Origin of the sequence: Shewanella spartinae (assembly GCF_019457555.1) — a bacterium.
Lineage (GTDB): Bacteria > Pseudomonadota > Gammaproteobacteria > Enterobacterales > Shewanellaceae > Shewanella > Shewanella loihica.
Window position 1 is genome coordinate 1,148,190 of the sequence record NZ_CP080418.1, and the last position, 57,671, is coordinate 1,205,860.

General features: G+C 53.6%; 51 protein-coding genes (1 of these 51 only partly in view). 30 read left to right on the forward strand and 21 right to left on the reverse strand.

The window, feature by feature from the left end:
* The 3 genes in view from K0I31_RS05070 to K0I31_RS05080 are tightly spaced (at most 21 nt apart) and all read left to right on the forward strand, a layout consistent with a single transcriptional unit that may run on beyond the window.
* On the forward strand, positions 1 to 327 hold the 3' portion of the coding sequence (locus K0I31_RS05070; RefSeq protein ID WP_220080119.1) for a restriction endonuclease subunit S. It extends 966 nt beyond the left edge of the window; 327 of the gene's 1,293 nt are visible here — the last part of the coding sequence; its start codon lies beyond the left edge, outside the window; the stop codon is at positions 325 to 327.
* A complete protein-coding gene (locus K0I31_RS05075) occupies positions 328 to 1,212 on the forward strand; it encodes a DUF4145 domain-containing protein (RefSeq protein ID WP_220080120.1) in 885 nt (294 codons plus the stop codon).
* Between the two features lie 21 nt (positions 1,213 to 1,233).
* Entirely contained in the window at positions 1,234 to 4,485 is a 3,252-nt protein-coding gene (locus K0I31_RS05080) for a type I restriction endonuclease subunit R (RefSeq protein ID WP_220080121.1), read from the forward strand.
* A 493-nt stretch (positions 4,486 to 4,978) separates the two neighbouring features.
* Here the strand turns inward: K0I31_RS05080 and K0I31_RS05085 are convergent, their stop codons facing one another.
* Both K0I31_RS05085 and K0I31_RS05090 read right to left on the reverse strand, forming a co-directional pair.
* The gene (locus tag K0I31_RS05085; protein WP_011864811.1) at positions 4,979 to 5,245 is read right to left on the reverse strand and encodes an Lpp/OprI family alanine-zipper lipoprotein; all 267 of its coding nucleotides are present in this window, start codon (positions 5,243 to 5,245) and stop codon (positions 4,979 to 4,981) included.
* Between the two features lie 209 nt (positions 5,246 to 5,454).
* Positions 5,455 to 6,696: a multifunctional CCA addition/repair protein gene (locus K0I31_RS05090; RefSeq protein ID WP_220080122.1), complete on the reverse strand. Its 1,242-nt coding sequence runs from the start codon at positions 6,694 to 6,696 to the stop codon at positions 5,455 to 5,457.
* A 187-nt stretch (positions 6,697 to 6,883) separates the two neighbouring features.
* Between K0I31_RS05090 and K0I31_RS05095 the strand changes: the two genes are divergently transcribed.
* Positions 6,884 to 8,632, forward strand: a complete 1,749-nt coding sequence (locus tag K0I31_RS05095; RefSeq protein ID WP_220080123.1) for an ExeA family protein — start codon at positions 6,884 to 6,886, stop codon at positions 8,630 to 8,632.
* On the forward strand, positions 8,632 to 9,717 hold the full coding sequence (locus tag K0I31_RS05100; protein ID WP_220080124.1) for a general secretion pathway protein GspB: 1,086 nt from the start codon (positions 8,632 to 8,634) through the stop codon (positions 9,715 to 9,717). The genes K0I31_RS05095 and K0I31_RS05100 overlap by 1 nt, the downstream gene beginning before the upstream one ends.
* A gap of 146 nt (positions 9,718 to 9,863) precedes the next feature.
* Here the strand turns inward: K0I31_RS05100 and nhaD are convergent, their stop codons facing one another.
* From nhaD to K0I31_RS05115, 3 genes are all read right to left on the reverse strand, one after another.
* Positions 9,864 to 11,111, reverse strand: a complete 1,248-nt coding sequence (gene nhaD, locus K0I31_RS05105) for a sodium:proton antiporter NhaD (RefSeq protein WP_011864815.1) — start codon at positions 11,109 to 11,111, stop codon at positions 9,864 to 9,866.
* A gap of 606 nt (positions 11,112 to 11,717) precedes the next feature.
* Complete coding sequence (gene hemL / locus K0I31_RS05110) at positions 11,718 to 13,004, reverse strand: glutamate-1-semialdehyde 2,1-aminomutase (RefSeq protein ID WP_144201058.1); 1,287 nt, start codon at positions 13,002 to 13,004, stop codon at positions 11,718 to 11,720.
* A gap of 27 nt (positions 13,005 to 13,031) precedes the next feature.
* The gene (locus K0I31_RS05115) at positions 13,032 to 14,051 is read right to left on the reverse strand and encodes an aspartate carbamoyltransferase (protein WP_011864817.1); all 1,020 of its coding nucleotides are present in this window, start codon (positions 14,049 to 14,051) and stop codon (positions 13,032 to 13,034) included.
* Between the two features lie 491 nt (positions 14,052 to 14,542).
* Between K0I31_RS05115 and K0I31_RS05120 the strand changes: the two genes are divergently transcribed.
* On the forward strand, positions 14,543 to 15,049 hold the full coding sequence (locus K0I31_RS05120) for a 2TM domain-containing protein (protein ID WP_220080125.1): 507 nt from the start codon (positions 14,543 to 14,545) through the stop codon (positions 15,047 to 15,049).
* Between the two features lie 51 nt (positions 15,050 to 15,100).
* On the opposite strand, the gene K0I31_RS05125 is transcribed toward K0I31_RS05120, so the two are convergent.
* A complete protein-coding gene (locus K0I31_RS05125; protein WP_220044519.1) occupies positions 15,101 to 16,810 on the reverse strand; it encodes a chloride channel protein in 1,710 nt (569 codons plus the stop codon).
* Positions 16,811 to 16,885: 75 nt separating this feature from the next.
* On the opposite strand from K0I31_RS05125, the gene K0I31_RS05130 reads away from it, so the two are divergent.
* Positions 16,886 to 17,803 (forward strand): DUF6776 family protein, encoded by a 918-nt coding sequence (locus tag K0I31_RS05130; protein WP_220080126.1) that lies wholly within the window; start codon positions 16,886 to 16,888, stop codon positions 17,801 to 17,803.
* A complete protein-coding gene (erpA, locus tag K0I31_RS05135) occupies positions 17,796 to 18,146 on the forward strand; it encodes an iron-sulfur cluster insertion protein ErpA (protein WP_011864821.1) in 351 nt (116 codons plus the stop codon). The genes K0I31_RS05130 and erpA overlap by 8 nt, the downstream gene beginning before the upstream one ends.
* A 106-nt stretch (positions 18,147 to 18,252) precedes the next feature.
* On the opposite strand, the gene K0I31_RS05140 is transcribed toward erpA, so the two are convergent.
* The 4 genes from K0I31_RS05140 to K0I31_RS05155 all read right to left on the reverse strand — a co-directional run bounded on the left by K0I31_RS05140 (position 18,253) and on the right by K0I31_RS05155 (position 21,960).
* Complete coding sequence (locus K0I31_RS05140; protein ID WP_434086917.1) at positions 18,253 to 18,726, reverse strand: hypothetical protein; 474 nt, start codon at positions 18,724 to 18,726, stop codon at positions 18,253 to 18,255.
* Between the two features lie 61 nt (positions 18,727 to 18,787).
* Positions 18,788 to 19,159 (reverse strand): DUF2750 domain-containing protein, encoded by a 372-nt coding sequence (locus tag K0I31_RS05145; protein WP_398351021.1) that lies wholly within the window; start codon positions 19,157 to 19,159, stop codon positions 18,788 to 18,790.
* A gap of 157 nt (positions 19,160 to 19,316) precedes the next feature.
* Positions 19,317 to 20,426, reverse strand: coding sequence for an anhydro-N-acetylmuramic acid kinase (locus tag K0I31_RS05150; RefSeq protein ID WP_220080127.1), 1,110 nt, complete (start codon positions 20,424 to 20,426; stop codon positions 19,317 to 19,319).
* Positions 20,427 to 20,463: 37 nt separating this feature from the next.
* Positions 20,464 to 21,960, reverse strand: a complete 1,497-nt coding sequence (locus K0I31_RS05155; RefSeq protein WP_220080128.1) for a peptidoglycan DD-metalloendopeptidase family protein — start codon at positions 21,958 to 21,960, stop codon at positions 20,464 to 20,466.
* Between the two features lie 126 nt (positions 21,961 to 22,086).
* Between K0I31_RS05155 and tyrS the strand changes: the two genes are divergently transcribed.
* The gene (tyrS, locus tag K0I31_RS05160; protein WP_220080129.1) at positions 22,087 to 23,283 is read left to right on the forward strand and encodes a tyrosine--tRNA ligase; all 1,197 of its coding nucleotides are present in this window, start codon (positions 22,087 to 22,089) and stop codon (positions 23,281 to 23,283) included.
* A gap of 122 nt (positions 23,284 to 23,405) precedes the next feature.
* On the opposite strand, the gene K0I31_RS05165 is transcribed toward tyrS, so the two are convergent.
* The 5 genes from K0I31_RS05165 to mtnN form a co-directional block, all read right to left on the reverse strand.
* Positions 23,406 to 23,885 carry a nuclear transport factor 2 family protein gene (locus K0I31_RS05165; protein WP_011864827.1) on the reverse strand — a complete coding sequence of 160 codons (480 nt, stop codon included), beginning with the start codon at positions 23,883 to 23,885 and terminating at the stop codon, positions 23,406 to 23,408.
* 1 nt (position 23,886) lies between these two features.
* Complete coding sequence (locus tag K0I31_RS05170; protein ID WP_011864828.1) at positions 23,887 to 24,507, reverse strand: trimeric intracellular cation channel family protein; 621 nt, start codon at positions 24,505 to 24,507, stop codon at positions 23,887 to 23,889.
* Positions 24,504 to 24,893 (reverse strand): DUF2721 domain-containing protein, encoded by a 390-nt coding sequence (locus K0I31_RS05175; RefSeq protein WP_220080130.1) that lies wholly within the window; start codon positions 24,891 to 24,893, stop codon positions 24,504 to 24,506. The genes K0I31_RS05170 and K0I31_RS05175 overlap by 4 nt, the downstream gene beginning before the upstream one ends.
* Positions 24,894 to 25,008: 115 nt before the next feature.
* Entirely contained in the window at positions 25,009 to 25,992 is a 984-nt protein-coding gene (locus K0I31_RS05180) for a cobalamin biosynthesis protein CobD/CbiB (protein WP_220080131.1), read from the reverse strand.
* A gap of 37 nt (positions 25,993 to 26,029) precedes the next feature.
* Positions 26,030 to 26,722, reverse strand: a complete 693-nt coding sequence (gene mtnN, locus K0I31_RS05185) for a 5'-methylthioadenosine/S-adenosylhomocysteine nucleosidase (protein WP_220080132.1) — start codon at positions 26,720 to 26,722, stop codon at positions 26,030 to 26,032.
* Positions 26,723 to 26,844: 122 nt separating this feature from the next.
* On the opposite strand from mtnN, the gene K0I31_RS05190 reads away from it, so the two are divergent.
* Positions 26,845 to 27,180 (forward strand): hypothetical protein, encoded by a 336-nt coding sequence (locus tag K0I31_RS05190; RefSeq protein WP_220080133.1) that lies wholly within the window; start codon positions 26,845 to 26,847, stop codon positions 27,178 to 27,180.
* Between the two features lie 89 nt (positions 27,181 to 27,269).
* Here K0I31_RS05190 and K0I31_RS05195 read toward each other — a convergent pair whose 3' ends face one another.
* From K0I31_RS05195 to gltB, 3 genes are all read right to left on the reverse strand, one after another.
* Positions 27,270 to 27,893 (reverse strand): hypothetical protein, encoded by a 624-nt coding sequence (locus tag K0I31_RS05195; RefSeq protein ID WP_220080134.1) that lies wholly within the window; start codon positions 27,891 to 27,893, stop codon positions 27,270 to 27,272.
* A gap of 575 nt (positions 27,894 to 28,468) precedes the next feature.
* Complete coding sequence (locus K0I31_RS05200; protein ID WP_220080135.1) at positions 28,469 to 29,878, reverse strand: FAD-dependent oxidoreductase; 1,410 nt, start codon at positions 29,876 to 29,878, stop codon at positions 28,469 to 28,471.
* 5 nt (positions 29,879 to 29,883) lie between these two features.
* Positions 29,884 to 34,332, reverse strand: coding sequence for a glutamate synthase large subunit (gene gltB / locus K0I31_RS05205; RefSeq protein ID WP_220080136.1), 4,449 nt, complete (start codon positions 34,330 to 34,332; stop codon positions 29,884 to 29,886).
* 487 nt (positions 34,333 to 34,819) lie between these two features.
* On the opposite strand from gltB, the gene mnmL reads away from it, so the two are divergent.
* The 3 genes from mnmL to oxyR all read left to right on the forward strand — a co-directional run bounded on the left by mnmL (position 34,820) and on the right by oxyR (position 37,430).
* Positions 34,820 to 35,755 carry a tRNA modification radical SAM protein MnmL/YtqA gene (mnmL, locus tag K0I31_RS05210; protein ID WP_220080137.1) on the forward strand — a complete coding sequence of 312 codons (936 nt, stop codon included), beginning with the start codon at positions 34,820 to 34,822 and terminating at the stop codon, positions 35,753 to 35,755.
* Positions 35,756 to 35,928: 173 nt separating this feature from the next.
* Positions 35,929 to 36,294 carry an Hpt domain-containing protein gene (locus K0I31_RS05215; protein WP_011864838.1) on the forward strand — a complete coding sequence of 122 codons (366 nt, stop codon included), beginning with the start codon at positions 35,929 to 35,931 and terminating at the stop codon, positions 36,292 to 36,294.
* Positions 36,295 to 36,512: 218 nt separating this feature from the next.
* Positions 36,513 to 37,430: a hydrogen peroxide-inducible genes transcriptional activator OxyR gene (gene oxyR / locus K0I31_RS05220; RefSeq protein ID WP_011864839.1), complete on the forward strand. Its 918-nt coding sequence runs from the start codon at positions 36,513 to 36,515 to the stop codon at positions 37,428 to 37,430.
* A 2-nt stretch (positions 37,431 to 37,432) separates the two neighbouring features.
* Here oxyR and K0I31_RS05225 read toward each other — a convergent pair whose 3' ends face one another.
* Complete coding sequence (locus K0I31_RS05225) at positions 37,433 to 38,512, reverse strand: adenylate/guanylate cyclase domain-containing protein (RefSeq protein ID WP_220044536.1); 1,080 nt, start codon at positions 38,510 to 38,512, stop codon at positions 37,433 to 37,435.
* Positions 38,513 to 38,851: 339 nt separating this feature from the next.
* Positions 38,852 to 39,523: a DNA mismatch repair endonuclease MutH gene (mutH, locus tag K0I31_RS05230; protein ID WP_220080138.1), complete on the reverse strand. Its 672-nt coding sequence runs from the start codon at positions 39,521 to 39,523 to the stop codon at positions 38,852 to 38,854.
* A gap of 694 nt (positions 39,524 to 40,217) precedes the next feature.
* Here mutH and rppH point away from each other — a divergent pair.
* From rppH to K0I31_RS05275, 9 genes are all read left to right on the forward strand, one after another.
* Positions 40,218 to 40,742 (forward strand): RNA pyrophosphohydrolase, encoded by a 525-nt coding sequence (gene rppH / locus K0I31_RS05235; RefSeq protein ID WP_011864842.1) that lies wholly within the window; start codon positions 40,218 to 40,220, stop codon positions 40,740 to 40,742.
* Positions 40,743 to 40,776: 34 nt separating this feature from the next.
* On the forward strand, positions 40,777 to 43,008 hold the full coding sequence (ptsP, locus tag K0I31_RS05240) for a phosphoenolpyruvate--protein phosphotransferase (RefSeq protein ID WP_220080139.1): 2,232 nt from the start codon (positions 40,777 to 40,779) through the stop codon (positions 43,006 to 43,008).
* A gap of 118 nt (positions 43,009 to 43,126) precedes the next feature.
* Complete coding sequence (locus K0I31_RS05245; protein ID WP_220080140.1) at positions 43,127 to 43,921, forward strand: sulfite exporter TauE/SafE family protein; 795 nt, start codon at positions 43,127 to 43,129, stop codon at positions 43,919 to 43,921.
* 122 nt (positions 43,922 to 44,043) lie between these two features.
* Positions 44,044 to 44,895 (forward strand): thymidylate synthase, encoded by an 852-nt coding sequence (locus K0I31_RS05250; protein WP_220080141.1) that lies wholly within the window; start codon positions 44,044 to 44,046, stop codon positions 44,893 to 44,895.
* Positions 44,896 to 45,201: 306 nt separating this feature from the next.
* Positions 45,202 to 46,377, forward strand: a complete 1,176-nt coding sequence (gene nhaA / locus K0I31_RS05255; protein ID WP_011864846.1) for a Na+/H+ antiporter NhaA — start codon at positions 45,202 to 45,204, stop codon at positions 46,375 to 46,377.
* A complete protein-coding gene (locus tag K0I31_RS05260) occupies positions 46,374 to 46,757 on the forward strand; it encodes a hypothetical protein (protein ID WP_011864847.1) in 384 nt (127 codons plus the stop codon). The genes nhaA and K0I31_RS05260 overlap by 4 nt, the downstream gene beginning before the upstream one ends.
* A gap of 20 nt (positions 46,758 to 46,777) precedes the next feature.
* Positions 46,778 to 47,686 (forward strand): transcriptional activator NhaR, encoded by a 909-nt coding sequence (gene nhaR / locus K0I31_RS05265; protein WP_011864848.1) that lies wholly within the window; start codon positions 46,778 to 46,780, stop codon positions 47,684 to 47,686.
* Between the two features lie 76 nt (positions 47,687 to 47,762).
* Positions 47,763 to 48,002, forward strand: a complete 240-nt coding sequence (locus tag K0I31_RS05270; RefSeq protein ID WP_220073918.1) for an FAD assembly factor SdhE — start codon at positions 47,763 to 47,765, stop codon at positions 48,000 to 48,002.
* Positions 47,983 to 48,438: a protein YgfX gene (locus tag K0I31_RS05275; RefSeq protein WP_220080142.1), complete on the forward strand. Its 456-nt coding sequence runs from the start codon at positions 47,983 to 47,985 to the stop codon at positions 48,436 to 48,438. Before K0I31_RS05270 ends, K0I31_RS05275 begins: the two co-directional genes overlap by 20 nt.
* Before the next feature lie 11 nt (positions 48,439 to 48,449).
* Here K0I31_RS05275 and nadB read toward each other — a convergent pair whose 3' ends face one another.
* On the reverse strand, positions 48,450 to 50,063 hold the full coding sequence (gene nadB / locus K0I31_RS05280; RefSeq protein WP_011864851.1) for an L-aspartate oxidase: 1,614 nt from the start codon (positions 50,061 to 50,063) through the stop codon (positions 48,450 to 48,452).
* Between the two features lie 199 nt (positions 50,064 to 50,262).
* Between nadB and rpoE the strand changes: the two genes are divergently transcribed.
* From rpoE to era, 8 genes are all read left to right on the forward strand, one after another.
* Positions 50,263 to 50,841, forward strand: coding sequence for an RNA polymerase sigma factor RpoE (gene rpoE, locus K0I31_RS05285; RefSeq protein ID WP_011864852.1), 579 nt, complete (start codon positions 50,263 to 50,265; stop codon positions 50,839 to 50,841).
* Positions 50,842 to 50,880: 39 nt separating this feature from the next.
* Entirely contained in the window at positions 50,881 to 51,483 is a 603-nt protein-coding gene (locus K0I31_RS05290; RefSeq protein ID WP_011864853.1) for a sigma-E factor negative regulatory protein, read from the forward strand.
* Between the two features lie 65 nt (positions 51,484 to 51,548).
* Positions 51,549 to 52,481, forward strand: coding sequence for a MucB/RseB C-terminal domain-containing protein (locus K0I31_RS05295; RefSeq protein WP_011864854.1), 933 nt, complete (start codon positions 51,549 to 51,551; stop codon positions 52,479 to 52,481).
* 7 nt (positions 52,482 to 52,488) lie between these two features.
* Positions 52,489 to 52,965 carry a SoxR reducing system RseC family protein gene (locus tag K0I31_RS05300; protein WP_220080143.1) on the forward strand — a complete coding sequence of 159 codons (477 nt, stop codon included), beginning with the start codon at positions 52,489 to 52,491 and terminating at the stop codon, positions 52,963 to 52,965.
* Positions 52,966 to 53,073: 108 nt separating this feature from the next.
* Positions 53,074 to 54,864, forward strand: a complete 1,791-nt coding sequence (gene lepA, locus K0I31_RS05305) for a translation elongation factor 4 (protein ID WP_220080144.1) — start codon at positions 53,074 to 53,076, stop codon at positions 54,862 to 54,864.
* Positions 54,865 to 55,016: 152 nt separating this feature from the next.
* On the forward strand, positions 55,017 to 55,934 hold the full coding sequence (gene lepB, locus K0I31_RS05310) for a signal peptidase I (RefSeq protein ID WP_220058824.1): 918 nt from the start codon (positions 55,017 to 55,019) through the stop codon (positions 55,932 to 55,934).
* Positions 55,935 to 56,612: a ribonuclease III gene (gene rnc / locus K0I31_RS05315; protein ID WP_220044548.1), complete on the forward strand. Its 678-nt coding sequence runs from the start codon at positions 55,935 to 55,937 to the stop codon at positions 56,610 to 56,612.
* A complete protein-coding gene (gene era, locus K0I31_RS05320; protein WP_220073336.1) occupies positions 56,609 to 57,601 on the forward strand; it encodes a GTPase Era in 993 nt (330 codons plus the stop codon). The genes rnc and era overlap by 4 nt, the downstream gene beginning before the upstream one ends.
* The last annotated feature ends 70 nt before the right edge of the window (positions 57,602 to 57,671 follow it).

Sequence of the window (57,671 nt, forward strand, 5' to 3'; positions counted from 1 at the left end):
ACATATCAACCCTTCGTAAAATTATGTTTAGCTAGCAATGAATTTAAACGTTTTGTAGAGGCAGACTTAACAGGGGTTAGCGTTCCTCACATAAGCCCTGAGCAAATAAAGAGTTTTCCTATAAGAGCCATTGGTTATGAAAAACAAAAGTATGTGACAGATCTTGCTCTTGCTAATTGTAAAAAGCTGGATGAGATCGAGAAGAAAGCGGAAAAAGCTATAAATTTGATGCAAGAACGCCGCACCGCTCTTATTTCAGCCGCTGTCACAGGCAAGATTGACGTACGCTACTGGGTTAAACCTAAAGAAACAAAAGAGGTAAATTAAATGGACATAGCGGTTTGGAAACGGATTTCAAGTTTTACGGCATTGGATAGCTATCCGTTGTTACCTTGCCCCCACTGTAATAATGTGGCACTACAGCTTGATCAAGACAGTATTCAATTAAGACCAATTAAAGAAGACACCTTGTTGGTGGCAAGCCGAAAATACCGTGATGAAAAGTATACTAAGCAAACAAGTCTAAAACAAAAGCAGGATGCCATAGATGAAAGTGACGGTTTTTGGTTGCCGTTGCTTGGTACTATTACGACGTTATATATGGATGCTATTGATCCCATCAATGGTGATCCATTTCTCTTTAATGCCTTTTTTACCTGCAACGATTGCGGTGAACATGTAACGGCTTCTGGCGTATTGCTTGAGCCGAAAAAATGGGCTGATGAATCAACATCTAAAGCTAAGCAGATTAAAGTCGAACATTTCTCCCCTACAGTGCCATTTTTTCCACTGTCAGCGAATACTCCGAAGCTAATTGGAGAAGAACTTTATAATGCGTTTAAGCATTTTCATTTTGACCCTCTGTCATCGGCTTCAAAATTGCGCCGAGCAATTGAACGGTTCTGTGATGATATGCTGGTGGAAGGTAGCAACTTGAACCGCAAAGTACAAAACCTTGCTAAAACTCACCCTGAGGAAGCTTCCTATTTAGAGCCGCTAAAGCTTGTTGGCAATGAGGGGACTCATGGTTCTAATGTCGATGAGTTAGATTTACTGTACGGTTTTCAAATGTTCCAGTTTGTATTAGAGATGTATGATAGAAATGCGCGGTTTGAATCTTTGCAAGAAACGTACGACAAGCTAGCGGACAAAGTTGGGAAAGAGCGTTTACAGCTCGCGCACAAAAAAGAGCTAACCATTTTAGCCCAATAAATGGAATCTTCGGAAAAAGTTATGAACAACGCAGCTCTAGAACGAGTTTTTCAGGACGACATTATCAGCCAGATGGTTGCCAATGGCTGGGTGCAAGGCACTGGCGAGGGCTATAACCGCGAATCGGCATTATATGAAGCGGATGTGCTGTCCTTTATCAAACAGACGCAGCCGAAAGAGTGGGAGAAGTTCTGCAAAGTCTTCCCAACCGATTCAGATCGTCACTTCCTTGATGCTTTGGTTACGCAGCTTAAAAAGGCAGATGAGAACGCCACTGATCGCGCTTCACGCACCTATGGCACCTTGGGGGTGCTTCGTCATGGTTTGAAAATTCGCAATACCCGTTTTGAATTGTGTCAGTTTAAGCCAGAGCATAACCTCAACCCTGAAACCTTGGCGCGTTACCAGCAAAACATCTGCCGTATTGTACCTGAGCTGGTTTACAGTCCGTATGCCACCAAAGAACAAGAATTGGAAACAGGTAAAAAGGCTAAGAAGTGGCGCATTGACTTGGTGCTGTTCGTTAACGGTTTACCTGTCTCTACCCTTGAGCTGAAATCTGAGTTCAAACAAGCGGTAGAAAACGCCATTTCGCAGTACAAACTGACCCGTTTACCTAAAGATCCAGCCACTAAAAAGCCAGAGCCACTTTTGAGCTTTAAACGTGGTGCGTTAGTGCATTTCGCGGTAAGCCAGTATGAAGTTTTCATGGCAACCAAGCTGGCGGGTGACCAAACGTTTTTCCTGCCGTTTAACAAAGGCACGCATGATGGCGGTAAGGGCAATGATATTCCAGAAGATGAAAATCGCTACGCCACAGATTACCTGTGGAATGAAGTATTAACGCCAGACAACCTGCTTAACATCATCGGGCGCTTTATTCATCTTCAAATTGAAGAAAAAGAAGATTGGGAGGGGCGTAAAACCAAGAAAGAAACCTTGATCTTCCCGCGTTACCATCAATGGGATGTGGTAACCAAGCTGGTTAACGCCGCAATTGAAGAGGGTACAGGTAATAAATACCTGATCCAACACAGTGCGGGTTCGGGTAAATCCAACTCGATTGCATGGACAGCACACCAGCTCTCGACCTTGCATGATGCCAACGGCAACAAGCAGTTTGATTCAGTCATTGTGGTGACTGACCGTACCGTTTTGGATGATCAGCTACAAGACACTATTTATCAATTTGAACATGCTGATGGCGTTGTAGGGCGTATAAACCGTAAAGAGGGCGATGGCTCGAAATCAGAGAAATTAGCGACGGCATTGGAAACCTCCCAGCCAATCATCATCGTGACCATTCAAACGTTCCCGCATGTGTTAAAGGCGATTGAGAACTCGACGTCACTGAAAGAGCGTCGATACGCCATCATTGCCGATGAAGCGCATTCTTCACAAACAGGCGCAACGGCTCGCCAGCTCAAAGAAGTATTGATGACGGATGAAGCCGATGATGACACTGAACTTTCCTCTGAGGATATTCTTGATGCTACCGTTGCGGCTCGTAGGGGCAGTGCTAACCTGAGTTATTACGCCTTTACCGCCACTCCAAAGCCAAAGACTCTAGAGTTGTTTGGTCGTAGACCCGATCCAGAGCAACCCGCGTCTAAACGCAATTTACCAGTGGCTTACCATATCTACTCTATGCGTCAGGCGATTGAAGAGGGCTTTATTCTTGACGTGCTAAAGAACTACACCAACTACAAGGTTATCTATCAGCTCAAACAAAAGCTGGAAGCCGAAGACAAAGAGGTTGATTCAGGCAAAGCTAAGGTGAAGCTCAATAACTGGGTGCGCCTGCATGACCACAACATCTCACAGAAAGTGAAAGTGATTGTTGAGCACTTCAAAAAGAACGTGATGGGCTTATTGGGTGGTCAAGCCAAAGCAATGGTGGTCACCAGCTCACGGAAAGAAGCCGTACGCTACAAGCTGGCTTTTGATAAGTATGTGGCTGAGCATGGCTATGCTGGTATTCGTGCTATGGTGGCGTTCTCTGGCGAAGTGGAGTTTAACGCCGCCGATCCAGACTGCACTGCGTTTATGGATCAGAAGTTCACCGAGCACAATATGAACCCTGACCTTAAAGGGCGTAAGATGCGAAAAGCGTTTGATACCGACGATTATCAGGTAATGCTGGTGGCAAACAAGTTTCAGACGGGTTTCGATCAACCCAAGTTGTGTGCCATGTATGTGGATAAGAAGCTAGCAGGTGTTGAGTGTGTACAGACGCTTTCACGCTTAAACCGCACCTATCCAGGCAAAGCGGAGTCTGGTACCTTTGTGCTCGATTTTTATAACGATCCACAAGATATTCTTGATGCATTCCAGCCTTATTACCAAGTGGCAGAGCTTGAGGATGTGTCTGACCCTGATAAGATTTTTGACCTGTCAGAGAAGCTGCGCACCAGTGGTATTTTCTTATGGACGGAGGTAGAGCAGTTCGTTGATGCCTTCTTTACCAAGAACAAGTCTAATGCTGCTATCAGCAATATCTGCAAGCCAGCCATTGACCGCTGGCGTAAGCGTTACAGCTCAGCGGTAGAAGAGTACCTTCATGCCAAGAACGTCTTTGAGCGCACTAAAAAAACGGGCGATGCCGTGTTAATCGCTAATGCAGAGAACACCTTCAAAGAGTGCAAGCAAGAGAAAGACCGTCTTGAGATCTTCAAAAAGGATTTAGGCAGCTTTGTACGCTTCTATGAATTTATGTCGCAGATTGTCGATTATGACGACAAAGAGCTGGAAAAGCTGAGCCTGTATGCGCGTCACCTGCGCCCAATGCTGCGCGAGAAAGTGATTGAAGAGGATGAGCTGGATCTCGACAATGTGGTGATGAGCCACTATCGCTTATCGAAGATCCGTCAGCAGGATATTCAGCTAAAGGAAAATTCTCCTGAATACAAACTCCAACCGAGCAATGACGTTGGCACGGCTAAGCCAAAGGATAAGAAAGAAGAATTCCTGTCTCATATCATCGAGCGACTGAACGAGGTGTTTGTTACCGACAACCTGACTGATAAAGACATGATCAACTATGCCTTTACGGTGCGTGACAAGCTAACCGAGAACGAAATGGTAATGAGCCAAATCGCTAATAACACCCGCGAACAAGCCATGCTGGGTGACTTCCCGCGTGCGATTGATGACGCGATTTTGAATAGTAATGAGGCTCACCAAGAGCAGATGATGCAGTTGTTGTCTGACCCAAATAAGACCAAGCAGTTTGCGCGCGTTATCTTTGACATGTTGAGTGGGTATCGCACCTAATCTCTTGAGAGGCTAGGGAGTTCCGGCAAGTAACAGAAAGCAAGCTGCGTTCAAATGGATGCAGTTTGCTTTTTACTTCATACATCTTCCACCAGCAAACTTTTAAACGCCTTTCCTTGTCACCGAGCGATGTTAGTCCCGCTGTTTGGATCATTTGTAAAAACAGGCACTGTCAAAACGAAACGGAAAAGGATCACTTTTCTAAAATCGTATAATTATGAATTTTATCCATTTATCTGGTTTTTAGTGTTAGATGCCGATTGAGCATTTTGGATCACGATATAGTGCTGTGGGGATAAATAGCGAGGTAGTGATAGCTAGGGTGAGAGTACTTTGTCTATAAGGTGCTAAAAAGTCATTTTGCTTAGCTATTGAATGGTGGAAAAAATTAAGGCTTGGCTAGGTGTGTGTCACTATGCGTGTCACTATTAGTCACCTTAAACCAAGCCTCACAAGTTAACTTATTGATTAATAAGTTTAACTTACAGACACATTACTTCTTGTAAGAAGAAGCGATGTTGTCGATGCGGTCGTTAGCACGCTTAGCTTCAGCTTGTGCGTCCATCGCAGCAGCTTTTGCATCTTTAACGTCAGCAGCAAGAGCACCTTGCTCAGACTTCAGAGAGCTAACTTCAGCTGATAATTGATCAACTTTGTTGCCTAGGTTAGCAACGCTTTCTTCTAGAGCAGTAGTGTTTGCGCAACCACCAAGAAGGGCAGTCATTGCTACGCCAGCAATCATCAGTACTTTTTTGTTCATTGGGAAATCCCTTTAAATAAGTTGGATTGAGTTGGAGCAGCCGAAAAGTACAACTGCAACTGGTTAATTATGTCATAGCCATTTTATTTTGCTATGAATTTTCACCCTAAGGTCGTAATACAATATCTCATGATTGTGCAAAATCAAGCTTGTCGAGGGTTTTTGCTCAAATTTTGGCTAATGATCACTAAAACTTAACCTTCGATTAGCTATGGCTTTGCATTTACGGCGGTTTTTCGCTTGTACTGCTCGATGACCTCGACCCTTTGCTTGTGTAATTCCGCCTTGATATCGGCGCCCTTAAATCCCGCCTCTATGATAGGTTTTATCGCCACATTGCGCGCAAGCTCAAAACAGTGCTGCACATAGGCCCCTTGGGGATAGGGGCGCTCCTCCAGGCCTGTGCGTCCCTTGCTGTCGGCTTCGCAGGCCAGCAGGAGTTGCGGCAGTCTCTCGGGCTTACGCCAGAGATCGGCCTTGTCGAACAGCTTGACCATGATCTCGGCTCGCAGCTCGAAGGCGTTATGGATGTTCTGATGCTGGTCGCTCACCAGCAGGGCCAGATCCCGGTAGTCGTTAGGGACGCGAAAGCGCTCGCACAGGGCGCGAATGAGGGGCAGGCCTTTTTGGCCATGGCCGTGATGTTTCGGCAGATGTTCCTTGGGCGACAGCGCCTTGCCAAGGTCGTGTACCAGGGCGGCGAAGCGCACCTGCTTGTCCTGGCTGAGTCTGGCGGCTTGCTCAAGCACCATCAGGGTGTGTATGCCGGTATCTATCTCTGGGTGCCACTGCTCTGGCTGAGGGATGCCAAACAGGGCTTCTATCTCGGGAAAGAGTATCGCCAGGCCGCCAGCTTCTCTGAGCACCTCGAAGAACACCTGGGGCGCCTCTGTGCTCAGCGCCTTATCCAGCTCCTGAAATACCCGCTCAGGCGTTAGCGCCTCGAGCTCACCGCTTGTGGCGATGCGTTGCATCAGTGCCATGGTCTCTGGGGCGACCTTAAAGCCCAGGGGCTGAAAACGGGCGGCGAAGCGGGCGACCCTGAGCACCCGTAGCGGATCCTCGACGAAGGCATCCGACACATGCCTGAGCAGGCGCTGCTCGATATCGGCCTGTCCGCCATAGGGATCGAAGACTTGCCCCGCTTCATCCTGGGCGATGGCGTTGATGGTGAGATCCCGCCTCAGCAGGTCTTCCTCCAGGGTGACATCGGGCGCCGCGTAGACGCTAAAGCCGCCATAGCCGACGCCTGTCTTACGCTCGGTGCGCGCTAGGGCATATTCTTGCTGTGTCTTAGGGTGGAGAAATACGGGGAAGTCTTTGCCCACCTGACGATAGCCTTTATCGAGCATTTCCTGCACTGTGGCGCCCACCACCATGTAGTCACGATCTTTAATGGGAATATTGAGTAACTGGTCGCGGACGGCGCCGCCAACTAAATAGATCTTCACGTCTCACCAAGGGAAATCTTTGTATTGGCCTAAGCTTATCATGGCAAGTTGTTAAATCGCATCCTTTCGCGGCTTAGATAGCTGGCTCGAGGCGCGGCTTTAGCGCAATTATTTGGGGGGAATTTTTGACAACGTCTCCCCTAGGGATTAATTTGAACCGTCATTACTATTTTGGGACTGAGACGGCATGTACAAGGCGTTTTACGGACTAAGCGATAACCCGTTTTCGATCGCACCCAACCCTCATTATCTGTTCCTGAGTGACAGGCATCGTGAGGCGTTGGCTCATTTAACCTATGGATTGGGTGAAACCGGTGGTTTTGTCTTGTTAACCGGCGAGGTGGGCACGGGAAAGACCACAGTGTCGCGCTGCCTGCTCAACCAACTGCCTGAAAATACCGATACCGCCTTTATCCTCAACCCCTCGCTGACCGAGCTTGAGCTGCTGGCCACCCTGTGTGACGAGCTGGGGGTGCATTATGGCGAGTCGCCCACCCTGAAACAGCTCACCGATAAGCTGAGTCAGTTCCTGCTGGCTAACCATGAGAAGGGGCGCAATACCGTCCTGATCATCGACGAGGCGCAGCATCTGCGGGCCGAGGTGCTGGAGCAGCTTAGGCTGCTGACCAACCTGGAAACAGATACCAAGAAGCTACTGCAGGTGATCCTAATCGGTCAGCCGGAGCTACAACAGCTACTCAAGCGTCAGGAGCTCAGGCAGCTGGCCCAGCGCATCACCGCACGTTATCACCTGCTGCCATTGACCCAGCAGGAGATCGCCCTCTATGTACAGCACAGGCTACAGGTGGCCGGGCGTCATGAGCCGCTGTTTCACCGCAGTGCCATCAAGACGCTCCACCAATACAGTGGCGGTATTCCGCGTCTGATTAACCTCTTGTGTGAACGTGCCCTGATGGCAGGTTATGCCCAGTCTAAGGTGCCTATCGACGCCAATATGGTGAGAACCGCCGCCAGCGAAGTCTTGGGCGAGGAGATCAAGCAGCGCAAACTGCTGTGGCCGGCGACGGCCGCGACCCTGATCCTGGCGACCTTTGCCGGCGCCTTCTACTTCTTTAACCTGCAGGGGCAGGGCGGCATAGCTCAGGCAAACACAGCTCAGGCAAATATGGCCCAGACTGGCGCTGTGCAGGGCAATGAGCCCACAGCGACAGGTGCGCAGCAGGCTAATCAGAACCATTCACAAGCCGTCCAGCAACAAACTCAGCCACAAACTCAAACCAAGCTGGCAAGCCGCCAAGTCGAAGAGAGCAATGCCAGCCTGAGCGCCGATCAGCGTATATTGCGTCAGGCGATCAATCAGAGTCGCAGCATAGACACCGCCTATGCCGCCATACTCGGCCTGTGGGATAAGGCACCTTATGTTGGCCTGACCGCCTGTCAGTCGGCCAAGCAGCAGGGGCTAGACTGCTTCCAGCAGCAAGGCAACTGGCACTCCCTGGTACGCCTCAATTATCCGGCCGTGGTCTACCTGCAGGATGAGCGCGGCGAGCCCTTCTACGGAACCGTCGTGTCCCGCCAGGGCGAGCAGCTATTACTGCAACTGGCTGAGCAGCAGCTGTGGGTCGACAGAGACTGGTTTACTCGCCACTTTGCCGGCACCTTCGAGCTATTGTGGCAGGCACCAAGCTATCAGCCTAAGGAGATAGGCCGAGGCTCGGCGCCAGCGCAGATCCAGTGGCTGGAGAATGCCCTGGCGCAGATCCAGAACAAGCCCGCCCGTTTGGTCGACTACTTCGATGCCGAGCTGGAGCAATCTCTGATGGATTTCCAGCGTCAGCATGGCCTGCGCGCCGACGCCATCGCCGGTAGCCAGACCTTAATGCAGCTCAATCTCTACCTCAGCGATAAGGGCCCGAGATTGCAGGAGCAGCAAGTAGGATTGCAGGGAAGAGTGCAAGGCGAGGGACGCTACTGATGTCTATCCTTCTCGATGCGGTGACCCGCGCGAAACAGCAAGATCAACAGCTAGACCCTGTGATCACCCCAAGGTCCCAGTATGAAGCGATGCAGCCCAAGTGGCCCCTGGTCGTCAAATTAGGCTTGTTAGGTACTGGTCTTGGCGGAGCCATCGCCCTCGCCTGGGTGCTCAGCGGGCAGGGAGAGCTAGGCGCGCAAAAGCAGGCCGCATCAGTATCTAACGTGTCTAGCATATCTAGCCAACAAACCACTGGGGTACAGATACAAACTAAGCCCCTGCAACAGCCCCAACAACAGCGCGCGACTGAACATCAGACCGCTCAGCTTTCTCTTGAGCAGAATCCTCAGACAGGCATCAAACTGGCGGGTAAGGTTGCCCTGCCATTGCCGGTGGAGCGCCCCAGCGTTCAAGCCCGGACGAGTGAACCCTTGACGGCATCTATCACTCAGCCAAGGCGTCAGCAGGCCGCGCAAAGCCTTGTAAACACTAGCGCCGCAAGTAATCAGGGCTATGTAAATAACCAGGGCGCAGATGAGCCGATCATTTTAGGTGCCAACGCCAACCAGCGTGGGCGAGAGCTGCTCAGCTCTCTCAAGGCCCAGGTGGATGAGGCGGCGGCCGATGTCGGCCTGGACGCTGCTTACGTTGAGGAGCAGCGCGCAAATCAGGGATTGGAGCAAGCAAGCGAGCAGGCCCCCGAGCCTGTAGCTGAGCAGCGCCCAGTGGTGAAAGATACCAGCAAGCTGGTAGCTGCCTTCGAGGCGGCGCTCAAGGAGGTGGAGAAGGATAATGCCGTCGCCAACCCGGTGACCCAGCCTAAGCTGGACCCTATTCCAGAGGCCCAGCCCGACGAGCTGCCCAAGTATGGCCAGCTACCGGCTGGGATTCAGCTGCAGGTACCCGAGTTTAATATTTTGGCCCATGTCTATGCCAACGATCCTAAGAACCGCTGGCTGAATGTGGATGGCGCCGAGCTGCAACAGGGTGACATGATTGGCGGCAAGCTGAAGATAGTCGAGATACGCCCGAGGGATGTGGTGTTAGAGGTGGCCGGTACCGAGTTTAAGGTGCCCGCTATCTAAGCGCAATTTGGGTAGCTGCTTAGCCTAAGTCAAATCAGCAGATGCCAAATCAGTAAGAAAAAAGGCGATGAATCATTCATCGCCTTTTTCGTTTGAGTCTTGTTTGGTCTCAGTGCCTAAACAAAGAACGTCTAGCCAAAGAGTGCCTAGCCAAAGAATTCGTAGGCCAGTAGCAACGTCAGACCGTAACCACAGGTATAACACAGGGCCAGTGCAGGCACATACTTGAGGTAGGTGACGAAGGTGAGCTCTTTCACCTTACTCATGGCGATGATACCCGCCGCACTACCAATTACCAGCAGAGAACCGCCCACGCCCACTGAGTAGGTGAGGCCCAGCCACTCTGGGGTGTTAAGCACAGGTTCGGCCTTCAATAGCGCCGCGGTGAGCGGTACGTTATCCAGAATTGCCGAGCCGATACCCGTCACGAAGTTAGAGATGTTAGGGTCAAACTTGGCATAGACCTCGGTCAGTAGATGCAGGGTGCCAATTTCTTTTAGCATGCCTACGAGCAGCAAGATCCCCAGGAAGAAGAGCAGGGTTTCGAACTCTACCTGGCGGATATATTCGAGGATCTGTAGCTCCTCCTTGTTGCTGCGCTGCAACGTGCCCATCAGGAACATCACAGACAGACCCGACAGGAAGGTCAGCACAGGCGGAATACCGAAGAAGATGTTGAGCACCATGGTCATTATGATGGTGATCAGGAAGATTAGGGCGATAAACACATCCAGCTTGCTGTATTGACGCTTGATGGGGGTGGTGCTCACATAGCCTTCCGCCTTCAGCGAGAAGAGTACCGCCAGCAGCATTACACTGGCCGCCGCCGGGATGAATAGCATTAGCAGCTGCGAGATATGGACGTGGCCGCCGAGGAAGATCATCAGGGTCGTCACGTCACCTGTGATCAGCGCCACACCGCCCGAGTTGACCGCGAAGATGATGAGTACCGACATGCGGCGCTTCATCTGGCTCTCGAGTTGAAAGGTGGTCAACAAGCCCAAGGAAACCAGGGTCGCGGTGACGTTATCACAGATGGCCGACAGCACTAGGGAGAAGAGCGCCACCTGTATCATCAGCATGCGCACAGAGACCTTCTGGGGGAACAGCTTCTGCACCAGGATCTGAATCATGCCCTTGGCGTTCAGGTAGGCTACGAAGGTCATGGTGGACATCAGGAAGAGCCAGAGGGTGGCGATTTCCAATAGGTTGTGGTCCAGCTCCTCAGCCACTAGATGTTGGTGGCTGGGATCTCGCGCCGCAACAAACAGGGTGATCCAGGCAACACAGCCGAAGAAGAGGGTGGTTTTAGCCTTATTAATGTGGGTAACTTCTTCAAAAATAATGCTTAATAGCGCTAGCACAGCAAGTGTGATCAGGAAAATGTTGAGCATACATTTGTTCCTACGGCTGATAGTAAATCCCGTCCGGCAGAGGTGAGACGGCATGATTTACATCAAGGTTTGGTTAAGGTTGTTGTGTTAGGCGGCGATCTGACCATAGGATGGGATAATACGCAAGCGTTACCTTAGTCTAATTTCGCTGAAAAATGCGATCTCGCGCACATCGAGGCTTTTGAAATAGCGGAATATTTTTTGATTTCTCAAATCTGTGGTGAAAGCTGCTGAATTCTTGCTTTTGACTTTACTTAATTCAGTGCATCCTACTAAAGATTGTCATATACACAAGAGTCTCTACTGGCTGTGGCTGTCAAGTTGGAATAAATTGTTTACGATTTGCGTCCTGCCAGGCGAATCGATGTTTAGTATCTTGAATCGAGCGGGGCTAAGGCGAGCCGATTTGAGTGACATAGCGTGGGGCGAGCACTGGCATTGAGACGAAGGCCTAGGCATTGAGCCAAAGATTTAGGCAAGGAGCAAAGGCCTGGGCTGTGAGTAAAGGCCTAGGCTATGAGTATAAAGCAGGGCAATAAAAAAGGACGCCTGGGCGTCCTTTCTGCTTTCGTTACTAATGCGCGTTCGAATGACTGGCGCTAGCTATTACTTAGCCATGCGGGCGAAGACGCGATCCGCTGCGGCCAGCGTCTCTTCCAGTTCCTTCTCGCCGTGTGCCATAGAGAGGAAGCCAGCTTCATAGGCGCTAGGCGCTAGGTAAACGCCTTCGTCCAGCATGCCGTGGTAGAAGGTGCGGAAGGCTTCAGCGTCACACTGGGTGACCTGATCGAAGCGGGTTACCTGCTCCAGCTCGGTAAAGAAGAAACCGAACATGCCGCCCACATAGTTGATGCTCAGCGGGATACCATGCTTGTTGGCCGCGGCCTTGAAGCCTTCGGCGATACGCTTGGTCTTGGCGGCCAGCTCTTCATACAGGCCTTCGGCGCACAGCTCTTCCATCTGCGCCAGACCCGCCGACATGGCGATCGGGTTACCCGACAGGGTACCTGCCTGATACACGGGACCGGTAGGGGCGATAAACTGCATCACCTCTTTACGGCCACCGAAGGCGCCCACTGGCATACCGCCGCCGATCACCTTACCCAGTGTGGTCAGGTCAGGGGTAATGCCATAGTGGCCTTGTGCACCGCTCTTAGAGACGCGGAAACCTGTCATCACCTCGTCGATGATCAGCAGGGCGCCATACTGGTCACACAGGGCGCGCAGACCTTCCAGAAAGCCTGGAATTGGCGGGATGCAGTTCATGTTGCCGGCAACCGGCTCAAGGATGATACAGGCGATCTCTTCTGGGTACTGTTCAAACAGTGCCTTAACCGATTCCAGCTCGTTGTAAACCGCGGTCAGTGTGTGTTTGGCGAAATCTTCTGGGATACCCGGTGAGCTTGGCTGACCTAGGGTCAGGGCGCCTGAGCCTGCTTTTACCAGCAGACAGTCGGCATGGCCGTGGTAGCAACCTTCAAACTTGAGGATCTTGTCGCGGTTGGTAAAGCCGCGTGCCAGACGGATGGCGCTCATGGTGGCTTCTGTGCCTGAGCTCACCATACGAACCTGCTCCATCGAAGGCACCATCTCGATCACCTTCTCGGCCATGCGCACTTCAAGCTCGGTTGGCGCGCCGAAAGAGAGGCCATTCTCTACCGCGTCCAGTACGGCTTGACGGATCTTTGGATGATTATGACCCAAGATCATCGGGCCCCAAGAGCCAACATAGTCGATATAGGCCTTGCCGTCGGCATCATAGATGTAAGCGCCGTCGGCTTTTTCGATGAAACGTGGTGAACCACCCACGCCGTTGAAGGCACGCACGGGTGAGTTAACGCCACCAGGGATAGTTTTCTTAGCCTGCTCAAATAGGGTTTCAGAACGGGTCATTCTAGATCCTTTAAAGTCGTCGCCAGATTAAAAATCGGCTTTTTGTGAATACCAATTTACCGGACATTCGTGCTGTTCAAGCTGTGAATCAACACCTAATGTCAACGCAAACAGCGCCATGCGGATAAGCAATCCGTTGTCTGCCTGTCTGAAGATGGCCAAGTTTGGATGACTGTTGAGGTCATTGTCCAGCTCGTTGGCCTGCTCTCTCGAATCGCGGGGCAGCGGATGCATGATCACTGTATTCGATTTGCAATGCTGTGTGTAAATATTGTGGTTTAAGCGGAACTTACCACGATACTTGTTGGCCTCTTCCTGCGAAGGAAAACGCTCTTCTTGAATACGCGTCAGGTAGAGTATATCAGCCTGATCTAAATTGCCTTCAAGTTGATCTGTTATTGTGATCTTATGCCCAGCATTTTCAATGTCATCGATCACATAGTCTGGCATTGCCAACTCTTTTGGTGAGATCAGGGTGAAGCTCACATCCTTGTACATGCACAGCAGGCGCGACAGTGAGTGTACCGTGCGGCCAAACTTGAGGTCGCCCACCATGGCGATGTGCATGCCGCTGATGCTGCGGCCACCGGCGGCCAGCTCTTTCTGAATGGTGAACAGATCCAGCAGTGCCTGGGTCGGGTGCTCGTTGGGGCCGTCGCCACCGTTTATTACTGGTACTCGGCTACCTTCGGCAAACTCACGTACCGAATAGGCATCGGGATGACGCATGGCGATCACATCCGAGTAGCTAGAAAGTACGCGGGCAGTGTCGTACAGGGACTCACCCTTAGAGAGCGACGAGGTGCCTATGCCGACGGTTTCGTTGACCTTGCCGCCCAGCAGGTTGAAGGCGCTGCCGAAGCTGACCCGGGTGCGGGTGCTGGGTTCGAAAAACAGATTACCCAGAATCGCGCCGTCGAGTACCGTGGTACGTTTGCGTCTGAGGGCATAGGGAGTCATTCGCGATGCAACGCTAAAGATCTCTTGTACGGCATCTAGATTGAGTTGGTTTACCGAGAGGATGTGTGAACCTTGAAACTGAGTCATCAGCCTTTATTTCCAATTTCGGGGGGCAAAATGGCCGAAGCAGATGGTCATTTCGCCCTAAGTTATGTAGGGTGGCTGAGGCGACACTATACCAGACATAGCGAGGCGGTGGAATAACCCGCCGGGCAAATTTGCGTGTTGGCACAAGCTTTGTTTGGCTAAATCCTGTGAGCCAGATTGGCGCCGAATATAGAGTCGAGTAGCAGGGACGAGTGGTAGCGGCAAGAAGCGGGTAAGTGCGTCGAGCGACTAAGGGTGGATTAGTTCGCATCTCAGGTTAACCTATTGAAACTAAAGGCGAGTCATGCGCGTGTCGCGCTATTCTCTTGTCTGAGTCGGCAGGCGTGTCGTGCTCGAGTCGTGTATAAGTCGTGCTGATGTTTTATCAAAGTCATGCTTAAGTCGTGTATTAGTCGGCTAAACGCCGTGGTGGGACAAGCTACCCGGGGCTAAGCTGGCATCTCCAATTAAACAGAGGGTTAAGGAAAACAATGATTATTCGTAAACTACGTCTTCAACGGGCCTGGTCGCAGGAGCAACTGGCGCAGCATTCAGGGCTTAATGTGCGCACCATACAGCGTCTTGAGCGGGGACAGAAGGCGAGTCTCGAATCATTGAAATCTTTAGCTTCGGTATTTGAGGTGCCTCTGGAGGCGCTGCAACAGGAGATGGATATGAGTATAACAATGGACAAGCAAACCGATGAAGCAGTTAATGAGAGCCTGGCGCCGATCAGCAGTGATGAGCGCGCCGCCATCGAATATGTCAAAGAGCTGAAAGGCTTCTACAGCAACCTAGTGACCATGGCGATCGTCTTGCCGCTTCTCTACCTGCTGAATCTGATGATAAGCCCAGGTTATATGTGGGTCTGGTGGGTGGTACTGGGATGGGGTGGCGGCCTGGTGCTGCACGCCATCTCGGTATTCGAGCCTTTTAGCCTGTTTGGGGCGAGCTGGGAGAAATGCCAGATAGAGAAGCGACTCAAGCGTAGGCTATAGCGTTAATATTCAGATATAGGCGTCATTCTAATGTCTTTAGGCTGGCGCCGGTTAAATCTGTCCCTGGTTGATCTCTTTTTGCAGCATCACCCAGCTGATCACTCCGACCACATTGTCGCGCCTATCCTGATAGATAAATACTTCTCCGCGACGCTCCTTGGAGAGAATGTCGTAGACCTCCTTCAGGGTGGCGGTATCCACTAGGCCCTCTATGGGGTGACGGGTCAGGGTACTCATCTCCTCGGTGACCTGCAGCTCTATCTGTAGCATCTCCATCTGGCCCTGATTGTTCTGCATTAACACAGATCGCCCCTCGGCGCGCTTAAGCACCTCCAGCAGCAGCTCGTCGTTGTCTTTTACGATAACGAAGCGTTTGTCCATCACGGCGCGCACCCCCTGTTTCTGCAGGCCGAGTTTGACCGAGGAGACCTTGTAGTCCAGTCCCATCAGCTCTATCTGCTTGTAAAACAGCGACTTGGTATTGAACGCCTGATGGGCGATCAGGAACGCCGGAATGGTCACGAACATGGACGGTAAGATGATGGCGGCGTTATTAGTCAGCTCCAGCAGGGCGACCAGGGCCGCCAGGGGGGCGCTGAGGCAGACCCCCATCATGGCCGTCATGCCTATGATGGTGTAGAGGCCCACATAGGGGGTGATGGTAGGAAATAGCATGGCGCTGACCACGGCGAGGATGGCGCCAATGAGCGCGCCTATGCCAAACAGCGGGCCTATGATGCCGCCTGGGATCCCAAGGCCGATGGCAGCTATGGTGGCGACTATCTTGCCCAGCAACAGGCCGACCAGCAGCGCCAGGCTGGGGTGCTCGCTGATGGCATGACTGATGGCCAGATCGCCGCTGCCCAGCGCCTGTGGCAGGAAGAAACCTATGATGGTGGTGATAAGCCCGGCGATGAGTAGGCGCAGGATCAGGGGGTGCTGCTGCCCCTTGGCGGTGACTTTCAGCAGGGTGTGATTAAACAGGGCGGCGATACAGCCCAGGGTGACGCCGCACAGCGCCAGTACGGGATATTGCGACAGGGGAATATGGCTCACCCCTATCTGGTCATATTCATGGATATTGCCAAACACCAGCTGGCTGGAGAGGGCGCCGCAGATGGCTGAGAGCATGATGGGGAAGAAGTAATGCACCTTGTATTCCCGCAGTATCACCTCGAATACGAAGATCACCGCCGCCAGCGGGGCGTTGAAGGTGGCGGCAATCCCGGCGGCGATGCCGCTGGCGCACATGATGCGCACGCTGTTGTCGGGCAGCTTAAACTTCTCTGCCATCACACTGGCGCTCACCGCGCCCAGGTGAATCGCTGGGCCCTCACGGCCCACGGAGAAGTTGGTCGCCAGGGCAAATAGCGCCTGAAAGAACTGTCCCGGTGCGGACTGCAGGGGGATCTTGCCGTAGTGCAATTTCATCCGCTGCATTACGTAGGCGATCCCCATGCGTTTATAGCGCTTGGATCCCAAAACGGCCACAAACCAGATTAAGATCGCCCCTAAAAGTGGCAATAGGACTCGCCAGTCACCTAAGTTGCCAGTAAACTGCCACTCTTGGGTCTGGGTGAGCTGGTTGAGCCACAGCAGCAGAAGTCGAAACAATATGATCACGCCAGAGGCCACCAGGGCGAAGGCGAGGGCGAGGCCACAAAGCTGCACGCTGATCTTGGCCTGGGCCAATTTGTCTTTGAGGTCGGTATTCAGGTATTTCTGGCATTGCTGTATGGCGCTGTTTATTCTGAGCTGCACAGTAACCTTCCGGATCAATCGTTAGTAACGCTTCGCGGGGCGAATGAAGAAATTATCATAAGGGGCTAGTACTTAATGCCAAATTATCATCGCTGGGTCGATCGCATGCAAGTGCTCGAACGAAAAATTAGACCTTCGAGCGTTTATCTGTTTTGTTTAGTGATCGTGGCCTTCTTACTCGGCGTGTTGACCTGGGACCTTTGGTCCGCCAATCATTCGGTGACACCGACCCAATCCAGTGGCCGTGAGGCCGAGCTGCGCCAGGCGCTCAAGGAGCAGGCCGAGGTGCTGGCGTCGCGTAATCTCGAGCTGTCGCTGGAGCGCGAAGCCAACAGTAACATGCAGAAGATGTTTCTCGAGCAGCATCAGAAACAGAAGTCACTCGACAGAGAGCTGGCCTTCTACCGCAGCATCATGGCGCCAGAGCATCAGGCCGATGGCGTCGCCATTCACGGGCTGGAGATGACGCCGGGCCCGCTGACCCATCAGTATCAGATCAAGTTAGTGCTTACTCAGCTGCAGAAGCGCAAGCAGGCGTTGAAGGGCCAGGCCAAGCTTGCCTTCGTCGGTGTGCAGCAGGGCAAGATAGTGACTCTGCCACTTTCATCGCTTACCGATGCCAAGTTTGCCTTCAGCTTCCGTTATTTTCAGACCCTCGAGGCGCAAATCACCCTGCCAAGCGATTTCGAGCTGTCTCGGGTCGAGACTGAGGTCATAGTGCCCGCCAGTCGCTGGAGTAAGGGAGCCAAGGCGCAGCAGAGCTTCAGCGCCCAGGAGCTGCTGGCCACGCCAGAGGGCGACACTGACGTGGGCGCCCGTTCAGGCGGCGAGCCCAACGCGGTAGAGGAGCCCCATGGGGACGAGGGCTACGCCCCCGCCGAGGAGGGCGAAGGTTCACAGATTTCAACAGAGCCACGACTATTACTTGAACAAAATAGTCAGGTATCGGATAATTCCGCTCAGCAAACCGATGTAAGAGGTAGTAATGACTGAACAAGCTGAAGATACAATGCCAATTCGTTTTACCGACGCGGCAGCGGCCAAGGTTAAAACCTTATTGGAGGAAGAGCAAAACGACGCACTTAAGTTACGTGTTTACGTAACCGGCGGCGGGTGTTCAGGTTTTCAGTATGGCTTTACATTCGATGAGAAGGTCAATGAAGGTGACTTTACCGTTGAGAAACAAGGGGTTCAATTGGTTGTCGACCCAATGAGCCTACAATACCTGGTAGGCGGTGAAGTGGATTACACCTCGGGCCTGGAAGGCTCTCGTTTCTTCGTTAAGAACCCTAACGCCACCACCACCTGTGGTTGTGGTGCCAGCTTCTCGGTTTAAGCCCCAGAAAGCGAGCCGGTGCATAGAGCGCCTAAAGAAAAAGCCAGCATAGCTGGCTTTTTTTGTGCTTTTGATTGAGGGTTATCTGAAAACCGCGAGCCTTGGGCTACTTCATGATATTCATGCTGTTCTTGATATGGCAGTAGGCCTTTACCTTAGGAGTGAAGGCTATCCATACCTGCACCACGGCCAGCAGTATCAGCACAGTGAACACTAACCAATCTGGCAGCTTGCCCTGCCAATCGCCCAGGTGAAAGGTCGAGGGACCGGCCACCAGGTTGTCAGGGTCATATAAGATCACCGGCAGCAGGCTCACCAAGCCGAGCTGGATGATGGTGTAGCCCCTGAGTATATAGAGCCCGGCCTTCTGGCGCCCAAGCACGGCAATCACCATCAGCAGGGTCAGCATGCAAAACAGCACCCCCTGCTTGGCCATCAGGCCGCTGACGGAGGCTAGGGTTAGCAGACTCAGCAGTGCCAGTAGACGCTTGGGCAGCTTAGCCTTCACCGGTTGCTGGCTAGCGGCTTTTGTGAGTTCAGCGGCTTGTGCCTTGTCAGCCTGGTGGTTTGTCTCAGTCATCTCTGGCATCGACACCTTATTCTCTTCCATTATCTGAACCGATAGCGTTAAGGTTAGCCGATCAGTGACGCGGCTTAGGCGTCAGACGCTGCTCAAGCTCATAGGGCGGGATCACCACGCCTAGATCGTCCTGTACCGGGAACACGGCGACAAACAGGTCATCGTCCTGCATGCCAGGCACCCAGCGCTCCAGCCACTCGTCCAGCGGAATGGCCAGTGGGATGCAGTCGGCCCAGTCGTCGACGGCCCACTGCTTGGCGGATTCTTCACATGGCCACATAGGGATGCAGTCTTCATCTTCTGTGGTCAGCATGACGCAGCCATCGACATCCTGTAGGGTCCACAGTGTCTTGGTGGCCTTGGCTTGCTCGACGAGATAGTCGTAACGGGCCTCTGGGGTCATCTGGCTGGCTTGTTGTGCACTCTTGGTCATTGCGGTCTCTTTCATCAATTAGTGGCTGGGCCGATTGGCCGCCATGATAGCAATCTGCGCCGCCCTAGGCTAACAGTTTTGTCCCTGAGATGGGCGGTGCCGAGCGCCGTGGATAATATTAGTTGTCGTGAGCAGTTGCCTTACTCTGACGGCTTACTCAGTTGCCTGGGAAGAGACCGCCGAGCACGGTTTCCCGGCTGGCGCCTGTGACGGCCGGCAGGTTACCCGGCAGCCCCAGCTTGTGGCGCATGGCGAGCCAGGCGAAGGCGATGCCTTCCACCCACTGAGGATCGACCCCCAGGCTGGCGGTAGTATGCACCTGATAGCCGGGCAGCAGCGCCGCCAGACGTGTTAGCAACTCAGTGTTAAAGGCGCCGCCACCGCACACATAAAGCTCGGCCTTATCGGTGAGCTTGAGGCAGTCGTTGGCTATGCTATGGCAGGTGAGATCCAGCAGGGTGGACTGAATATCCGCCTCATGCAGATAGCCGAAATCGGCGGTCTGCTGCTCCAGCCAAGCCTGGTTAAACAACTCGCGTCCCGTGCTCTTGGGGGCGCTGAGGGAGAAATAGGAGTGGGACAACATCTGCTTGAGCAGTTGCTCATCTGTCTTGCCGCTGGCCGCCCAGGCGCCGTCCTTATCGTAAGCCTCGCCCTGAACCTGTTTTATCCAGGTGTCTATCAGGGTATTGCCCGGACCGTTATCGAAACCAATTACAGCGCTGGCATCCCCCGGCAGATAGGTGATGTTGGAGATGCCGCCTATGTTGAGGATCATCCGCTGGTGGCCGGCTCTGGCAAACAGCTGCTGGTGAAAGGCGGGCACCAAAGGCGCGCCCTGACCGCCCAGGGCGATATCTTTACGGCGAAAGTCGGCGATGACATCTATGCCTGTGAGGGCGGCTATGGTGTTGGGGTCGCCAATCTGCAAAGTAAAGCCCAGTTCCAGGTTGGGCATGTGGCGCACCGTCTGGCCGTGGCTGCCGATGGCGATTATCTGATGTCTGTCGACGCCGCTCTTGGTCAGCAGCCCCTCGACCGCCTGGGCAAACAGCTTGCCGACGCTGCGGTCCAGTATGCCCATGCGGTTGATCTCGTCGGAGCCCGACTGACACAGGCGCTGCAGGCCGCTCAGCAGATGGCTGGGTAGCGGCTCGGTATGGGTATCGACCAGGGTGATCTTATCGTCGGTGAAGTCGACCAATACCGCGTCGACACCATCCATGCTAGTGCCCGACATCAGGCCGATATAGTAATGTTTGCTCATCTAGGTGTCCTGGGGTCTGTTGACCCAAAAGAGAGACTCACTGGGAGGCCAATTGCACTTGCTTGTTCTGTTCAAGTTTAGCCATCAATTGCTTACTCAGGGCGAGGAAGCTGGATTTTTCCTTGCTGTCTATGGGCAGAGATTGTGGCAGCTTGACCGTGCGCGGATTGCGGTGCACGCCGTTAACGATAAATTCGTAGTGCAGGTGGGCACCTGTGACGCGGCCGGTCGAGCCCAGAGTGCCGATGATTTGTCCCTGTTTCACCGTCTGGCCCTGCTTGACCTTACGTTTCTTGAGGTGGAGATACTTGGTGGTATAGGTCTCATTATGTTTGATAAAGACATAGTTACCATTGTATTGGTTGTAGCCGGATTTGATCACCCGTCCCTTACCCGCGGCCTTGATGGGGGTGCCGACGGCAGCCACATAGTCTACACCGCGGTGTGCCTTGACCTGACCCGTGACCGGGTGGAGGCGGCGCGGATTGAAGCTTGAGCTGACATACTTGAAGTCCACCGGCGAGCGTAGGAAGGCCTTGCGCATGCTACGGCCCTCGTCGGAATAGTAGTTACCGTCCTTGTAGCGCACCGCCGTGTAGCGATCGCCCTGGTTATAGAACTCGGCGGCCAGGATATTGCCGTTACGCAGGAACTCGCCGTCGGCGTACTCCTCTTCAAACAGGATGGCGAAGTTGTCGCCCTGGCGGAGATCCAGGGCAAAGTCGATATCCCAGCCGAAGATGGTGGCTAGCTGCATGATCTGGTTGGGCGTTAAGCCCGCGCCGACCCCGGCGTTCCAGAAGTTGCTGCTGATGGTGGCGCTGGCAAATTTGGTGCGGCTTTCCACCGTCTTCTTGATGATCTCTTCGCTGTAGCCCTTATCGTCCTTGCAGATCTTCAGGGTCGAGATGGGGTCCAGGTGATAGACCACACGCTTGAGCTGACCGGCATCGTCTTTGACGATAATGATCTCTTCGCCGGGCATGATCTTCAAAAGGTTCTTCTTGGCCTTGGGGAGCTGGGTTATCTCATACACGTCGCGGGCCGTGAGTCCGGCGCGTTTAAACAGGGCAGCCAGGGTGTCGCCGCTACGCACGGTAAACTCCTCACTGCTCTCTCTTTCCTCTTCGGGCTCGGCGACGACTGGGTTGTCGGTGACCTGGGTCAGGGCGCTCTCATTTAGATCTAGGCTTCCGTTAAGGTCTAAGCTTCCGTTAAGGTCTAGGCGGCCGCTCTCCTGAGTATTGCGGGCGATCTCATCGGCGCTGGGGGGCTCGGGCGTGCGAAAGGCGAGGGGCACGGGATAGGCATAGCCGTTTGTCTTGGTGTCGTTAGTAGCGTTTTCGCCTGATGCGCCGCTATCTGCTTGTTCGCCAAGGCGAATCTTGCCCGTTAGCGAGGTATTGGTTGAACGGGAGGCCTCGGCATCGTCGGAGGGGATAAATATCACGCCTATGGTGATCATCACTAAGACACTCAATATGATTTGATGCAATCTGGGTAATAGTTTTAAGAGTGTGATGATCTTTCCCATTGACTCCGATACCAATTTCTAACACTTAAGCCGATCCTGTTAGTGTACACTCTTTCATTTGTGCTGGCTAACAAGTAACATTAGTCCCCATTATTTACCTATCGGCTCTTAGGAGTAGCTGCCAAGATGGCTAATTTAGACCAAGCATTAGCAGAAATTAAACGTGGTACCGACGAGATATTGCTCGAATCGGATCTGCTGGAAAAATTAAAAGAGGGACGTCCTCTGCGCATCAAGTTGGGGGCCGACCCAACCGCGCCGGATATTCATCTTGGCCATACTGTGATCCTCAATAAGATGCGTGCCTTCCAGGAGCTGGGACACGAAGTGATCTTCCTGATCGGCGACTTCACCGGCATGGTGGGTGACCCGAGTGGTAAGAACAGCACGCGTCCGCCGCTGACCCGCGAGCAGGTGCTGGCAAACGCCGAAACCTACAAGGAACAGGTGTACAAGATCCTGGATCCGGCCAAGACCCGCATCGAGTTCAACTCGAGCTGGCTAGAGGAGCTGGGCGCGGCGGGCATGATCCGTCTGGCCTCACAGCAGACAGTTGCCCGTATGATGGAACGTGACGACTTTAAGAAGCGTTATGCCTCGGGTCAGTCGATCGCCATCCACGAATTTATGTACCCGCTGCTGCAGGGCTATGATTCTGTGGCGCTGGAAGCCGACGTCGAGCTTGGCGGTACGGATCAGAAGTTCAACCTGCTGATGGGCCGTGAGCTACAAAAAGCCGCGGGTCAGAAGCCACAGGCGGTGATCATGATGCCACTGCTGGAAGGTCTGGACGGCGTGAAGAAGATGTCTAAGTCGGCCAACAACTATATCGGCGTCAGCGAGCCCGCCGGTGAGATGTTTGGCAAGATCATGTCTATCTCTGATGACCTGATGTGGCGTTACTTCGAGCTGCTCTCTTTCCGTCCACTGGAAGAGATTGCCCAGCTTAAGAGCGACGTTGAAAACGGCACCAACCCAAGAGATGTGAAGATCGCCCTGGCGAAAGAGATCATCGCCCGTTTCCACGACGAGGCGGCAGCCGAGGCGGCGCATCAGGAGTTTATCAACCGCTTCCAGAAGGGCGCGATCCCAGATAATATCCAGGAGATCGAGATTGCCGCCGGTGACGGTATCGGCATCGCCAACGTGCTTAAAGATGCAGGCCTGGTCAGCTCGACCTCAGAGGCGATGCGTATGATCAAGCAGGGCGCGGCTAAGCTGGATGGCGACAAGATTGAAGACAGTCGTCTAGTGCTTAACGCCGGCATGACGGGCGTGTTCCAGGTAGGTAAGCGTAAGTTTGCCAAGATCACCCTGGTGTAAAGATTTATCGTCGAATCATTTCAAGAGGCCTGCTTAATGCAGGCCTTTTTTATACGTGTTGGAAAGTTGGAGGGCTTGGGACTAAGAGAGTTTGAAGGTGGCTAGCGCTAGGTTAGACCTGCTTACTGGGTGGCGAGCTGATCCTGCATGGTCTGATAGTCCATCAGATCTTCATGCTCCTTCACCCTGTGGTTGGCGAGATCCAGCTTGACCGTGGTCACCCCTGGGATCGCCAGCTCAATTACTTTGCCCGGCTTGCCAAACAGGCTGCCGGGGCCGCGATAGTGGTAGTTACCTATCATCACCACCAGTGAGCCCGAGTTGTACATGTGCTCTATGTTGAAATCGTATTCCAGCACGCCGCGATGGGCACGCTCGAAAAACTCTATGATGTCGCGTCTGCCCGTGTAGGTCTTGCTGGCGGTGCGATCCTTAAACACGCTGTCGCGGTTGTAGAAGGAGGCCAGGGTGCGGTAGTCATGATCCGTCAGCGCTTGAATATACTTGATCGCCATCTGCTGCTCGGCGGGCATATCGCCGGGAGCCGCCTGGGCAGCCAGGGGCAATATCATCAGAATGCTAACTAAAAACTGCTTGATCATCTTATGTTTTCTTTAATTCAAACGCCGGTAGTCTCAGGTGCCACTTGATGGCCGCCAAGCGTATGACGAGCGCACTTATCATGGCGATGGCCAGGGCCACCTTATCGGCCAAGCCCCAGGTGATGGCACAGGTATAGCTTATCCCGCCAAATATCGAGGCGGTCGCATAGATTTCGGTGCGCAATATCATGGGGATCTGGCGACAGAGTATGTCTCGAATAATGCCGCCTCCGACGCCAGTTATCAAGCCCATCACCACGGCAATCATGCCGCTGAGACCAAGATTGAGTGCCTTTTCGGCCCCGATCACGGTAAACAGCGCCAATCCGAAGGCATCGGCCACCGGCAGAGTGTACTGGGGCACCTTCTTGGGCTTGCGAATAAACAGCAGGGCCAGCAGCACGGTCGCCAGGATCACTATGATGTAGTTGGGGTCGCGGATCCAAAATACCGGCGTGGTGCCGAGCAGAGCGTCACGTATGCTGCCGCCGCCAATGGCGGTGACCGAGGCAAGCACTATCACCCCAAAGGGATCCATGCGATGACGCCCGGCGGCTAAGGCGCCAGAGAGGGCAAATACCGCGGTACCGCAGAGGTCGAAAAAGTAGATCCACTCCTTCATTGATCTAGCTCTTGCAGGTGGTAGTTGAGGGCATCGACCGAGATGCGGATTTCGAGCACTGAGAGCAACAGCGAGTAGAGCAGGAGCAGCAGGCTGGAGCCGAAGATGACCGAGCCAGTTTTGTTAAAGCCCACATAGATGAAGATCATACACAGGACGCACAGGGCGAAGCTAGAGACGCCCGCCTCCTGCATGCGGCGAATGATGACGATGCGGCGACGCAGGTTTTTCAGCTGCCCAGAGTGCACAGGTTTGCCCTCGGTGCTCAGGCTGCGGATCAGTGCCGCCAGCGAGAAGAAGCGGTTGGTATAGGCCAGGAGTAACAGTGAGATCGCCGGAAACAGCAGCGCCGGTGTGGTCAGGGAAATGTGAAGATTCTCAAACAAAGTCGTTATGCCTATTGTGTCAATATGTTGCCGCCAGAGGGGAATAATACCAAGGGTTTTTGGCTTGTCTAGTCAAAAGACGCCAGGGGAGAGGCGACGTAGAACAGAGTGGCGATTAAGCGTGCGCTAGCAGCCGTAGCGTGGCCCACAGACAGGGGATAAGCAGCACGGAGAGTACCCAGATCCCCTTACTTAGACGCAGCAGCCTGAGCGCCGCCGTGATGGTGTGGGGCGTGGGCTTGGGGCCAGTGCCGATACGGGCGATATCGACCCTCTGCCCGGCAAACTTCTGTGGGCCGCCGAGCTCAGTGTTGAGCACTCTGGCCGCCAGGGCGCAGGTGGCCAGATGATTGTTTATCGGCAGTGGGCTCTTGGTGGGCCTTAGCAGCTGCACCAAGGCGCCGGGGCCGCCCTGGATCGCCAGGGTAAAGTTCCAGGCCTGGGTCGGCAGCCAGTAGAGCAGGGAGCTCAGCAGATAGACAGGGCGGCCAAACTCGCGGTATTGCGGATTAAGTGCCGGCCAGGTGTATTCCAGCTGCTTGATCATCCGCGCGCCCAGCACCAGCGGAGCGCCGCCGACGGCGAAGAAGAGTATGGTGGCGACCGTGCCATAGATGGAGGTGGTCATCAACTTCTCGATCACCGTCTTGCTCATGCCCACCTCTGAGAGCTCGCGGGTATCGCGATAGACCCACTGGCTCAGTAGGCGACGGGCGCGTTGCTTGTCTTGACGTGCAAGCGCCTGGCCCGTCTCCTCTGCCACCTTGTGAAACTGCTCATCGCACAGGCAGAGATAGAGAAACAGACACTCGAAGAACCAGGGGAAGGCAGCCAGCTCCAAAAGGAAGCTCAGGATCAGCCAGAAGGGCAGCACCAGGAGCAGTACAGAGAGGCTGCCCGCCACTCGCTGCTGATTTGCGGAGCGATCAACTCTCGCCACCTTGGCCGACAGGCTGCGCGCCAGCTGAGAAAACCAGTAGAAGGCCTGGTATTCCCTGGGGAGCGGTGCCAGTAGCGCCATGAAGATGGCCACCAACAAGATGGCAGCCCCCTGATAGAAGGGGCTGTCGAGCAGTAGTTGTTGGATGAGATCGTGCATCGCGTCGCGGTCTGTGTGCCGTCCCTGAGTCTGTCAGTTACAGGTGTTTCAGCAGCGAGATCACCATCAGCGCCGAATGATGGCCCGCCTTCACCAGGTAGCTGTCAAAATCTACCGGTGAATCGTTGTTGGCGTTGTCAGACAGCGAGCGGATCACCACGAAAGGCACCTTAAACTGGTGACACACCTGGGCAATCGCAGCGCCCTCCATCTCACAGGCCGCCATGGTCGGGAAGTTACTTAGCATCACCTTAGTGCGCTCAGGGTCGCAGATAAAGCTGTCGCCGGTGCAGATAAGCCCTTCGATAGCCTTCACTTCGCCCAGATCCGCTACCGCCTTCTTAGCGGCCTCGACCAGTGTTCGGTCTGGCATGAAGGCCGCCGGTTGCTGCGCCATCTGACCTATCTCGTAGCCGAAGGCGGTGACATCTACGTCGTGGTGACGCACCTCAGAGGAGATGATGATATCGCCGATGGCCAGGCTGTCGACGAAGCCGCCCGCCGAGCCTGTATTGATCACATAATCCGGGGCATATTTCTCAATCAGTAGTGTGGTGGCGACACTGGCGGTGACCTTGCCGATGCCAGAGCGGGTGACGATCACCTCTTTGCCCTCAAGCTGTCCGGCGACAAACTCTATGCCGGCGATGGTTTGGGTCTGAGTGTCTGTCATAGACGCGATAAGATGAGCGACTTCTGGCTCCATGGCGCCGATAATACCAATTTTCATTGAATACCCTTTATGGTCTAGATGGATCTGGCCGCGCGAAGGCGCAGCCTGTCTTAGATAATGGGCGCTAATATAGCAATAAAGTGGTTCGGTGGCGAGGTTGCGGATCGCAAGCTAGCTTGTTGGAAAACAAGTTAGGAAGTTTCTTTGTTGGTGGCCATCAGTGTTATGGCTTTGTATTTGCTGGTGGCAGCGTTGAACTTCATTTCTTTGAATTGCCTGCGGCAATTCCATTTTGCTATTTGAACTCTACCCGACTTGGTATTTTAGGTGTGGTTTATAACCATGACGTCAAGGTTTATCTATTGCCTGCGGCAGGCTCATGTGCAAACACGCTTTTGGCACGCAGCGAGTCCATCCCTGGATGCTCTGCGAAATCATCCATGATTTCGAAGGCCAAAAGCGTGTTTACACCCGGTTATCCATCTCTTCGATTTGACGTTGTTGGTAAGTTTTAGGTGTCAGTATTCAGAATTTTGGCTTGGATTTGTAGGCTCTGCTGACATCTGATGTGAATGGACTTACGAATGCCGCGGTGAACAGTTTGTTAAACCGTACTTTCCTTGATCCTATCCAATAGTTTTTCTTGCTTCCGGTTGATATTTTCTATCAAACTTTCGCTCAGCTTTATGATATTGCTAGTCAATTTTTTATCGCCATTATTTGCACGGCGATGGATAGGGATTGTAAATGGCTCAAATCTGTTTTTGCCCACAATATCTTCAACATATAAAACATAACCACTTTCAAAAGGGTCCTCACCACTGTGAGCAGCGTAGTTATGGCGGATTCTTCTGATTTCATGGTGAATGTATCTATACTCATTTTGGATCTGGTTAACATGCAAACGCACTCCATGTCGCCCTTTCGTGTCAGCAAAACATTTCCAGTACGTCGTAACGATTGATACCAAAAGACTATTTAAAATTGCGCGCTGCTCAGAAGTTACGTTATTTTGTTCTAATATTCCAAGAGCAATATTACCCCAAGCTACGACATTTTTAAGATCACCAAGAATCAAAGTGTAGCCAATGTAACTTTGAGAAAGTCTGTCATCTAAAATCTGCGTTGGAAGAAGCTTTCTACGGTAAGTAACTTTATTGATGAGCTTGCGTTGTTCTTTGTCAAAAAAAGCTCTAATTTCAAAGCCACCTATCTTTTCATAAAACAAAGGATATCTCCGAATACATGTACGGTTTAATGCTTATTAGCGAGAATGCCGCTTATGTAAATCACTTCCAACTAATGTACATCGCGACAAATTTTTTTAACTATCTGAAATTTGTATCAATAACAGCATTACATAACAAGGAGAAAGTGAGTAGCCTCAAAACGGAACCAGACTTCCATTTGTTTTAAGAAAGGGTGAGATCTTCCGCGTTATCCAATACGGAAAAGGCTGGTTTTTAGAGTATTAAAAATGTCGTCAAATCGAAGAGACGTTAGATACCGGGTGTAGATGCATCTGCGGACGTCGATGGCAGGGATGCCATCGTCGAGCCTCCACGGATGGATTCACGGCGTGTAGCAGATGTATCTGCACATAAGCGAGCCGCAGGCTATAAGCATCAATGAAGGTGCGACCTTCAATAACCCTCCAAATACCAAAACCACCAGAAGCAACAAAACCAAAAACCAGCCTGGTTTTCCCCAGGCAAAAAAAAGCGCTTTAACTCTCACTCAAAGTTAAAGCGCCAATCACAAGCCAAATTGTGTAGCTCAGAATTAATCTGAGCTGGTTCAGACTTAAGCCTCGAAGCTGTTTAATATCCCGAGCGCGGCATCGCGGCCCTCGGCGATGGCGGTGACCACAAGGTCTGAGCCGCGCACCATGTCGCCACCTGCAAACACCTTAGGGTTGCTGGTCTGGAAGGGGTTATCGGCGACCTTAGGTGCCACCACGCGGCCCCATTGGTCTAACTCTATGCCATAGTCGCCAAACCACTTTGCGGGGCTCGGCTGGAAGCCGAAGGCGATGATGATGGCATCGGCCTCGATCAGCTGCTCGCTGCCCTCGATCGGCTCTGGGCGACGACGACCCGAGTCGTCCGGTGCACCCAGGGCGGTCTCGACACATTCGATGCCGCTGACCGCGCCGTCAGTGGTCTTGATGGCCGTCGGCTGACGGTTGAACAGGAAGTTGACTCCCTCTTCGCGGGCGTTTTGCACCTCGCGGCGTGAGCCGGGCATGTTGGCCTCGTCACGGCGATAGACACAGGTCACCTCGCTGGCGCCTTGTCTGACGGCGGTGCGCACACAGTCCATGGCGGTATCGCCGCCACCGAGTACCACCACCTTCTGACCGGCCAGGCTCAGGTAAGGGGTCTCTTCGTCTGTGGTGCCCATGACGTTGTGGGTGTTACCAATCAGGTAGGGTAGGGCCTGGTAGACGCCCTTGGCATCTTCGTTCTCCAGCCCGGCCTTCATCGGGGTGTAGGTGCCCATGCCAAGGAAGACGGCGTCATAGTCGGCCAATAGGGTATCGAAGCCGATATCTTGGCCCACGGTGACGCCCAACTTGAACTCTATGCCCATGCCTTCCATGACGGTGCGGCGGATCTCCATGACAGACTTATCCAGCTTGAAGGCGGGAATGCCGTAGGTGAGCAGGCCGCCAATCTGAGGATGCTTGTCGAATACCACCGCCTTGACGCCATTGCGGGCGAGGATGTCGGCGCAGCCAAGGCCGGCAGGGCCCGCGCCTATGATGGCGACGCGCTCCTTACGCTTGACCACCTTGCTCATGTCCGGGCGCCAGCCCTGGGCGATGGCGGTGTCGGTGATGTATTTCTCCACATTGCCTATGGTGACGGCGCCAAAGTCGTCGTTGAGGGTACAGGCGCCTTCACATAGCCTGTCCTGGGGACAGACGCGGCCACAGATCTCTGGCAGTGTGTTGGTCTCATGGACCAGCTCGGCCGCCTCGAGTATGCGTCCCTGTTTGGCCAGCTTCAGCCAGTTGGGGATATAGTTGTGCAGCGGGCATTTCCACTCACAATAAGGGTTACCACAGTCGAGGCAGCGGTCTGCTTGCTCGTTAACCTGAGGCTGTGCAAAGGGCTGATAGATCTCGATAAACTGCGTGGCGCGATGCTTGGCGTCATGCTTGGTCGGATCCTTACGGCCTACTTCGATAAATTGAAAATCGTTACTCATGGCCATTACCCCGCTACCACTGCTAATGCAGGTTCAGTTTGTTCCAGACGCAGGAGATCATCGAGCGCCACATTCTTAGGCTTGACCAGGACGAAACAATCGATCCAGTTTTCAAAATCGTTTAACAACATCTTGGCGTGCTCGCTGCCTGTCTCGGCCACGTGCTCTTCGATCAGCCCCTTGAGGTGCTGTTGCTGTATCGGTGCCGTCACCTTTTGCATATCCACCATCTCGGTGTTGAGACGACGGTTGAAGTGGCCGAAGCGGTCGAACACATAGGCGAAGCCGCCCGTCATGCCGGCGCCGAAGTTAACGCCCGTCTTACCCAGCACTACCACGATACCGCCTGTCATGTATTCGCAGCCGTTATCGCCCAGGCCTTCGACCACGGCGATGGCGCCCGAGTTACGCACCGCGAAACGTTCGCCCGCCTGACCGGCCGCAAACAGCTTACCGCCGCTGGCGCCGTAGAGGCAGGTGTTGCCCAGGATAACGCTCTTCTCACTCTGGAACATGCTGCCCACAGGCGGATAGAGGGTGATCTTGCCGCCCGACATGCCTTTACCCACATAGTCGTTGGCATCGCCGCACAGATCCAGTGATAGGCCCGGGGCGTTCCAAACGCCGAAGCTCTGACCTGCGCTGCCGCTGAAGTTTAGCTGAATCGGCGCCTTGGCACCCTGACGACCGACTTTGGTGGCAATGTAGCCAGACAGCGCCGCGCCTACCGAGCGGTCGGTGTTGTTGATCTCGAAGCGTGCGGTCAGTGGCTCGCTCTGATCGACGGCCGTTTGGCAGTGGCTCAAAATTTTCTGGTTAAGCTCGCCCTTGTCGTCGGTCGGGTTGGTTTCACGCCAGGTTAGCGCGCAGCCCTCTGGCACCTCTGGCTTATAGAGGATGGCGGACAGATCCAGCTGTTGCTGCTTGTCTGTGGCGCCTTCCAGCGCCGCGAGCCAGTCGCTGCGCCCTACGAGCTGTTCGAACTCGGTCACGCCGAGGGCGGCCATCCATTCGCGGATCTCGCGGGCCATAAACTCGAAGTAGGTCATCACGCGCTCAGGCAGGCCGTGGTAGTGATTGTCCCTCAGCTGCTTATTCTGTGTCGCCACGCCGGTGGCGCAGTTGTTCAGATGGCAGATACGTAGGTACTTACAACCCAGGGCGATCATAGGCACGGTGCCGAAGCCGAAGCTCTCGGCGCCCAGCAAGGCCGCCTTGATCACGTCTGTACCCGTCTTGAGGCCACCGTCCACCTGCAGGCGGATCTTGTGGCGCAGGCCATTGGCGACCAGCGACTGATGCACCTCGGCCAGACCCAACTCCCAGGGGCTACCGGCATATTTCACCGAGGTGATAGGGCTGGCGCCCGTGCCGCCGTCATAGCCTGAGATGGTGATCATGTCGGCATAGGCCTTGGCCACGCCTGTGGCAATGGTGCCAACGCCTGGCTCAGATACCAGCTTGACCGAGATCATCGCCTTGGGGTTGATCTGCTTGAGGTCGAAGATCAGCTGAGCCAAGTCTTCGATGGAGTAGATATCATGGTGTGGCGGCGGCGAGATCAGGGTGACGCCAGGGCGCGCGTTACGCAGCGCGGCGATCTCTACGCTCACCTTGTCACCGGGCAGCTGACCGCCTTCGCCTGGCTTGGCGCCCTGGGCGACCTTGATCTGCAGCACCTCGGCGTTGACCAGATAATGCGCCGTGACACCGAAGCGGCCCGAGGCGATCTGCTTGATGGCCGAGTTACGCTCAGAGTTGAAGCGGCGCGGATCTTCCCCGCCTTCGCCCGAGTTGGAGCGACCACCGAGGCGGTTCATGGCCACGGCCAGCGCCTCGTGGGCCTCTGGGCTGAGGGCGCCGATGCTCATGGCGGCGCTGTCGAATCTTGGATAGAGAGTGGCGGCGGCCTCGACTTTGTCGAGTTCGATGGCCTGCTTGTCACCCTTGACGGTGAAGAGATCCCTCAGGGTCGCCACGGGTCTGTCGTCCACCAACTCGGTGAAGCGTTTGTAGACGTCATAGTCTTGGTCACGCAGACTCTGCTGCAGCGTGTTGACCACATCCGGGTTGAAGCAGTGGTATTCACCGCCTTCCACATATTTCAGCAGGCCGCCCTGTGTCAGCGGCTGATGGGCCTGGAAGGCGAGCTTCTGCAGCGTCTGTTGATCTTTCTCCAGCAGGGCGAAGCTCGCGCCTTCGATCCGGCTGACCACGCCTTTGAAGCAGAGCTCGACCACCTCAGATGACAGGCCGATAGCTTCGAACTGCTGGCTACAGCGGTAGGAGGCTACGGTACTGATCCCCATCTTGGACATGATCTTACGTAGTCCCTTGTCGATGCCCTGACGGAAATTGAGCATCAGCTGTTGGGTCTCGCGCACGCCATGACGGCTGGCCAACGCCGAGATGCTCTCGTAGGCCAGATAAGGGTAGATGGCGGTGGCGCCAAAGCCCAGCAGTACGGCGAAGTGGTGCGGATCTCTGGCCGAGGCGGTCTCGACTATGATGTTGGTGTCGCATCTCAGGCTCTTGTCGACCAGTACGCGCTGCACGGCGCCCACGGCCATGGCCGCGGGGATCACCTGCTTACTCTTGTCGGTGGCCCTGTCGGAGAGGATCAGCAGTGTGGTGCCGGTACGTGCCAGGCGCTCGGCCTCGTTGCAGACACGGCGAATGGCTGCCTCTAAGCCTTCACTGAGGTCGTAGTTAAGATCGACAGTGTTGGCGCGGTAGTAGGTCGAATCCAGCGCCAGCAGCTGGTTGAAGTCGCTGTAGAGCAGGATAGGCGAGCTGAACATTACGCGGTAGGCGTGGCCCGTGGTCTCGTTAAACAGGTTCTGCTCGCGGCCGACACAGGTGGCCAAAGACATTACATGCTTTTCACGCAGTGGATCGATTGGCGGGTTGGTCACCTGGGCGAATTTTTGGCGGAAGTAGTCGTACAGGGTACGGGACTTCTTCGACAGCACGGCCATAGGGGTATCGTCGCCCATGGAGCCAGTGGCTTCTTCGCCTTTCTCGGCCAGTACCCAGATCACTTGCTCTAGTTCTTCGCGAGAATAGCCAAACTGCTTCTGGTATTGCAGCAGGGTGTCGGCGGAGAACTCGCATACGCCCTGGGCCTCGCTCGGCATCTGCTCGGCGGGGATCAGGGTCTGACTGTTCTTGGCCATCCACTCCTTGTAGGGGTGGCGACGCTTAAGGTCGTTATCGATCTCAAACGAAGAGTAGAGCTGACCGTTGAGGGTATCGAGCACCAACAGCTCACCCGGGCCGACACGGCCCTTCTCGACCACTTCGTCCGGGGCATAGTCCCAGATGCCGATCTCGGAGGCCAGGGTCAGGATACGGTCTTTGGTGATCACATAGCGTGATGGGCGCAGGCCGTTACGGTCTACCGCACAGGCCACGTGGCGGCCGTTGGTCATGACTATGCCTGCCGGGCCGTCCCAGGGCTCCATATGCATGGAGTTGAAGTCGTAGAAGGCCTTCAGCTCATCGTCCATCTCTGGGTTACTCTGCCACGCGGGTGGAATAAGCAAACGCATGGCGCGGTAGAGGTCCATGCCGCCGGCAAGCAGCATCTCCAGCATGTTATCTAATGAGGAGGAGTCGGAGCCACTCTCGTTGACGAAGGGGGCGGCCTGCTGCAGATCCGGCAGCAGCGGCGCATTAAACTTGTAGGCGCGGGCGCGGGCCCACTGACGGTTACCGGTGATGGTGTTGATCTCGCCGTTGTGGGCAAGATAGCGGAACGGCTGTGCCAGCGGCCACTTGGGCGAGGTATTGGTTGAGAAGCGCTGATGGAACAAACAAATGGCGCTTTGCAGACGTATGTCGGCCAGATCCGGATAGAAGGCCGGCAGATCGGCGGGCATCATCAACCCCTTGTAGACGATCACCTGACCAGAGAGGCTGGCAACATAGAAGTCTTCGCAGTCAGTTATCTGCTGCTCGAGGCGGCGACGGGCCATATAGAGGCGACGCTCGAGATCTTTCTCACGCCAACCTATGGGTGAGTTGATCAGCACCTGCCAGATCTTGGGCTGGCTGGCCTGGCCTATGGGGCCTAATACCTCAGGGTTGACCGGGACTTCACGCCAACCGGCCACACTCAGTGTTTCTTTCTCCAGCTCACGTTCCAGGGTGCGTTTGGTGTAGTTGGCCTTTTCCTCATCTTGGCTTAGGAACAGCATGCCCACGGCAAACTTACGGCTCAGGTGCCAGTCGTTCTCGCTGGCCACGGCTTCGAAGAATTTAATGGGGAGTTGCATAAGTAGGCCACAACCATCGCCGGTACGACCGTCGGCGGCAATACCACCACGGTGTTTCATGCGATCCAGGCCATGAATGGCTGTACGTACAATTCTATGGCTGGCTTCGCCATCCATCTGGGCGATTAAGCCAAAACCACAGTTATCTCGTTCAAAACTGGGGTGATACAAGCTCATATAAAAACTCCCTAATACTAACCAATACTACGTCGGGGAAATTCAAGCGATTGATGTGCACCCGAACCATCCAAATTAACTTTTGCCTAGTAAAAGGTCAATTCAAATTTGTGCATAAAGTATGACTAGGGCAGGGCGTTTAATACGGTTTATATTTTAACCTTACGTTAACGTCAACTGTAAAAGTTGCTGTATAACGTTATGAATAAAAAGAATTTTGAATATGGCTCTGAATCTTTTTTACTAAAATGTAACAAAATGGGTTATTGTCTTTTAATCTAAAAAAGTGATTTTTATTGCATATACAGTGAATTATTTAACAAATCTTAGACCAATGTATTAGCCGATACTGTGCTGCGCCCCTAAGTTTGTACCGGCTTTGTGAGCTGGCGCACCGGGAAAGGCGTCAAAAATTGATGTAGCACCAAGAATGGTGTCATTAAGCCAGTTACAATCGCCGCCCTTTTATCGATCGAGAGAATACCCCGTGGGACTGGATAGCCATGTCAACACCTTTGGCCTACATTGCAAGCGTCAGTATGGTCAGCGCCTCAAGAAGCTGACCCTGGATGCCAAGTTTACCTGCCCCAATCGTGACGGCACCCTGGGACGGGGTGGCTGTACCTTCTGTAATGTGGCCTCCTTCAGCCATGAGCATGGCTCGGTAGACAGCATCGCCGTGCAGCTGGCCAATGGCCGCGAGCGTGCCCAGGGAAAATCCAGCAAGTTCATCGCCTATTTTCAGGCCTACACCAGCACCTATGATGAGTACCGTCTGCTAAAGCAGCGCTATGATGAGGCGGTGGCCGATAGCGATATTGTCGGCCTGTGTGTCGGCACCCGTCCCGATTGTGTCAGCGACGAGGTGATCGCCCTGCTGGCCGGTTATCAGGCCCGTGGCCTGGAGGTATGGCTGGAGCTCGGCCTGCAAAGCGCCAACCTTGAGACGCTTAAGCGGATCAATCGTGGACATGGTTTCGAGGAGTATCGTGATACTGTCACCCGGGCGAGAAAGGCGGGATTAAAGGTGTGTACCCACCTGATCTTAGGGCTGCCAGGTGAGAGCCATGAGGACTATTTAGCCAGTCACAGGGCGGTGCTGGATGCTGGGGTCGATGGGCTCAAAATTCATCCACTGCATATCGTCGAGGGTAGTACTATGGCCAAGGCTTGGCGGGCCGGGCGCATGAGTTTATTGACCCAGGAAGCCTACGCCGAGAGCGTCGGCGAGCTGATTCGTCTCACGCCTAAAGAGGTGATTTTTCATCGTGTTACCGCCTACGCCAAGAAACCTATGCTGCTGGCACCCGACTGGTGTGCCTATCGCTGGGAGGGGTTGGTGGCCATCGTCAAGAACCTAGAACGCCTGGGCGGTCAGGGTCATTATTTGACCGATTCGGCAGGTGATCATTTGTCGGTTTAGGCGCAAAAAACGTGAACAATTGAGCAATTAATTTAACGCATGGTTAATGAAAGGTTAAATAAGGAGCTATTTAACTTGCATATGCTTCAATTAGTTGCGCCCGCCATTCTAGGCGCTATTATGGGGTGAATTTTATTCTTGTCCCGTCAGCTTTTTTCGAGAGGTGCCTTAAGATGGCAACAGCCGAGTTAGAATCAATATTGGATCTCAACACACTTGAGCAGTACTGCAGCGCTATCGGTGCGGGCACTTTGCTAAAGAGTGTCGTCTTGTTTGAACAGTTGATGCCCGAGTATGTTGGCAACCTGGTCAACGCTAAGGAAGCACAAGACAAAGATACCTTATGTTCTGAGGCGCACAAGTTCAAAGGCGCTGCCGGTTCTGTGGGACTGAAACGTATCCAGCAGTATGCTCAGCTACTGCAACACGGTGAGGCGGCCGAGTGGCCAGCCGAGCACGGCACCTGGCTGCAGGTGATCGTGGACAACGCCAGCCAGGATCTGGCCGAGCTGAAGGCTTACCTAGAATCTAAGGCATAAAACGGCAATGTAGTAGGTCAAAGCCTGTAAATCAGAGCTAGCCAAGTTTGATAGCGCCCTCGATGAGAGATCATCGGGGGCGTTTTTGTTTGTGCACTATTTGGCCGCTTTTGGGCAGCGCTTCACACTTCTGGCAAAAGAGAGGGTTAATCCCGGGGCCGCTTGTGCTAGAGTTAGATTGAGTAATTGAATGTAAATGGAAGTTGGTAATCGATTTTATGAAACATCTGCCGAGCCTGAAAAACCTTTACTATCTGGTCAATCTCTATCAGGAACAGAACTTTAATCGCGCGGCCAAGCTGTGCCACGTGAGCCAGTCGACCCTGTCGAGTGGGATTCAAAACCTGGAGGAGCAGCTGGGTCATCAACTGATCGAGCGCGATCATAAGTCCTTCATCTTCACCGCCATCGGCGAAGAGGTGGTGCAGCGATCCCGCAAGCTGCTGACCGACGTCGACGATCTGGTGGAGCTGGTGAAGCACCAGGGCCAGCCGATGACAGGGGATATTCGCCTGGGCTGCATTCCCACCATCGCGCCGTTTCTGCTTAGCCGGGTGGTGAAACATTGCCAACAGGAATATCCTGAGCTGACGCTGTTTTTGAAGGAAGACACCACGGAGCGACTATTGGATGCCCTGGGTAAAGGCGAGCTGGATCTGTTGCTGCTCGCCTTGCCGGCCGACACCAGTGGCTATCACAGCATGAAGGTGGGGATAGATCCCTTCAAGCTGGTGATGCATAAGGAACTTAGCAGTGAGGTGCATCAGCCCATAGATTACAAGGCGCTACCCGATGAGAGCATCTTCCTGCTGCAGTCGGAACACTGTATTACCGGCCATGCCATCAGCGCCTGCAGTCTGGCGGATAGCGACAAGATCAACCCCTTCGCGGCGACGAGTCTGCACACACTGGTACAGATGGTAAACAGCAAGCTGGGGACCACCTTCCTGCCACAGATGGCGATCGATGCGGGGATATTGAACGATACGGATCTCACCGCCCTGACGCCGCCGGGTGAGGCGCCTTATCGTGATATCGGTCTGGTCTGGCGTCAGACCTCCAGCCGTATCATGACTTTCAGAACCTTAGGTAAGGCGATTCAAAGCTTGTTGGAACAGGCGGAGGCGGAAAGTTAGTTTTAACTATTGCTACCCTTGGGGGAAACGCCATACACCTCGATAGAGTGTTGTTTCCCCTTGAGCTTGATTGGACCAAGGTTGGTAAAGTCGTAGTGACTGTCGCCAGTGTCGATAAGCGACTGCAGTGAGCCTGAGATCAACATCCGTTGCCCCAGAGGGTTACACTGATCTTGAAGTCTCGCCAGGGTATTGAGCACGTCGCTAAAGAAGCTGATCTCCTGCTTTTGCACCCCAACCACAGCCGCCACCACCTGACCACAGTGGGCCGCCGCCTTAAACTTAGGCACGAAACCATACTGCTCTTCGAAGTACTTGCGCTGCCAGTTAAGCTGCTGACTGAACTCATAATATATGTTGAAGCTGCGATCTTCTATGATGCCGTTTTCTAGCGGCCAGTGGATCAGCACGGCATCGCCCATGTAGCGATAGATCTCGGCGTCGTTGTTGACCACAGTGTCGGATAGCAGGCTAAAGCAGTCCTGGATCAGGCGGCTGAAGCGATAGTCACCCAGAGATTCCGCGTGGGTGGTCGAGGCCACCATGTCCAGATAGAGAAACAGGCGCTGTTCGTACCTTGGCCTGTGGTATTTACCCAGGCCGATATTAAACAGAATACGTGGGCCGACCAACAGCGCCATCTGCTCGATGAAGGCTAGGCCGACACGCACCACCACCAGATAGATGATCAGGGCCTGGAACGAGGGGCTGTAGAGAATATGAGCGGTCAACATCTGCCTGAGGGTCGACATATGGTTCTCAATGGCCCACATGTTGAGGAACTGGGTCATGTAGGCGAGGGTGGTCGCCCCAAGTAAGAGGAAGAGTCCCTTGAAGATCACCGAAAACAGATAGGGCAGGCGATTGATGGCGCTAAAGTCGGCGATCAGGTTCGACATCCAGTGCAGACTACCAAAGATGATCCCCATATAGATCGCCAGGGTCGCGAGATCGGCAGTGCCTACCGCCCATTGGGGCAGCTCTGGTGTTTGCGCATAGCGGAAAAACACAAAGGCCGCCATGGCAATAGCCCAAGCGAAAATGGCAAATATGAGCTTCTTTGCTTGAATGCGTGCTCTCACAGTGACAGAAAATTCCTAAATGCTGCACAAATCTCAGGATGCGCTAGTGTATAGAAAACACCCCTACAATTTCCAGTGATATTTGTGATCTAAGTCAAATGAAGTCTAGATGTGCCAAAAAAGCGACAAATTTATGTTGAACAAGTGTTAAGTGACCGTGGTGATTGTTTTTTTCTTGGGGGATGCTGACAGAAAGGGGCGCACTTTGTCGATTATCTAAAAGTCTAAAGTTTGAGAAATGACCCTTCTCTGTCACCCCTTTTAACTAGAAGGAAAATTTCGGTTCGAATCACCTTTAAATAGCGATTCGAATAGCCGCGACTGGTAAGCTCAAATCGCCTAGAAATAACGGTTCAAGATCTGCTGGGTGAAGGGGATCTTAAGATAGAAGCCCCGCGGGTTGGTGAGTTTAACCTGACCATCTTGCGCTATGCTCTGGGTGAGCGCGCGGCTGTTGGCGCCTTTGGGCCTGAGCTGCAATACCTCGCCGTGACGGGCGGTGATCTGCTCGACCTTGCCTAGGGCGATAAGCTCCATGATCTCTTCCCAGTCCTGACGTATCTGCGCCATCTCTTCTTCGCTCGGGGTCCAGAGGATGGGACTGCCGATGCGCCGCTCGCCAATCGGCTTGTGGCGGATGCCCTCCACCGGGATCCACAGCACCCGCTGTAGCTTGTGGTACACCAGACTCTCCTGCCATCTTAGGCCGTTGATATTCATCAGCGGGGCGACGGTGACATAGGTGGTCTCTAGCGGCTTACCCGATTCATCCACAGGGATGGTTTTGAGCTCTACGCCGAGATGGAGAAAGTCCTGCTCCGGCTTAGAGCCGGCAGTGGCCCCCAGTTCGAGCTCGATAAGCTGACCAATCCAGCCTTTGTCTCGTTTCAGGTTGCTCGGCACGGCGACATGGTGAAGCTCGGCCAGCTGGCCCAGCGTGAGTCCGGCCATCTCCTGGGCGCGCTGCATCAGCTCGTCGAGGGATTCGGGGGGAAGAATTTTACTTTTCATGGGTAGGGATTTTACCCGAGTTATGCACTTAATCAATCGAGGTTAAAAATTGTGCGATCTTTTTGCAGTAGAGAGATCCTAGAGTCTTCTTACATTAAGTGACTGAAAAACATCGTTTTAGCCATGTTGTCCATTTAACCTCATCGAGAGTTATTTAAGTTACTCTGTGATTTCCCCACCCTTTCCAACACACTTATCCACAGATTTATTGGATAACTGAATAAGTCTGTCACAGGGCAGAATAAAAAAACCCTTGTCAAGGGGATTTTGATGACATTTTTCCGCTGTCAGAGTCGATAAATCTATTTATCTGTGAATAACCTTTGGGGACTTTATGTGGTTTTTTACTTGACACAGGCTTTGGGTGTTTTTTGTGCGATCTCTAAGTGTGAACAAATGATCTCAAAGTGTGAACAATTAATTTTTATTTAATTACAGTTGTTTATTGATTAAATCTCGGCTGGTATCTGCTTGGGTTTTGATTCGAGATTTGGCTGAATTGACAATTTTAACTGAGTTTCAAACAGAGATATCCACAGATTTTGTGGATATCCTCCGGTTTGCTTGCCAGGCTCTGTTGATAAAAGTAAAAATTTTAGTTTTTTATCCAAACAATATCTGTTAATGGGGAATTGCCGCCGACGCCGCTTTGTGAAACAATCGATTCATTAGATTATTTCATTTTGGAGTCCATGTGATTGATAGTGACGGCTTTCGTGCAAATGTAGGCATCATTATCTGTAATCGCTTTGGGCAGGTGATGTGGGCCAGAAGATTTGGTCAACATTCCTGGCAATTTCCGCAAGGTGGCGTGGATGAAGGCGAAAGCGCCGAGCAAGCCATGTATCGGGAGTTGTATGAAGAAGTTGGGTTAAGGCCTGAACATGTGCAAGTGTTAACCTCAACTCGTTCCTGGTTGCGTTATAGATTACCTAAACGGTTAATTAGGCAAGACAGTAAACCCTTATGTATCGGACAGAAACAGAAGTGGTTTCTATTACAATTGAAGAGTCAGGAGTCTGCCATCGATCTGGCGGCCAGCGGCCACCCGGAGTTTGATGACTGGCGTTGGGTCAGTTACTGGTATCCGGTCAGACAGGTGGTATCCTTTAAACGAGACGTGTACCGCAAGGTAATGAAAGAGTTTGCGCCGACGGCCTTGCCGTTTCAGGCTCAGGAAAATACTCAAGGCGGCAGAAGAAGAGGTCGCCGCCGGTAGCTAAGATGGCAAGCAATAGAGGGAGAGGTAGGCTGTGTTAAAGACGCTCAGAGACATCACTCAGGCAGTAGCCGCAGCCGATGATCTTCAATCAGCCCTCTCTTTGCTAGTCCGCCAGACCAAGTCGGCGATGGAGACCCAGTGCTGCTCCATCTATATCCTGGAAGAGCAGGAGCTGGTGCTGTCGGCCACCGATGGCCTAGACCCCAGAGCCGTGGGCAAGGTCAAGATGCCCATGAGCCAAGGCCTGGTCGGCTTGGTGGCCGAACGTGAAGAGCCGGTCAACCTGGCCGATGCCCAGCAACACCCCAGATTTAAACTATTCACCGAAGTCGACGAGGAAGATTTTCGTGCCTTTCTCGCCGTCCCCATCATCTATCAGAAATTAATCCTAGGCGTGCTGGTGGTGCAGCAGGCCGACGCGCGCCAGTTTAGCGAGGCCGAAGAGGCCTTTCTGATGACGCTCGCTGCCCAGTTGGCGGTGGCGGTGCGTGAGCAGCGTAAGAAAGCCGAGGTGAAATCGGCGCCGGACAAGTGTGTCTATACTGGCACCTCGGCGGCTAGCGGCGTGGTGATCGCCCACGCCATGGTGCTGGGGGGCGAGATCCCCCTAGAGCAGCAGGGGCGTCGCACTAAGCAGGTCGACGAAGAACTGCTAGCCCTGAGTCAGGCGCTGGATGCCTGTCGCAATACCCTCAGCGCCCTGTCCCAGCGTTTCGATGGCGAGAATGAGAAAGAGGTGCAGTCTATCTTCTCAGCCCTGCAGTTGCTGCTGGATGATACCAGCCTAGGCGGTGAGTATGGGCGGGAGATCCTGGCGGGCTGGACGGCTATCTCGGCGGTGAGCCGGGTGTCGCTACGCTACATAGATCATTTCCAGCAGATGCAAGATCCTTATATGCAGGAGCGGGCGACGGATATCCGCGATCTGGGTCAGAGGGTGCTGCGTGAGCTGATCGAGCCGCAGAAGATGCAGCTTGAACTGGATGTGCCCGTTATCCTGGTGACCAAGGAAGCCACGGCGACCATGCTCGCCGAGTTCCCCCAGCACAAGCTGGTGGGCATAGTCACAGAGCTTGGCGGGGTTAACTCCCACGCGGCTATCTTAGCGCGCGCCTTTGGCGTGCCGGCGGTGATAGGGGTCGAGGGGATCCTCAATGCCGGTATCGATGGCAAGCAGCTGATCCTGAACGCTAATCGCGGACAGGTGCTGATCTCGCCTACACCGACGCTGATAGGTGAGTATCGCAGCCTGATCTCGGCGGAGAAGGCGTTGCAGAAACGCTATGCCGAGGAGCTGTCTAAGCCTGCCATGACCTTAGATGAGCGCCGAATTCATCTCTATCTCAACGCTGGGCTGTTAAGCAGTCTGGCCTCGGAGATTGCCGAGGGCGCCGACGGCGTCGGCCTGTATCGCACCGAGATCCCCTTCATGTTGCAGACCCGCTTCCCCAGCGAGGCGGAGCAGGTCGAGGTCTATCGTCAGGTTTTGGATGCGGCCCTCGGGCGTCCAGTGGTGATGCGCACCCTGGATGTGGGCGGTGACAAGCCATTGTCTTATCTGCCTATTATCGAGGAGAATCCTTTCCTCGGCTGGCGCGGGATCCGTCTGACGCTGGATCATCCAGAGCTGTTTCTGGTGCAGCTCAGAGCCATGCTCAATGCCTCGGGCGGTGGTGAGCAGCTGCATATTCTGCTGCCCATGGTCTGCTGTTTGGACGAGATAGATCAGGCCATCGCCTACCTGGAGCAGGCTTATCTCGAGGTGAAGCAAGATGTTCATCCAGATCTTCAACGGCCTAAGATAGGCATAATGCTGGAGGTGCCTGCGCTGCTGTTCCAGCTCGAAGAGGTGGCCAAACGGGTCGACTTTATCTCTGTCGGCTCGAACGACCTGACCCAATACCTGCTGGCGGTCGACCGTAATAACCCAAGAGTCAGTACCCTGTATGACTCCTATCATCCAGGGATCTTACGGGCGCTGACCCAGGCGAGGCTGGCGTGCCGAGAGTATCGCCTGCCGATTAGTGTTTGTGGTGAACTGGCAGGCGAACCCATGGGCGTACTGTTGTTGGTTGCCATGGGCTATACCCAGCTGAGTATGAACCAGGGCAGTCTTGCCAAGATAAACTATCTGATCCGTAGGGTGTCCTATCAGGACTTGAGCGAGCTGCTTGCCCAGGCGCTGTCACTCACCAACGGCTTCGAGGTGAGGGAGCTGCTGACGCTCTATCTGAAAGAGAAAGGCCTAGACGAATTTCTCTAAGCAAGTTTCGTCAAGCGAGTTTCTGTAATTGAGTCTCGACTGTGAGCGCTAGGCAATTTCAATCTGTCGGTAATTCCTTTAAGCTAATGCCTCCTTTCGCCACTGCCGTCGAGGTTACATGTTCACCATAGTTGTCAGTTGTATTGCCCTGGGGGCCTTCATTGGTTTTATGGCGGGCCTGTTAGGCATTGGCGGCGGCGTGATAGCCGTACCTGTATTGCTGTTTCTTCTGCCTATGGCGGGCGTAGAGCCAGAGCATTTGACCCATGTGGCCATTGCCACCTCGTTGGCGGCGATCATCCTAACCGGGGCCTCATCGGCTAGGGCCCATCACGCCCGAGGTAATATTCCCTGGCATCTACTTACCATCATGCTGCCGGGATTGATAGTCGGCGCCCTGTCGGCAGGCTTTATCTCCTCGCTGTTTTCTGCTCAGCTACTCAAGCAGGTCTTTGCCGGCTTCTTGGTGTTGATGGCGCTGCAGATGGTGTTTCCCTTTAAGGCGGCAGAGGGCGAGCGTAGCTTGCCCGCGAGTCCCTATCTGTTTGTTACCGCAATGTTTGTCGCCATCATAGCCGCATTAATGGGCATAGGCGGCGGCATCTTGTTTATCCCATTCTTGAGCTGGTGCGGCGTGCAGATGCGTCACGCCATAGGTTTCTCCTCGGTAACAGGGCTGATGATCGCCTTGTTTGGTAGCCTCAGCTATGTATTTGCTGGCTGGGCGACTCAAGGGCTGCCAGAATACACCCTGGGTTATATCTATCTGCCAGCCTTGTTCGGCATCGTCTGCACTTCTATGCTGACGGCACCACTGGGGGCGAAGGCGGCAAGTGTCTGGCCGACGGCAAGGCTGAAGAAAATATTTGCCGTCATGTTATTTTTTACCGGGATCAAGTTAGCCCTCAGCTAGACATGGCCGTCATAAAGCGGCTAAAAAAAAGGGGAGCTAAGGCTCGGCTAACGCTAGATTTAGACTCGATTAGGGAAGGGCGCTAAGGCCTCCATACAAGCAACAATGATAAGTAGGATAAGATGAAACAGTATTTGGCATTATGTGAACGAATCATCAATGAGGGCGTCTGGGTTGAAAACGAGCGCACGGGAAAGCGCTGTTTAACCGTGATCAATGCCGATCTGGAATACGATGTGGCCGCCAACGCGTTTCCCCTGATCACCACCCGCAAGAGTTTCTGGAAGGGGGCGATTGCCGAGCTGCTGGGTTACCTCAGGGGCTATGACAATGCCGCCGACTTCAGAAAGCTGGGTGCCAAGACCTGGGATGCCAACGCCAATGAAAACAGTGCCTGGCTGAATAACCCTCACCGTAAGGGCCATGACGATATGGGCCGGGTATACGGGGTGCAGGGCAGAGCCTGGGCAAAGCCAGATGGCGGCGCAGTAGATCAGCTGAGAAAAATCATAGATAACCTGTCAAAAGGGGTCGATGATCGCGGCGAGATCTTAAGCTTCTACAATCCAGGTGAATTTCATATGGGCTGTCTGCGTCCCTGCATGCACACCCATAACTTCTCTTTGCTGGGCGATACCTTATACCTCAACAGTTTCCAGCGCTCCTGCGATGTTCCCCTAGGGCTAAACTTCAATCAGGTGCAGGTGTTTGCCCTGCTGGCGATTGTGGCGCAGATCACAGGTCACAAAGCGGGCAAGGCCTACCATAAGATAGTCAATGCGCACATCTATGAAGACCAGTTACCCCTGATGCAGGAGGTGCAGCTTAAGCGCGAGCCCTTCCCGTCACCTAAGCTAAGCATCAATCCGGATATCAAGTCGCTGGAAGATCTCGAGACCTGGGTCACCATGGACGATTTCGAGGTGACTGGTTATCAGCACCACGAGGCGATTCAGTATCCCTTCTCTGTCTAAGAGTAATTCTTAAGACTGAGGAATTTCTGAGGTAAGGCGCGGCAGACTCTTTGTGAGTCGCCGCGCTTTATTAATTTATTCTGCATAAAAAATCCCCCTTTAAACCAGAAACTCCCTGTGATCCCCGTCACAGATGGTTTTAATCGTCACTCCCGCTAAGTAAAACTGCATGCTATTGATTAGTCCGTGGTGACTGACTACACTTAACACCTCGGAATTACCGATGTTTAATGCCGATGCAAACGATTATTCAGCTAGGTTGCATTCCGCTAGACTCAATACATTAAGTGTTTTTGGAGTTTATTTATGGAAAAGGCGATTAGAAATTTTCTGAGCCAGGAATCGGCCGGTGGCATCTTATTGATGGCGGCCGTTATCTTGGCGATGATCATGGCGAACTCCCCGTTGTCGGGCCTGTATCAAGGCTTCCTGCATACAGAGATGCAGGTGCGCGTGGGCAGTCTGGATATTGATAAGACGCTGATCCACTGGATTAATGACGGCCTGATGGCGTTGTTTTTCATGTTGATCGGCCTGGAAGTGAAGCGTGAGCTGCTGGAAGGTGCTTTGTCGAGCCGTGAGCAGGCATCCTTGCCAACCTTTGCCGCCATAGGTGGCATGATCTTCCCTGCTGCTATCTACCTGATCTTTAACTATGCCGACCCTATTACTCAGGTGGGCTGGGCTATTCCTGCCGCTACCGATATCGCCTTCGCGCTGGGTATCATGGCGCTGCTGGGTAGCCGGGTGCCGGTGGCGCTTAAGGTGTTCCTGCTGGCGCTGGCCATCATAGATGACCTTGGCGTAGTGGTGATCATCGCCATGTTCTATAGCACAGATCTCTCGGCGATCAGCTTAGTCGTTGCGGCGCTGGCGATAGTGATCTTGGTGGGGCTAAATCGTAAGGGCGTGACCGCGCTGGCTCCTTATGGGGTGGTGGGCCTGATCCTCTGGATAGCCGTGCTCAAATCTGGGGTACACGCTACCCTGGCCGGTGTGATCATCGCATTCTGTATTCCGCTGCGGGCCAAAGATGGTAGCTCACCGTCAGAGCATCTGGAGCATAGCCTGCACCCATGGAGCACCTTTGTCATATTGCCTATCTTTGCCTTTGCCAATGCCGGGGTCGATTTGTCGGGCATGAGCCTTGGGGATCTGTTATCTCCTGTGCCTGTGGGGATCGCACTTGGCTTACTGCTGGGTAAACCGCTTGGGGTACTGCTGTTTAGCTTCGTGGCGGTCAAGCTTAAGCTGGCTGCATTGCCCGAAGGCATGGGCTGGCGTCATATCGCCCCCGTGGCAGTGATGTGTGGTATCGGCTTTACCATGTCGATGTTCATCTCATCCCTGGCCTTTATCGGCGATGGCGAGGCCTACGGCGATCTGGCGAGGCTTGGCATTCTGACCGGGTCGATCATGTCGGCGGTGATAGGTTATTTTTGGTTATCTAAGGTGCTTCCAGAGAAAGGAGAAAAATCATGAAAAAACTCGTCGTGACACTCATGCTCTCATTCGGCTTGACCGGGGGCGCCTATGCCAGCCAGCTGGAGGCGTGCGATAAAGATGTCAACAGCGTCGCCTGTCAGCATTACCTAGAGGGGGTTGTCGACGGTGCCCTCATGTTTAAGCCTAATGCGATGGGCAAGCGGGTCGAGACTAATGGGTATGAATCCCGTGCCCTCAAGTATCGTAGCGGCAAGCGCTTCGAAGAGGCTAATCGCACCTACTGCGAGGGGCGCCTGCCCGATCGCGACAGCCTGGTGCAGGGACTCTCCGAGGCCTTGGATATGGGCAAGGTAGATTCGATAGAGACGCTAAGCGAAGTCATGTACAACATGATGGATTGCCAACGCCTTAAATAGCAGGAGAGACGCGAGCCTTGATGTCGCATCTGAACTATAACCATCTCTATTATTTCTGGATGGTGCATAAGAAGGGCTCGGTGGCCAAGGCCGCCGAAACCTTATGTTTGACCCCGCAAACGGTGACCGGGCAGATCCGTGTTCTGGAGCAGCGCCTCAACGGTACCCTGTTTAAACGGGTGGGGCGTAATCTCGAACCCACCGAGTTGGGCGAACTGGTGTTTCGCTATGCTGATAAGATGTTCAGCCTCAGCTATGAGATGTTAGATATCCTGAATTATCAAAAGGATAATAATATCTTGTTCGAGGTGGGTATTGCCGATGCGCTCTCCAAGGCCTTGGCCAGCCGGGTGCTGCTCTCGGTTGTGCCTAGCGATGGCTCCATGCATCTTGCCTGTTATGAGGCGACCCACGAGAGCCTGATGGAGCGCTTAAGGGCCCACAAGCTGGATATGATCCTATCCGACTGCGCCGGTGAGTCGCTCAAGTATCCGGAGATCCTATCGAAGAAGCTCGGTGAGTGCGGCGTGGCGTTTTTCTCCTCGACCACCTATGACAAACCCTTTCCCGCCTGTCTGGAGGAGGGCAAGTTGTTGATCCCGGGGAAACGTACCTCGCTCGGTCAGCAGTTACATCACTGGTTCGATGAGAATGGCCTGGATGTCACCATACTCGGCGAGTTCGACGATGCGGCCATGATGAAGGCGTTTGGCTTCTTCAAACAGGGGATCTTCGTGGCACCCTCCATCTATAAGCAGGATATTCTCGCCCACGATATGCAGATTCTAGGTGAGACTGACGATATCAAGGAGGTCTACCATGTGATGTTTGCCGAGCGGATGATCCAACATCCGGCGGTAAAATCCCTGCTGGAAACTGACTTTAGCGATCTCTTCGCCGGTAAGGATCTCGAGGTGGAGCGGCTATAAAACGGTGTGAAGCCGGCGGCCTAACTGGTACACTATCGCCAATCGAAAATAAGGGAGTAGTTGTGTGTCAGAGCCAATGAACATAGCCAGAGTAAGATGGGCGTGCCGACGGGGCATGTTAGAGCTTGATGTATTGTTTCAACCCTTTGTTGAGACCCAATATGAACAGCTGTCTATAGATGATAAGGCGGTTTTCGTTCGTCTGTTAGAGTGTGAAGATCCTGAGTTGTTTGCCTGGTTTATGGGCCATGAGGCCTGTCCAGACCCACAGCTCGCCGAGATGGTGGTTAAAGTTCGTGGCCGGGCGGCGCCATAACTTTCACCTGACAGCCTCCTTCGACCAGCGACTCTCGCTGGTCTGTTTCGCGGCCCTGTGCCTGAGTGCTTTTCTGGTCTGGCCGCCAATCAATTCTCTCTGGTTTCTCACCCTCAAGTATGGCCTCTTGTTGGCCACAATCGTTTTCTTCCTCTATCAGTTGATTGCGCTAAGACGTTGGTCCCTTGCCTTTTGGCTGGATGAGTCGGGCAGAATTGGTCTACTCCGCGACGAGTTAGATTCGCATACGCAAGTGCAGCAGGCTGACGAAGCAAGCGAGCAACATCTTAGTTATCGCAGGATCTGGGTGAGCCCCTTGGTGGTGCTGTTCTGGTTATACGAGGGAGAGCAGAAACGCCTGGTTATCTTATGGCGGGATATGTTTGACGACACAGGTTATCGGCACCTGTGCCGTCTGCTACTAAGGTTTGGCTAACGACCTTACTGCTATTGCTCTGGATGCAATATGGTTGGTAGCGGATTATTACTCTTGTTGGGATGGTCGATATTGTAATGCAGGCCGCGGCTTTCCTTACGCTCCATAGCGCAGCGGATGATCAGCTCAGCGACCTGGACCAGGTTACGCAGCTCCAGTAAGTTGTTACTCACGCGGAAGTTGCTGTAGTACTCCTGGATCTCCTGCTGCAGCATGGCGCAGCGGCGTAGGGCGCGCTCGAGGCGCTTGTCTGAACGCACAATCCCTACGTAGTCCCACATGAACAGACGTAGCTCGTGCCAGTTGTGGGCGATCACTACCTCTTCATCCGAGTTCGATACCTTACTCTCATCCCAGGCGGGCAGAGTACCCGGCATAGGGATCTTGGCCAGCTGGCTCTCGATATCTTCGGCTGCCGCGCGGGCAAATACCAGACACTCAAGCAGCGAGTTGCTGGCCAGACGGTTGGCGCCGTGCAGGCCGGTATAGGCCACTTCACCTATGGCGTAGAGACCATTGAGATCTGTCTGACCATGCAGGTCTGTCATCACGCCGCCGCAGGTATAGTGGGCCGCGGGTACCACAGGGATAGCATCTTTGGTGATATCTATTCCCAGTTCCAGACAGCGTCTATAGATGGTGGGGAAATGCTTGATAACAAAGTCGGCTGGCTTGTGGCTGATATCCAGGTAGACGCAGTCGACCCCTAAGCGTTTCATCTCATAGTCGATGGCGCGGGCCACTATGTCGCGGGGGGCGAGTTCGCCGCGCTCGTCGAAGTCTGGCATGAAGCGGCTGCCATCGGGACGCTTAAGGTAGGCGCCTTCACCGCGTAGTGCCTCGGTCAACAAAAAGTTGCGGGCATCGGCGTGGTAGAGACAGGTGGGGTGGAACTGGTTGAACTCCATGTTGGCCACCCGGCAGCCCGAGCGCCAGGCCATGGCGATGCCATCGCCCGAGGCGATATCTGGGTTCGAGGTATATTGGTACACCTTAGAGCTGCCACCTGTGGCCAGTGCGACGAAGCGAGCCTTAACGGTTTCCACATGCTCTTCGTTACGGTTCCACACATAGGCGCCGAGGACGCGGTTGCCCGGGCGCTTGAGCTTACGTGTGGTGATAAGGTCGATGGCGTTGTAGCGCTCAAGTACCTTGATATTGGGGTGACTCAGGGCGCGCTCCTGTAGCGTCACCTGCACCTCTTTACCCGTGGCATCGGCCGCGTGCAGGATGCGTCTGTGGCTATGGCCACCTTCGCGGGTCAGGTGATAGGGCGCCTTGCTCTCGTCGCCGTCGGCGGTTTCTTCTTTATCGAAGGCGACGCCGCAGTGAATCAACCACTCCATGGCGCTCTTGGCGTTTTCGGCGGTAAAGGTCACAACTTCTTCATCGCATAACCCGGCCCCGGCGATCAAGGTATCGGTGACGTGAGATTCGATGGTATCCTCTTCATCGAACACTGACGCGATACCGCCCTGGGCGTAGTAGGTTGAGCCTTCGCTGAGTGGGCCTTTGGAGAGTAAGATAACGTTTGATTTTTCAGCCAGATGTAGCGCTAAAGTCAGACCAGCAGCCCCGCTGCCGATAACCAAAACGTCAGATTGATGTTCAACTACTTGTTTCATCAGGTATCATGGTAAGTTATGCGAGTATTGTCTATGGTAAACCAAGACGCCATTTATGGATACTGATCTCGCCGTAGAAAATAAATGCGGATATCGCAATTTTTTTTAGAACTTTTTCGATGTGGGCTAGTCTACATATGTGAATATGATTCGAGCGACTGAGAAATCAGCATTTTAGATTTAGGAGTAGTCGGCTCGGATGAGTGGACAGATAAGTGATCAACAACTCGTTGAGCGAGTGCAACAAGGAGATAAAAACGCTTTTAACCTGCTGGTACATAAATACCAGAGCAAAGTGATTAATCTGATTGCCCGTTATGTGCGTAATCAGGCCGACGTGGCAGATGTGGCACAGGAAGCCTTTATCAAAGCTTATCGTGCGTTGCCTAACTTTAGGGGTGAGAGTGCGTTTTATACTTGGTTGTATCGCATCGCGGTTAATACCGCGAAAAATCATTTAGTGGCACAGGGCAGGCGAGCGCCTGCCAACGATGTCGATGCGGAAGAGGCCGAATATTACGACGGCAGTGATGCGCTAAAGGAGTTTGCCTCCCCAGAGCGTCTCATGTTGTCAGATGAGATTCAGAAAGTGGTCTTCGATACGCTCGATACCTTGCCGGAAGAATTGAAGATGGCTATCTCTCTGCGTGAGCTCGATGGCATGAGTTATGAAGAGATTGCCAATGTGATGGAGTGTCCAGTGGGCACAGTGCGTTCACGTATCTTTAGGGCACGTGAAGCCATCGATAAGAAGTTGCAGCCTTTGCTGGAACGATGAAGCATTTTATTCGATACACTAAATTTATATGGGTGATAAATGGATAAGTTAGGTCAGGAATGGGTTTCCGCTGCCGTTGATGGTGAAATCGACGAGCAGGAGTTGGCGCAACTCGCCGCCGATACGGATTCGCATGAGAAGTGGCGTGATTATCACATGATAGGTGATGCTATGCGTGGTGAGTTGCCCGCTGCGATCAATCTCGATCTCAGTGCCAACATTGCCGCAGCGATTGAGCTTGAGCCTAGTATCCTTGTGCCTAAGCGTGTCGAAACGCCTGAGGTGGCGCCTCAACGTCAACTTGCGAGTGTGGTTCCGCTGTTTAAGCAGTTTGGCCAATACGCCATCGCCGCCAGCGTCGCCTTGGTCGCCGTGATCGGTGTGCAGAATTATAATCAGGGTGGCGTCGAAGATGCGCCTATGCCAGTGCTCAATACCCGTCCGCTGATTGGCAGCGCGTCGCCTGTGAGCCTACAGACTGGCCCGGTACAACAGAATCAAAGTTATACCAATGAGCGTGTGATGGAGCAGCGTCATCGCATCAACACCTATATTCAAGATCATATGCTGCAGCAAAGATTGAATAACAGTGCCAATATAGACGACAATGGTGAGCTCACGCCTATCCCGGTGAATCACTAAAAGCTATTTATACTGGTCACACTGACTATACTCTTTGTGTCGATTGGTATTATTAAGGAGTTAGCTTGCGTCTTATTTGGTTGGCCCTGTTAGTCCTCGTCTTCCCTGCCAGCGCGCAGGAAGAGTTGTCCGCTAAGGCTTGGCTCGAAAACATGAGCCTCGCCTTGAAAGGGCAAGAATTCAAGATGTCCCTGATCCATCTGCAAGCGGATCACATACGCCCCCTGGTTTATCTTCACGGCAAGGTCGACGACCATGAAGTTGCTTTTCTCGAGCACCTCAATGGCCCGCCGAAAAATGCCGTGCGCGTGGGCAATACAGTTACCTTTATCGAACACGACCAACCCGCCTACAGCGTGCGCGCCGAGCGTATTCAAGGCGTATTGCCACCTGCGTTTGCCGGCGTTATCTCTGATCTGGAGTCGGGTTATCAATTTGTCCTGGGTGGACGTTCGCGTCTGGCCGGGCGTCCCAGTCAGTTAGTGCGCATCATCCCCAACGATGACAACCGCTATAGCTATCAGGTATGGCTGGATATGGATACCTATCTGCCGCTGCGTTACGACATGCTGAACCTTGAGAAGCAGCTGCTGGAGCAGGTGCTGGTGGTAGAGCTTATCGTTCTTGATGATGCGCCGGCGATTCTGCGTGAAGCCTATAAGCAGGATTGGCCCGAGATCATGCCGCAGCCCCAGCGTGAGCAGGCCGACAACTGGCAGTTCAAATGGTTGCCTCAAGGCTTTAAGATCTTGGTCAAGGATAATCACAGACTTATCGGCAGCCACGAGGCGGTCGAGTATATCGCCCTGAGCGATGGCCTGGTGAACATCTCTGTGTATGTGGCCAGAGCCGGCGAGACGGCGCTGCCCGACGAGCTGATGACCCGCAACGGTCTCTCTTTGGCCGCCGAGCGTGTGGGCAATGCCGAGGTGGTTGCCGTGGGCAAGGTGCCGGCCGAGACACTCAGCCGCATCGCCAAAAGCATCACCATAGAGTGATCCCACTATGATGGAAGAAACCGCCACAGTGATCAGGTGCCCGGGCGATGGTTGGGTCACGGTCGAAGTGAAAGTTAAAAATGCCTGTAATCATTGTGATAACAATGACACCTGCGGCACCTCCGCCGTATCTAAGGCGTTCTCGCCCAAGGTGCAGCGCTTCTCGCTGCCTAGCGACACCCAGTATGAACCCGGTGAACTGTTAAAACTTGGCCTGCCTGAGAGTGTCATCTTAAAGGCGGCCGCCATCGTCTACCTTATGCCGCTGGCGGGCCTTTTTACTGGTGCCACCTTGGGACATTTTCTTGCAGATCTTGTTGGACTCATGAGCAGCGACCTGCTGACTATCGCCCTTGGTCTGAGCGGCGCGGCAAGCGCCTGGTGGCTGGGTCGGCGCTGGGCAAAAACGCTGGAGATCAACAGTCAGCCGGTGATCCTCTCCCGCCTTGGCCGGGCCATAGACGGCATTTCCCCAGCCAACTAGTCTATTATTTTCATTGCCCGATGGATTCCAATTGGTATTAGTTTAGCGATCGGGTACAATTCGGCACTTTTAGATCAATTTCAATTTCGAGTTTAGTCATTTCGCACAATGAAGCATATTAGAAACTTTTCGATTATTGCCCATATTGACCATGGCAAATCAACCCTTTCTGACCGTCTTATTCAAGAGTGCGGCGGCCTGTCTGACCGTGAGATGGCGGCGCAGGTATTGGACTCAATGGATCTCGAGCGTGAGCGCGGCATTACCATTAAAGCCCAGAGTGTGACTCTCGATTACAAAGCTAAAGATGGTGAAACCTATCAGCTGAACTTCATCGATACCCCAGGTCACGTGGACTTCTCCTATGAAGTATCACGCTCGCTGGCTGCCTGTGAAGGCGCCCTCTTGGTGGTCGATGCCGGTCAAGGTGTTGAGGCTCAGACCCTGGCAAACTGTTATACCGCGCTGGATATGGATCTGGACGTGGTGCCTGTACTGAACAAGATAGACCTTCCCCAGGCAGACCCAGAGCGTGTTGCCGAGGAGATAGAGGATATCGTGGGTATCGAGGCCGCCGATGCGGTGCGCTGCTCGGCCAAGACAGGTTTAGGTATCAGCGACGTACTGGAAACTATCGTGGCTCAGATCCCGCCACCAGAGGGCGACCCTGAAGCGCCGTTGCAGGCGTTGATCATCGACTCTTGGTTCGACAGCTACCTGGGCGTCGTTTCCTTGGTGCGTATCAAGCACGGTGTGCTCAAGAAGGGTGACAAGTTCAAGGTGATGTCGACCGGACAGACCCATACGGCCGATCGCGTCGGTATCTTCACGCCTAAGCAGACAGACACGGCTCAGCTGAGTACAGGTGAAGTGGGCTTCGTGATTGCGGGTATCAAAGAGATCCACGGCGCGCCTGTGGGTGATACTTTGACGCTGGCCAAGAATGGCGCCGACAAGCCGTTGCCCGGTTTTAAGAAGGTGAAGCCGCAGGTTTATGCCGGTGTATTCCCTATCTCGACCGACGACTATGAGAACTTCCGTGACGCGCTCAACAAGCTGAGCCTGAACGATGCCTCGCTATTCTTCGAGCCGGAAACCTCTTCGGCATTGGGCTTTGGTTTCCGTATCGGTTACCTGGGTCTGCTTCACATGGAGATCATTCAGGAGCGTCTCGAGCGCGAATATAACCTGGATCTGATCACCACGGCGCCGACCGTAGTCTACGAGGTGGTGACCACCAAGGGCGAGACCATCTACGTCGATAACCCATCGGATCTACCGCCGATGAACAACATCGAAGAGATGCGCGAGCCTATCGTTGAGACCAACATCCTGGTACCTAAAGAGTACCTGGGTAACGTGATCACCCTGTGTATCGAGAAGCGCGGCGTGCAGACCAACATGGTCTACCACGGCAACCAGGTGGCGATCACCTATGATATGCCGATGGCCGAGGTGGTGATGGACTTCTTTGACCGCTTGAAGTCGACCAGCCGCGGTTATGCGTCGCTGGAATATAACTTCAAACGCTTCGAGCCGGCAGACATGGTGCGTCTGGATGTACTGATCAACGGCGATCGCGTCGATGCCCTAGCGATGATCCTGCACAAGGCCAACGTGCGTTACCAAGGCCTGGCCTTGGTAAACAAGATGAAGGAACTGATCCCAAGACAGATGTTCGATATCGCGATTCAGGCGGCCGTCGGCAGCCAGATCATCGCCCGTTCATCGGTCAAGGCCCTGCGTAAAGACGTAACCGCTAAGTGTTACGGCGGCGACGTCTCCCGTAAGAAGAAGCTACTGCAGAAGCAGAAAGAGGGTAAGAAGCGCATGAAGCAGGTGGGTAACGTGGAAGTCCCACAAGAGGCCTTCCTCGCCGTGCTGAAGATCAATGAGTAATCACTTTTTAGTTAATAATTGTTAATAGTGATTGATAATGAGCGCCGCGGTTTGCGGCGCTTTGTTTGTTACAGTATAAATGGCTAATGGCCTGCTAGGCAGGCGATAAATCCCTTATTTTGCTGGAGCATTTTTCAGGAGTTAGTTAGCGTATGGCAGCTTATTTTTCCCTTATCCTGGTCTTGGTGACCCTAGGCAGCGGCCTGATCTGGATGTTCGATGCCTTAGTCTTAGCGCCCAAGCGTCAGCAGAAGCTGGCCATGGCCCAGGCGGCCAACCAGGAGATTAGCGAAGAGAGCGCCGAAAAAATCGTGCGTGAGTCCGCCATAGTGGAGACCTCGCGTTCTATTTTTCCGGTTATCGCTTTCGTGTTGATCCTACGCTCTTTTATCTATGAGCCTTTCCAAATTCCTTCGGGATCTATGATGCCAACCCTGCTGGTGGGCGACTTCATCTTGGTAGAGAAGTTTAGCTATGGGCTGAAAGATCCTGTGTGGCGAAGCAAGCTTATCGAGACAGGCAAGCCACAGCGCGGTGACGTGGCGGTATTTAAATACCCAGAAAACCCGCAGATCGACTACATCAAGCGTGTCATCGGCCTGCCGGGGGATCGCATCGTCTATCGCAACAAGGATCTCTATATTCAGAAGGCCTGTCCTGAGGGGCAGAGCGAGTGTCCTAAGCTAGAGAAGATAGAGCGCGCCGGTGTCAATCAGGGCGAATTTACCCAGGATAATATCCCGCTGCTGCGTTACAAGGAGCAGCTGGGCGATGTGACCCACGATATCCTGATCAACCCAGGACGCGGCGAGCCGACCTCTTACTATTTCCGCGAGGGGAATCTGGCGGTGGGTGAGTTTGTTGTGCCCGAAGGTCAGTATTTCATGATGGGCGACAACCGCGACAACAGCACAGACTCACGCTTCTGGGGCTTCGTGCCCGAGGCCAACCTGGTCGGCAAGGCGGTAGCGATCTGGATTAGTTTTGAATTTGAGCGCAAGCCGTCGGACTTTTTACCAACTTGGGTACCGACAGGCGTACGCTTTAACCGTGTAGGCGGAATTGTGTAGATGGAACCCATTAAGAATCTACCGCGTTTGGGTAGAATATTAGGTTATCAATTTCAGCAGATCGCGCTGCTGGAGCAGGCGTTAACCCATCGCAGTGCGGCGAGCAAGCATAACGAAAGACTGGAGTTTTTAGGCGACTCTATTCTCTCTATCGTCATCTCTGACGCCTTGTATCATCAGTTTCCCAAGGCGACTGAGGGTGACCTGAGCCGGATGCGCGCCACCCTAGTGTGCGGTAAGATGCTGGCGGAGATCGCCAAGGAGTTTAAGCTCGGCGATTACCTCAAGCTGGGCCCTGGTGAGCTCAAGAGTGGTGGTTTTCGCCGTGAGTCTATCTTGGCCGATGCCATGGAGGCGATCATAGGTGCCATCTATCTGGACGCCGATATCGAGACCTGTCGCACTTTAGTACTAAACTGGTATAAGAGCCGTCTTGCGGTGATCGAACCGGTGAATCAGAAAGATCCCAAGACCCTGCTGCAGGAGCACCTGCAGGGATTTAAGCAGCCGCTTCCCGTCTATACAGTGGTGAACATCAGCGGCGAAGCCCATGCGCAAACCTTCACCGTGGAGTGTAAGGTGGAGCAGCTAAAAGAAGCCGTTGTTGGCGTGGCCAATTCCCGTAGAAAGGCGGAGCAGATTGCCGCAGCAGAAGTGTTGGAGCGTATTAAGAAATGAGTAACAAACCCGAGCAGCCAGGTGCACAAGAGCCGAGTCTAGACGAGCTGCTGGCGCGGATGAACAGTGGCCGCAGTGGTAGCCAATATGAGGTGACCTACTGCGGCATGGTGGCCATCGTCGGCCGCCCTAACGTGGGCAAGTCGACCCTGCTGAATAAGCTACTGGGTCAGAAGATCTCTATCACCTCTAAGAAGCCGCAGACCACGCGTCACCGCATCATGGGCATTCACACCGATGGCCCGCGTCAGGTGGTGTTTATCGATACCCCTGGTCTGCATATTGAAGAGAAGCGCGCCATCAACCGTCTGATGAACCGCGCGGCGTCCAGCTCTCTGGCCGAGGTTAGCCTAGTGGTATTCGTGGTCGATGGTCTTAACTGGACCGCCGACGATGAGATGGTGCTGAAGAAGCTTCACAGCCGTGACGATGGCCGCAAGACGATTCTGGCCATCAACAAGGTGGATAACATCAAGGACAAAGAGGCGCTGTTCCCGCATCTGCAGACCCTAGCGGCCAAGTTTGAATTTGATGAGATCTTGCCTATCTCGGCAACCCATGGCACCAATGTGCAGCGCATCATGGAGCTGGCGCTGGAGTCGGTTCCCGAGTCGCCACACTACTTCCCCGAGGATTATGTCACCGACCGTTCTCAGAAGTTTATGGCCTCTGAGATAGTACGCGAGAAGCTGATGCGTTTCCTCGGCGACGAGCTACCTTACGATGCCACGGTAGAGATAGAGCAGTTTAAGATGATGGAAAACGGCGTCTATCAGATCAATGCCTTGATCTTGGTGGAGCGCGAGACCCAGAAGCGTATGGTGATCGGCAACAAGGGCGAGCGTATTCGCACCATTGCCACCCAGGCCCGCCAAGATATGGAGGTCCTGTTCGATAATAAGGTCTTCCTTGAGGTCTGGGTTAAGGTCAAGTCTGGCTGGGCCGACGATGAACGCGCCCTGCGTTCATTAGGCTACGGCGAGAGCTAAGCCAGCAAGAATAAAGGTAAGCCGAGGTAGTCACACAAGAGTCGTGTTTATCTCGGCTTTTTTGTCAGCA

Coding starts and splice junctions, on each gene's coding strand:
- mutH (WP_220080138.1), bottom strand. CDS start 39,523: ATGAAAAGTAAAATTCTTCCCCCCGAATCCCTCGACGAGCTGATGCAG.
- nhaD (WP_011864815.1), bottom strand. CDS start 11,111: ATGCTCAACATTTTCCTGATCACACTTGCTGTGCTAGCGCTATTAAGC.
- K0I31_RS05085 (WP_011864811.1), bottom strand. CDS start 5,245: ATGAACAAAAAAGTACTGATGATTGCTGGCGTAGCAATGACTGCCCTT.
- rpoE (WP_011864852.1), top strand. CDS start 50,263: ATGAGTGGACAGATAAGTGATCAACAACTCGTTGAGCGAGTGCAACAA.
- era (WP_220073336.1), top strand. CDS start 56,609: ATGAGTAACAAACCCGAGCAGCCAGGTGCACAAGAGCCGAGTCTAGAC.
- oxyR (WP_011864839.1), top strand. CDS start 36,513: ATGAAACATCTGCCGAGCCTGAAAAACCTTTACTATCTGGTCAATCTC.
- mtnN (WP_220080132.1), bottom strand. CDS start 26,722: ATGAAAATTGGTATTATCGGCGCCATGGAGCCAGAAGTCGCTCATCTT.
- K0I31_RS05200 (WP_220080135.1), bottom strand. CDS start 29,878: ATGAGTAACGATTTTCAATTTATCGAAGTAGGCCGTAAGGATCCGACC.
- K0I31_RS05075 (WP_220080120.1), top strand. CDS start 328: ATGGACATAGCGGTTTGGAAACGGATTTCAAGTTTTACGGCATTGGAT.
- lepA (WP_220080144.1), top strand. CDS start 53,074: ATGAAGCATATTAGAAACTTTTCGATTATTGCCCATATTGACCATGGC.
- K0I31_RS05100 (WP_220080124.1), top strand. CDS start 8,632: ATGTCTATCCTTCTCGATGCGGTGACCCGCGCGAAACAGCAAGATCAA.
- K0I31_RS05095 (WP_220080123.1), top strand. CDS start 6,884: ATGTACAAGGCGTTTTACGGACTAAGCGATAACCCGTTTTCGATCGCA.
- K0I31_RS05170 (WP_011864828.1), bottom strand. CDS start 24,507: ATGAAGGAGTGGATCTACTTTTTCGACCTCTGCGGTACCGCGGTATTT.
- K0I31_RS05165 (WP_011864827.1), bottom strand. CDS start 23,885: ATGATCAAGCAGTTTTTAGTTAGCATTCTGATGATATTGCCCCTGGCT.
- K0I31_RS05250 (WP_220080141.1), top strand. CDS start 44,044: ATGAAACAGTATTTGGCATTATGTGAACGAATCATCAATGAGGGCGTC.
- K0I31_RS05115 (WP_011864817.1), bottom strand. CDS start 14,051: ATGACTCAGTTTCAAGGTTCACACATCCTCTCGGTAAACCAACTCAAT.
- nadB (WP_011864851.1), bottom strand. CDS start 50,063: ATGAAACAAGTAGTTGAACATCAATCTGACGTTTTGGTTATCGGCAGC.
- K0I31_RS05180 (WP_220080131.1), bottom strand. CDS start 25,992: ATGCACGATCTCATCCAACAACTACTGCTCGACAGCCCCTTCTATCAG.
- K0I31_RS05140 (WP_434086917.1), bottom strand. CDS start 18,726: ATGACTGAGACAAACCACCAGGCTGACAAGGCACAAGCCGCTGAACTC.
- K0I31_RS05245 (WP_220080140.1), top strand. CDS start 43,127: ATGTTCACCATAGTTGTCAGTTGTATTGCCCTGGGGGCCTTCATTGGT.
- K0I31_RS05080 (WP_220080121.1), top strand. CDS start 1,234: ATGAACAACGCAGCTCTAGAACGAGTTTTTCAGGACGACATTATCAGC.
- gltB (WP_220080136.1), bottom strand. CDS start 34,332: ATGAGCTTGTATCACCCCAGTTTTGAACGAGATAACTGTGGTTTTGGC.
- K0I31_RS05120 (WP_220080125.1), top strand. CDS start 14,543: ATGATTATTCGTAAACTACGTCTTCAACGGGCCTGGTCGCAGGAGCAA.
- K0I31_RS05130 (WP_220080126.1), top strand. CDS start 16,886: ATGCCAAATTATCATCGCTGGGTCGATCGCATGCAAGTGCTCGAACGA.
- lepB (WP_220058824.1), top strand. CDS start 55,017: ATGGCAGCTTATTTTTCCCTTATCCTGGTCTTGGTGACCCTAGGCAGC.
- K0I31_RS05145 (WP_398351021.1), bottom strand. CDS start 19,159: ATGACCAAGAGTGCACAACAAGCCAGCCAGATGACCCCAGAGGCCCGT.
- hemL (WP_144201058.1), bottom strand. CDS start 13,004: ATGACCCGTTCTGAAACCCTATTTGAGCAGGCTAAGAAAACTATCCCT.
- nhaR (WP_011864848.1), top strand. CDS start 46,778: ATGTCGCATCTGAACTATAACCATCTCTATTATTTCTGGATGGTGCAT.
- K0I31_RS05150 (WP_220080127.1), bottom strand. CDS start 20,426: ATGAGCAAACATTACTATATCGGCCTGATGTCGGGCACTAGCATGGAT.
- erpA (WP_011864821.1), top strand. CDS start 17,796: ATGACTGAACAAGCTGAAGATACAATGCCAATTCGTTTTACCGACGCG.
- K0I31_RS05260 (WP_011864847.1), top strand. CDS start 46,374: ATGAAAAAACTCGTCGTGACACTCATGCTCTCATTCGGCTTGACCGGG.
- K0I31_RS05300 (WP_220080143.1), top strand. CDS start 52,489: ATGATGGAAGAAACCGCCACAGTGATCAGGTGCCCGGGCGATGGTTGG.
- K0I31_RS05290 (WP_011864853.1), top strand. CDS start 50,881: ATGGATAAGTTAGGTCAGGAATGGGTTTCCGCTGCCGTTGATGGTGAA.
- K0I31_RS05270 (WP_220073918.1), top strand. CDS start 47,763: ATGAACATAGCCAGAGTAAGATGGGCGTGCCGACGGGGCATGTTAGAG.
- tyrS (WP_220080129.1), top strand. CDS start 22,087: ATGGCTAATTTAGACCAAGCATTAGCAGAAATTAAACGTGGTACCGAC.
- K0I31_RS05155 (WP_220080128.1), bottom strand. CDS start 21,960: ATGGGAAAGATCATCACACTCTTAAAACTATTACCCAGATTGCATCAA.
- K0I31_RS05215 (WP_011864838.1), top strand. CDS start 35,929: ATGGCAACAGCCGAGTTAGAATCAATATTGGATCTCAACACACTTGAG.
- nhaA (WP_011864846.1), top strand. CDS start 45,202: ATGGAAAAGGCGATTAGAAATTTTCTGAGCCAGGAATCGGCCGGTGGC.
- rnc (WP_220044548.1), top strand. CDS start 55,935: ATGGAACCCATTAAGAATCTACCGCGTTTGGGTAGAATATTAGGTTAT.